Origin of the sequence: Pseudomonas sp. TJI-51 (genome assembly GCF_000190455.2) — a bacterium.
Classification (GTDB): domain Bacteria; phylum Pseudomonadota; class Gammaproteobacteria; order Pseudomonadales; family Pseudomonadaceae; genus Aquipseudomonas; species Aquipseudomonas juntendi.
In genome coordinates, this window is the sequence record NZ_AEWE02000127.1 from 8,252 (window position 1) to 49,918 (window position 41,667).

A 41,667-nucleotide genomic window follows, 5' to 3' on the forward strand; every position below is an offset into this window, starting at 1 on the left:
GCGGCGCTCGCTCTAACAGGCGCTGCATACCTTGTGGCAAACACCTGTCAGCCCCGATGCGGTCCCTGTGGGAGCCGGCTTGCCGGCGATTGGGCAGCAAAGCTGTCCCGGCCATGGCAAGATCAGCACTGGCCCTGACCGCGACCTCCCCCATGCCGTTGCCGCTGATCTACCACGAAGACTACAGCCCGGAGTTCCCTGCCGAGCACCGCTTCCCGATGGACAAGTTCCGCCTGCTGCACGACCACCTGGTCGACAGTGGGCTGACCACCGACCAGGCCTTGCTGCGCCCAGACATCTGCCCCAACGATATTCTCGCCCTGGCCCACGACCGCGACTACATCGCACGCTACATGAATGGCGAGCTGTCCCGCGAAGACCAGCGTCGCCTCGGTCTGCCCTGGAGCGAAGCCTTGGCCCGGCGCACCGTACGGGCCGTGGGCGGCTCGCTGCTGACGGCCGAACTGGCGCTGCAGCATGGCGTTGCCTGCCACCTGGCCGGTGGCACCCACCATGCCCACTACGACCACCCTGCCGGCTTCTGCATCTTCAATGACCTGGCAGTGATCAGCCGCTACCTGCTGGAGGCCGGCCGCGTCCAGCGGGTGCTGATCTTCGATTGCGACGTGCACCAGGGCGACGGCACCGCACGCATCCTGCACGATACCCCGGAGGCCATCACGGTCTCGCTGCACTGCGAACAGAACTTCCCGGCACGCAAGGCCAACAGCGATTGGGACATTCCCCTGCCGCGGGGCATGGGCGACACCGCCTACCTGAACGTGGTGGACGACACCCTCAACTACCTGCTGCCGCTGTATCAACCCGACCTGGTGCTGTACGACGCCGGCGTCGATGTGCACAAGGACGACGCGCTGGGCTACCTGCAACTGACGGACGCCGGCGTGGCCGCCCGCGACGAGGCCGTGCTGCGCCACTGCCTGGGCCGCGATATTGCGGTAATGGGTGTGATCGGCGGCGGCTACAGCAAGGACCGGGTGGCCCTGGCCAAACGCCACGGCATCCTTCACCACAGCGCAGCGCGTGTCATCGGTTGTTCACAATGACTGTGGAACCGCTTGTGGATAACCTGCGGGAAAGCCGCTGCAGGCCTTGACCAGCAAGGCCTGTAGAACACTGGTTGTTTTTTGACCAGTGCTTCCGGGGGCAGCGCTGCGCTAGAATGCGCCTCTTTTCCACAGCCTGCTGCCCATCATGCCCGATTTCAACCCCGCATCGCCTCCCCTTGCTGTCGTCATCGGTGGCGGCCCCGCCGGCCTGATGGCCGCTGAAGCCCTGGCCCAGGCAGGCTTGGTGGTCGAGGTGTTCGATGCCATGCCTTCGGTGGGCCGCAAGTTCCTGCTGGCCGGTGTCGGCGGCATGAACATCACCCATTCCGAGCCTTACCCCGCGTTCGTGTCCCGTTATGCCGAACGCCAAGGTGAAATCGGCACGCTGCTGGGCGAGTTCGACGCGGATGCTTTGCGCCAGTGGATTCACGGCCTGGGCATCGAGACCTTCGTCGGCACATCAGGCCGGGTATTCCCCAGCGACATGAAAGCCGCGCCGTTACTGCGCGCCTGGCTGAAGCGCCTGCGCGACAGCGGGGTAGTTATCCACACCCGCCATCGCTGGCTCGGCTGGAACGCCGAGGGGGCCTTGCGGATCGCTTATCCACAGGGCGAACGCCTGGTCAACGCCGCTGTGCTGGTGCTGGCGCTGGGTGGCGGCAGTTGGGCGCGCCTGGGTTCCGACGGCAGCTGGCAAGCGCTGCTGGCCGAACGGGCTGTGGATATCTCGCCCCTGCAACCGAGCAACTGCGGTTTCGAAGTGGCCGGCTGGAGCGCGCTGTTGAAAGACAAGTTCGCCGGCGCGCCGCTGAAGAACATCGCCCTCAGCGTGCCTGGCAGTGCACCGCGCAAAGGTGAGTTCATCCTCACCGCGCAAGGTGTGGAAGGCAGCCTGGTGTATGCCTGGTCGGCGCCGGTGCGTGAGGCCATCAACCGCGATGGCCGGGGCGTGCTGTTGCTTGACCTGTTGCCGGACAAGCCTGTGGACAAGATTGCCCAGGCACTGGCCAGGCCACGGGGTTCGCGCTCCATGGCCAAGCACCTGCACAGCCAGCTGGGTATCGATGGGGTAAAAGCCGCACTGCTGCGCGAGCTGACCGACCCTGCAACCTTTGCAAGCCCTGAAGCGTTGGCGCAGGCGATAAAGGCCCTGCCAATCACCCTGGTGCGCACGCGACCGCTGGATGAAGCGATCAGCAGCGCCGGCGGTGTGCGTTTCGAGGGGCTGGATGCAGGGCTGATGCTCAAAGGCATGCCGGGGGTGTTCTGTGCCGGCGAGATGCTGGACTGGGAGGCACCGACCGGGGGCTACCTGCTCACGGCGTGCTTTGCCAGCGGGCAGCACGCCGGGCGGGCGGCTGCACAATGGCTCAAAGCCCAGGGCTGACACCGCCCCACTGTGGGCGCCGCGAGGCTACGGCTTGCGCTTGCGCGGCCCGCCATTGAAGCTTGGTACCTTGCGCACTGCCTTCACTGCAGGCTCGGCATTGCCCCCCTCGGTGCTGTCCATCCAGCGCCCCAAGCCACGCTTGGCGCTGTTCTCTTTCGGCTTTTTGGGCTTCTTCGGCTTCTTGATCACCTGGCCACTGGCGTCGGTCATCGGCACCCGGTGATCCGGAATGAAGTCCGGTTCTTCATGACGCGGCAGGGTCTGGCGGGTCAGCACCTCAATCGCCGCCAGCAGCTGCACTTCATCGGCGCACACCAGCGAAATCGCCTCGCCCTTGTTGCCCGCCCGCCCGGTGCGGCCGATACGGTGCACGTAGTCCTCGGCAACGATGGGCAGGTCCAGGTTGACCACCAGCGGCAAATCGTCGATATCCAGGCCACGGGCAGCCACGTCGGTGGCCACCAGCACCTGGATTTCCCGGGCCTTGAAGCTGTCCAGCGCGCGCTGGCGGGTCGCCTGCGGGCGGTCACCGTGGATACCATCGGCATTCACACCCTCGGCCAGCAAGCGCGCCACCAACTGGTCGACGCCGTTACGGGTCTTGGCGAACACCAGCACCTGCTTCCAGCGCTGCTTGCGCATCAGGTGGCAGAACAGGTCTTCCTTGCGCTTTTTATCCACAGGTACCAGCCACTGCTTGACGCTGGCGGCAGCGGCATTGCGTGGGCTGACTTCGATACTCAGCGGGTCACTCAGGGCCAGCCCTGCCAGCAGGCGGATCTGCTCGGAGAACGTGGCGGAAAACAGCAAAGTCTGGCGCTTGCGTGGCAACGCGGCATAGACCGATTGCAGCTCTTCGGCAAAGCCCAGGTCGAGCATGCGGTCGGCTTCGTCCAGCACCAGGGTCTGTACCTGGTTGAACTTGACCGCGTTCTGCCGGAACAGGTCGAGCAGCCGGCCAGGGGTGGCGACCAGCAGGTCGACGCCACGGCGCAGGCGCATCATCTGCGGGTTGATGCTGACCCCGCCGTACACCGCATAGGTGCTCAACGGCAGGTTCTCGGCGTACTCGCGCACGTTGTTGTGCACCTGCTCGGCCAGCTCTCGGGTCGGCACCAGCACCAGGGCACGGATCGAGTTGCTGGCCACTTTCTCGCCTTCCAGGGCCAGGCGCTGCAGTACCGGCAGGGCAAAGCCTGCCGTTTTTCCGGTGCCGGTCTGGGCCGCGGCCATCAGGTCGCGGCCGGCCAGCACGGCGGGAATGGCCTTGGCCTGCACCGGTGTGGGGGTGGTGTAGGCCAGCTGCTGCAAGGTGCGCAGCAGCGGTTCGATCAGGCCGAGTTGGGCGAAATTCATGGCAATACCGTCAGGGGTTCAGCGAAGCCGGCAAGTTTACCGCATCGCCCCTGCCTACTTGCAGATTTCGCCTTTCAACGGCAATACGGGTTTGGCAGACTTGCGCCACTGCGGCAGGCCGATCAGCACCACTGCGCCAATGATCACCGCCATCGCCACGCACTCTTCGGCACCGATCTGTTCACCGGCAAACAGGATCCCCAGCAGCACCGCCACGGCCGGGTTGACGTAGGCATAGCTGGTGGCAGCTGCCGGGCGCACGTGCTTGAGCAGGTACATATAGGCGCTGAAGGCCAGGATAGAGCCGAAGAACACCAGGTAGGCCAACGCGCCCCAGCCGGCAGCGCTTGGTACCTGCGTCATGCGCTCGCCCGACAGCAGGCTGCCCAACAAGAGCACTGCGCCACCCACCAGCATTTCTGCGGCACTGGCCATTGGCCCCTGTGGCAGGGGCAGGCTTTTGCTCCACACCGAACCGAATGCCCACGAGGCCGCGGCAAAAATGATCAGCGCTGCGCCAATCGGGCTCGCCTGCAGGTTGGACCCCAGGTTCAACAGGGCGATACCCAGCAGCCCAAGGGCAATGCCTGCCCACTCCAGTTTCGAGTTGCGGTGCCCGAACAGCAGGCCGAACAGCAAGGTGAACAGCGGCACCGTCGCCACCGCCAGGGCCGCCACCCCCGAGGCCACGCCGGCGTGCTCGGCCACCGTTACCCCGCCGTTACCGCAACTTAGCAGCAGAAAGCCGATTGCCCCGGCAGCCCGCCATTGCGGCCACGTGGGTGCCGGCGCACCGCGCCAGCGCAGAAAACCGTACAGCAGGCTACCCGCGATCAGGAAACGCACACCGGCCATGAGCATCGGTGGCCAGCTCTCGACGCCAATGCGGATGAACAGGTAGGTGGAGCCCCAGACCAGGTACAGCGCCAGGAAAGCGCCGATGAGCAACCAGGGAATGCGACGGGAGGCAGGCATTGGAACACTCGAAATCCGTTTACGGGTGAACAGTCTAGGGGCCTGCCTGAGCGAACAGAAGTTACAGAATGGCTAGAAATGAGCGGCACACTTTCGGTGCGTTCGGTTTGAAGCGGGCGCCGCTTGAAGCGAGCGCCGACCACGCCTCAAGCATACTTGACCAGCGCCTCGCGCAGCTTGGCTGCCGGTGTTTTCTGCAACCGGCACAGCAGGCCATGCGAGAGCTGCTGCACACCATGCTGTTCTCGCAACACGCCGGCCAGGTGCTGCATCAGGTTGGCGGCCATTTCGGCATCGGCCATGGCCCGGTGCGCATTACCGGTGTCCGGCAGCCCCGCCCAGCGGGTCAGGGTGCCCAGCTTGTGGTTCGGCGCTGCCGGCAACAGGCGCCGCGACAACAACAGCGAACAGGCAAATGACTGGCTGCGGCTGCGGCCGATGCGCGCCAGTTCGTAATCCCAGAACTTCTGGTCGAACGCGGCGTTGTGCGCCAGCAGCGGGGTCTCACCCACAAACTCGGCCACCTCGTTCATGACCTTGTCGACCGGCGGCGCACTGCGCAGCATCGCCGTGGTGATGCCGGTCAGCCCGGCGACGAATGCGGGTACCGGCACACCGGCGTTCATCAGGCTCTGGTAGCGCTCGACAATGCGCCCGCCTTCCAGCATGACCACCGCCACTTCGGTGGCGCGGCAGCCGGCACCGGGGGAAATGCCGGTGGTTTCAAAGTCGATGACAGCGATACGTTCCACGAATGACCTCAGTGCTTGAGCAACAACTTACCCTCGATGGGTACATAGCGGCTGGCGGCACGGATCAGTGACAGCGCCGTCAGCCCGGGCACACCATACACCACCGCCTCAGTGCCGTGGCGCTGGATCACCCGCTCCAGCAGCAGGTCGAAATCGCCGTCACCCGAGGCCAGCACCACTTGGTCGACCCGGCTGGCGGCGTCGATCACATCCAGGGTAATGCCCACGTCCCAGTCGCCCTTGGCCGAGCCGTCGCTGCGCTGGATGAAGGGTTTGAGGCGCACGTCGAAACCAAGGTTGCGCAAGATCTGCTGGAACTGTTGCTGCTTGCTGTCGCCGCGGTCGATGGCATACGCCACGGCCTCGACGATCTGCCCTTCGCGGCAGACATCGGCCCACAGGGCGGTGTAGTTGAAATGGCAACCATGGGCTTGGCGCACGGTGTAGTAGAGGTTCTGCACATCGGCGAACAGCGCGATCTTTTTCACCTGGGAACCTCGTGTCTGGCCTGGAATACCGGGGCCGCTGAGCAGCCCCGGAAATGCCAGCAGTATGCCAGACCTGTCAGACGTAGGAGTCGTCGTCCGAGAAGAACCCACCGTCATCACTGCTGTAATCGGTGTCGGCGTAACCACCCTGGTCGCTGCCCCAGCCACCATTGTCGGCCACTTGCTGCTGCCCGCCCTGGTCATCCCAGCCACCACTGTCACTGGCCGGCGCAGGCTCTTCCTTGATCACCTCGACCACCTCTTCGGGCTGGGAGTTGTGGTTGAACAGGCTGCTGATACCTTGCGCCAGCAATACACCACCGGCCACACCGGCGGCGGTCTGCATGGCCCCACCGAGGAAGCTGCTGGCACCACTGCGTGCCGGCGCAGCGCCCACGCCAGGCTGCTGTGCCGGCGGTTGCGCGTAGGCCGGGGCCGCCGGCTCACGCCAGCCGCCAGCCGATGGCACCGCAGCCGCAGGCCGCTGTGGCTGGACCCGCGGGGGNNGCACCGGCGGCGCTGCAGCGCGCCCGCCCGTACCAAAAATGCTGGACAGGAAACCGCCACCGCCAGCGCTGGGCGCACTGTTGCTGCCTTGGGCCGCCTGGGCACGGGCCTGTTCCAGCTCGGCCTGCAGTTGCTTGTTCTGCTCGTCGAGGCGCTTGAGCGCCGCTTCCTGCACCAGGATCGCCTGGGCCATGTAGTAAGGTGCCGCCGGCTGCTGGCGCAGGTGCTGCTCGATGCAGGCCTGGGCCTGCGGGGCGCGCGGCTGGCTTGGGGCTTTNNCTGGCTTGGGTCTTCGGCTTGCTTGAGACGGCCGAACAGGCCGTCGATCAGGGTTTGTTCTTCAGTGTTCATGGGGCGACCTCATGGGTAGCGGGACAACGGACAACGTCAAAGATGGGGCGTTGCGCCGCGCGATTCAATCGCTGCAAGGGTGAAACATTTTTCAGCAAGTGACAGCGCCACGCCTGCTTTGGGCTAAAGTGATGCACCTGTTTTTACTGCCATGCGATATAGCCCGATGAATCCGCTGAGCGTCCTGCGCGACTCCCTGTACTTTTTCCGCCGCCACCTGCCGAACATTATCCAGCTGTGCCTGCCGCTGGTCGTGCTGGAGGCCCTGCTCACCCAACTGCTGTACCGGCAACTGGGCGACCAGGCATCGCCTGCCTACGGCATGCTGATCAGCCTGCTGTGCTATCCGCTGTATAGCGCCGCCCTGATCCTGTACCTGGACACCCGTAGCCAGGGCCAGGACATCGCCAAGCGCGACCTGTTCGCCCGCGCCTTGCAGCTGTGGCCGCAACTGGCCCTGCTGATCCTGATCAGCTCGCTGCTGATCATGGCGGGCCTGGCCCTGTTCGTCTTCCCGGGCGTGTGGATCATGATCAACCTGGTGTTCGCCGAGTACCTGCTGGTACTGCGTGGCCGGCCGGTGGTGCAGGCGATGCGCGACAGCGCCAGCATGACCACCGGGCATTTCATGCGCATCATGGTTTGCGTGGTCGCGGTGCTGGCACCGATCTGGCTGATCGACGGGTTGCTGCTCATGGCGTTCCCCGAGCCATCGCCGGCCATGGAGCTGGCCATGGACAGCCTCAGCGGCTTCCTGCAGCTGTTCAGCACAGTGGTGCTCTACCGGCTGTTCATGTTGCTGGAAGAAAAAGCCGGCGCCTGAGGGCGCCCTCCCGGTCGCCTGCGCACGTGCAGGGGCACTGCGCCGCCTTCAGGTGCCGCGCGGCTTCGTCCGGGCCGTGGCCTCCGCCACCAGTGGGTCGTCTGGCCAGTAGTCTTTTCTATGACCTACCTCCCTGATTGATTGACAACGTGTAGCCCCCGAAACATACGGGCGTCAGCCAGTTCAGACAAAAACGGCATTGACTGTCAATGTTGCTTCCAAAGATTGACTATCTGCAGGTCGATTACGGCAGACATTGACAGCCTATCCGCCAGCCGCACGTTCGCTTCAGACCCAACATTGACACTCTAGAGCTCACCTCGTAAAACCTCACGGGCGTCTCGAACCTTGGGTAGCTTTCTTGACGAGGAGATATTTGCGGTATGGGCGACATATCCCCAATTACGACGAAGCGAGGCTAAGCGCACCAGTAGTACAAAGTACGCGGCGCTTTGCAGTGAGCGCATAAAATAGGGCAGTTTTATGCTGCCCTTGGAAGCGCTCTGAATCCTCAGTTTGGCAAAATGCCTTCCGCCCCTGCGCGCCTCCTGTCGATCATGTGCCTCTGGGCTTGGCACGCGCAGTCGCTTGAGCGATCAGTGGATCATCCGGCCAAAAATGCTTCGGGTACCTCCCCTTCAAGTCTTTCTTCACATCGCCGTAAGTGGACTTCCAGAAATTCGCAAGGTCTTGGGTAACCTGAACCGGACGGCGTGCCGGCGATAGCAGATGCAGCTTGAGCACCTGTCGTCCATTTGCAATGCGTGGTGTATCAGCCTGCCCGAACAGCTCCTGCAGTCTTACAGCAAGCACCGGGGGACGTTCACTGTAATCGATGCGAATATTCGAACCTGAGGGGACTGGAATCGTCTGAGGTGCCTGTGCATCGAGCTGCTGCGGCAAAGGCCAAGGCAGCAAATTGCGGAGCATGGAGGATAAGTCCAGCTGACCGAAATGGCTTAGCCGGGTGACCTTTCCCACATACGGACCTAACCACACCTCAAGCGACACCAGCAGGGCTTCAGTACGAAGATCAGGCCACTCACTTGGGCTCCCTGCCTCTTCATCCAGAATGCGCAGCAACTCAACTCGCGCCTGCCACTGACGTAGCTCTGGTGTCCACGGCAAAAGCTCCAGGCCTTTGCGGCGAACGTAGTTGAGCAGGGCCTGAACACGGGCGTCATCGTCGAGGTTGGCCAGGGGTGCGCGAGCCAGGATCAACTCCCCCACTTTCACCTGCCGCTCAGCACAAAGGACGCCCTCTCGCTCATCCCAATCGAGCTCATCCACCTGGGTGACCTGCTCTTTCAGGACAGTGTCGAACAACGCTTCGTCCAAATCGGCAGCCAGGTAGATCCGTTCTTCGCGCTGGCCCTGCCGACTGCCCAAATCAGCAATGACCAACCACGGATGTTTCATCAGCGCATCAGCTTCTGTAAACATCGCCGCTCGACCATTCGCCAACCGATACTCAGCCCCTCCAGCTCGGCGCTGTTGCGCAACACGATCGGGATAGGCGAGTGCCAAGAGGCAGCCCACCCATTGAGGGTGATCAGGATCAGCGACGGGTTGCGATGCTGAGCCGCGCATGTATGAACGGTACTGCTTCGCCAATTGCTTCGCTCGTTGGGCGCCGGCTTGCTCTGATCGCTGAGCCCTTTGCTCCCCTGAAAGAATGGCCAGCCGACTGTGCAAATCTGCGCCGCTGCCACGCTGTATATCTCGCTCGCCGAGCAGGGCTGCAATGTTGCACGCTGTCTCAGTGAGGCCCAGCTCATGGCCACGCAACAACAGATGTGCAATGCGTGGATGACTGGGCAGCTCTGCCATCGCTTGGCCATGCTTGGTCAACTGCCCATCTTGTTGCAGCGCGCCAAGGCGGCGGAGCAGGTCATTCGCTTGTGAAAATGCCGCTGGAGGCGGCGCATCAAGCCATCGTAGGTCACCCGATTCTGCACCCCATTTAGCGAGTTGCAGCGCCAAGCCTGTGAGGTCGGCTTGCTGAATTTCGGGGGCACTGAATCCAGCCATCTGCTCATGCTGGGCCTCAGACCACAGGCGATAACACACCCCTGGCTCAACCCGGCCTGCACGACCTGCACGCTGGGTTGCGCTGGCTTTGGATATCCGCTGAGTATCCAGCCTCGTCATCCCACTTCGTGGGTCGAAGCGCGGAACCCGCTCAAGGCCTGTATCGATGACTACGCGCACACCATCAATGGTGATACTGGTCTCGGCGATGTTGGTTGCCAGCACCACTTTGCGCTTCCCAGGTGGGGCGGGATCGATCGCCGCACGCTGCTCATTCAGATCGAGTTCACCATGCAGCGGGCATAGGAGTGTGTTCTGCTGCAAAGATGGCGAGGCTCTTAAAGCGTCTTCCAGCCCTGCTTGAACACGACGGATCTCAGCCTGCCCTGGCAGGAATACAAGCAAGCTGCCTGTCTGCTCGTCGAGAGCATCAAGGCACGCACTGATGGCCCGGGGTTCGAGGTACTCACCGGGCTGCTGCGGCCTGCTCCAGATCGTCGACACCGGGTACATCCGCCCTTCGCTGGACACGATCGGTGCGTAATCCAGCAAGCGTGACAGCCGCTCGCCCTCAAGGGTTGCCGACATCAGCAGTACTTTCAGCGGAGCATCGTCCCGGAACAGCTCACGTCCATTTAGCGTCAATGCCAACGCGAGATCGGCATCCAGGTTTCGCAGATGGAACTCGTCGAAGATCACAAGACCCACCCCCTCAAGCGCAGGATCGCTTTGCAGGCGGCGCGTCAGGATACCTTCAGTAACTACCTCGATGCGCGTACGCGGGCCTACCTTGCTGTCGAGACGAATGCGATAGCCCACGGTTTCGCCGACCTTCTCACCCAGCTCACTCGCCATGCGCTCCGCAGCAGCGCGCGCCGCAAGGCGGCGAGGTTCGAGCATGATGATTGTCTGCCCTTGAAGCCAGGACTCATCGAGCAGCGCGAGGGGAACGCGCGTCGTTTTACCGGCGCCAGGCGGTGCTTGGAGCACCACTTCATCTCGCTCTTGAAGGGCTTTTAGAAGGGCCGGCAACGCGGCATTGATCGGCAACGAACTCATGTGTACTCCTACGACATACGCGGCAGTATACAAAGGTTGATCGCCTCAAGGAGGCCGGAGCTGAGCCAATACTCAAATGACGCGGGAGTAGGATTTGCGGGCAATCACACGCTGGACTTGAGAAATTGTGGCGCCAGTGCGATGTGCTATTTCATCAACCGGATGACTGACGGATAGCTCGCGAATGGCCGTGATCTGCGTGATTGATAGCCGGTCAGAACGGCTGCAGATCTGTGCAGACGCCCATGCATCGTCCTGCCAACGCTCGGCGAGGCTGAGCGGAGGTAGCTTGCGGTCTTGATCTCCTCATCCAGCCAGGCCTTCAGGATGCCCTCACGCTCATCCGGAGTGACCACCTGCCCCTTTCGAAGGATCGAGTATTCCCTGAGGTAACGAGGCCCTGCCTTGCCTCCCGGAATCATGTTCAGGCGGGTGCGCCGATAGAGGTAGTTGATCTAAAGGTCAATTAGCCCTAATCATGAGTGGAGCTGCGCCCACCGCCCAAAGGGGGATGACATTCCTACAGCCTTACTGAATAGCAAAATCAGCTTCGGTCTTGCGCCTGCGGTTGAGTACCAGCATCACCGCCATCGATAGACCGCCCAGCAACACCGAGCCCGCCGATAGGGTAAAAATCTCCTGCCGACCTTGGTTACCGATGAGCACCATCAAAATCGTTGGCGCTGCAGCGGCAGAGATGACTTGCAGGCTCCCCACCATGCGAGTGAGCCGACCCGTTGGATCATGGGCGACGACCGACGACATGTAGTACGACAGCGCAAGGTTCCAGCCAACGTTCATAAGAAACACGGCGATCCCCAGATCAACGGCACTTCTGATGGCGGTTGCAAACATGACGATGGCCGCCAATACGATCGTCGAGCCCGTAAGAATCATCGGCACTCGCCCGAGCTTCTTGCCCAGAAGGCTTGGCAATGCGGCTCCGGGCAAACCACCCAGCAAACCGACGCTCAAGGCCCAACCGATCTCCACGGCCCCGATTCCCGCGTCAGTGCCTATGCCCTCTACGAACCCCCAAAGCGAATAGATGGACACTTGGAGCAAGACCATCCCGATAAGGGAGAACACCCCAACGACCGAAAGACTCTTCGCATTCGCGTCGGTTGTATTTTTGGGCTTGGGAGCGGTTGTCCGAGGCAAAAACATGCACGCGAAGCAGATCAAGGCGAACCAGATCGACAGGTAATTGATTGCCCACCCGAAACCCAGACGCCCTGCAATCAGCGGTACTGTCGCAGCCGAGAAAGCAAAAAGCGCTGTTTGCATGAACAGCAGCACCCCATAGGAGCGATCAGGGTCGCGCAACCCTCCGAGGCCGAAAATGGAATAGGCGTACAGGATCCCCGATCCTATTCCGGCAACGACACGAGCCGCCATCAACATCGAAACATCAGAAACCTGAGCAGTGAATAGATTGCTTACGAGTAACGCGGATGCAGCCAAGAGTGCCGTAGTGCGAACACTAAACCGGCGCATGATCGGAACGCATGCCAACGTGCCAAAAATCGAACCACACATTTCGGCTGACATGACGCTGCTTTGCTGAGCGAGCGTTAACCCCAGGCGCTCGACTAAGAGGCCGATGAAAATCGGTTGAATGCCTACGGCAAGAATGGATCCTGCCGCAATGAGAATGCAGGCTGCGCGCAAGACGTTGTCTGATTGTGTATTCATATTTTTGTTAGATCCTGCTGGTCGCCGCTTGGCGGACGACCAGGGTGGGCCTCAATACATAAGACCAGCCTATGTCGACGACGCCTGTTACGCTAAACGGTAACAGGCAATGTGAACTTGCCCTTCAGCGGGATAGCTGACATGGCCAATAAACACGTGATCTCGCAACCAGCTCAAAGGCCCATTAGCCACCTGGAAGACCGGTGTGCAGGTACAGCGATAGCGCTCTTGCTTCAATGGCCACACGCCTTCCGCGCTCAAGCGTCGTCCTTCCTCGTCGAGAAGCAGGCGGCCTGTGTTGTGGATATTGATGAGTTCTCCGGCATCCGTTAACAGGCTGTACCGGGCATCCAGCTCCCCTACGCCGTCCCTTCGCTCAAGATACTGGTCACTTCCCCCAGGCAAAACACGCCCACGAAAACCCAGGCCTTCAAAGGTACCCCCCGTGATCGGGTAGTTGCTGCGCCAACCTTCGCAACACTCTCCCAAGTTCTCATGCACAGAGATATCAACCTTCAAGGTCATGACCCACTTTAAATCAGGTACGCTCACAGATTCGTGCTCGGACTTTTCCATTACTTCCTCTCGTGCAATCCGAATCATCGATTGCTCTTGATCGACGTCCAGGTTCGAGTCCGTACGCGCTCGATGGATGACGGTATCGGTTCAAGAACGTACAAGTTAGAACGCTCCGCTTCAGGAATGTAGATCGTAGGATCGTTTCGCAAGGATTCATCTACCAGAGCAGTCGCGTCCTTGTTTGGATTTTGGTAACCGATCTTATTGCTGATTTTGGCAATCACATCAGGGCGGAGGATGTAGTTTATGAAAGCATGAGCCTCCTTAGCATTCGGTGCGTTCAGAGGAATGGCGATGACATCTGACCAGGTAGGTGCGCCCTCCTTGGGGAAAACCATCTTGATCTTGACCCCTTTTCCGGCAACGTTGGCAAGTTGCTTGGCCAAAGTAAAGCCGCCCGACCACCCAACGGCTGCGCAGATATCCCCGTTGGCCAGATCCATGCCATACCTGGACGAGTTGAAATAGCTCACATATGGGCGAATTTTCAGAACTGCCTGCTCGGCCTGCTTGTAATCACTGGCCTTTTGACTGTTTGGATCGAGCCCTTGGTAATGCAAGGCAATCGGAATGATCTCTGTCGCAGCATCCAGGAAACCAACACCGCACGTGGCGAGCTTGGAAATATTTTCAGGTTTGAATATGGCGTCCCACGAACCCATGTCTGCGTCTTTGCCGAGCGCCTTCTGAACCATGTCCACGTTGTAGCCGATGATCGTAGTTCCAAGCAGGTACGGAACGGCATATTGGTTCCCCGTATCCCCCACTGCTTCGAGGTTTTTCATCGCGGACGCGTCCAAATGACTCCAGTTCGGTAGCTGCGCACGATCAAGTGGCTCTAGCGCTTTAGCCTGGATGAGCTTTCCAATGTTCGAGCTTCCAGGAAAGACTACGTCATAGCCCGAGTTACCGGTCAACAACTTTGACTCAAGGATTTCAACGCTATCGAACACATCGTAAATTGGACGTATGCCTGTCTCCTGCTCAAAGTCCTTCAGAACCTGCGGTGGTAGATACTCAATCCAGTTGTAGATCCTGACGGTAGGCTGAGCCCAAGCCAGAGAACTGACGGCCAGTGCAGCGACGCCAAACACGCTGCGCAAAAAAGCCTGCTTCATGAACGACACCTCGCAATTTATAATGCCTGATTGAACTCAGTAGCGATACGTAAAATAGAGTTCAAGCGCACTGAAACGCTCGTCATCCCCGAAAACTTGTTTTGCAGCGGATTTTGCATTTACCCAGTTATACGAAAGGGACGTATAAAGGCGAGGCGTTGGCGTCCAATCTAAGTACACTGCCGTCTCATCCGCAAATCTACGCTTGTCAACCGGGGTTCCTTGATAGTTCTTTTCGTCAAGCGAGAATTGGTAGTGGATGACACCAAACGTCAGGTTTTCAGTGAGGTGGTTCTTGATTGAAAACTGATGAACATTCTGGTTGGTGTTGAACAGGAGATAGTTTCCGACGACGTCACCGAGCAACCAGGTACCCCAGTCGATAAACCCTTTACTTAAAGGATCCCAGGCTTTTTGGCGATTATCAGTTAGATCGGAGTCACCCGAAAAGTGCGTGTAACGGTATCCAAGCACAGGCGCGAAGGGAAGCATATCAAACGTGTAATCCGCCTCGGCATACCAAGCGTTGGCGTCGTAGTCAACGCCGTCACCATTCCCTCGCTGGACTGCGTATTCGCCATTGAGTTCCAGAGCGGGCAGAGCCGGGTAAACGGCCTTGAGAGCCCGCACGTTATAGACCTGCATACCGTCACGGGCAGCTCGTGCAGGGGTATGGCCCTCAAGCGCATCGACCTTCATAGCAGTTGCCCCAAGAACGACTGCACCGCCCACATCATAATCCAGGTTGACCCCATTCATCCGGAAATCGCCCAGATGATCATCGGTGGCCAAACTGAAAGCTTGTACCTGAGCAGCTCCACCATCCCAGGCCAACAAAGCAGAATCGCGAAACGCCGTGCGCGGGCCAAGCCAGTACGCGCCGTCCCCGAAGGTATCAAGGTTGCCATCCATGACGATGAAGCCGGTACCAATCATGTAGTCCTGACGGCCAGCCGTGAATTTCCAATTCCCAGCCCGGAAGCCTGCGTAAGCCTCTTCGACAGAAGCGCTGCCATCGGAGCTGCGCGTGTTGCCGCCAGCATCACCATCCCCAAAGGTGCTTGCGGCAACCACTGAGCCACCCGCCAATAAGCTCAGATCAGGATTCAACTTATAATCAAATGCAACCTTGGGCTTGACATAAATTTCTTGCCAAGTCGTTTTTGTACCACGATCCTTACCGCTACGAAGATCCTTGACCCCGGCCCCGAAGTTAATGTTCCGAGCGGTGATAGTAGAGCCACCCGCAGAGAATGAAAACTCTCCACTTAAATCACCATCTTCAAACTTGTAACCGGCCCATGTGAACTGACTCACTGAAACGAGGCCGAGCGCTAGCAATACTCCGGCATTACGCGGGGTGCGGTACATGTGATGCTCCTGTGCATTGTTTTTGTATTACAGGGCAGTTGGGCGGCAAATCATGCCGCCGAAACCTGCTAAAGCAGGAGGATGCGACTGCATCCTTTAATTATTTTTTAAACACTCAAATGCATTGCAATAGCGCGTAGCATCCGCACGCTATCCGCATCTAGGTCGGTAACAGCTTCAGGTAGGGAGGATTGCTTGACGATTACTGTCCTGGAGGGAATATCCACAAACAGGTACTGCCCATGGATACCACCTGCCATGATGGCTTGACTGTGGTCGTTGAAGACATACCACTGGCTGCGATATGACGCCCCCGGCGTCCACTCGGAGAACTCTTCGTTCGCAGCGTAGATAGCAGGGTCAGCGCCACGAAGCACTCGCTCGATCGCGCTCTGAGAAATGAGCTGTTCACCATTGCGGTTGCCGCCATCGAGAATCAACTGACCAAAGCGGGCCATGTCACGCAAGGTCGCGTTGAAGCCGGCACCAGCCACACTGCGCCCCCAAGGGTCAGCCATAAAATAGCCATCGCGCTCGCAGCTGAGCTTGCCCCATACGCGCTCAAGATGCTCCGAACAAGACAGACCGCTTGCTCGCTCCATCACCCACGCTAACGCCTCAGTCGTTGCAGTCACGTAGTGGAAAAACCCACCGTGCTCACCCAATTTTCGCAACGAGGGGATGTACTGGTACAGCGACTCATAGCGCGAAAACTCAGTCGGCGCCGGCTGAAATCCGCAGGCGTAGCCATATTGAGAGCTTTCCGAAGCAGGATCGTCATAGACCTCGCTGTAGTCGATGCCTACCGCCATGTCGAACAGTTGCTGCACGGTTGCGTCTGCGAAGGCACCGTCGCCAAACTCAGGAACATAGGTCTTGGCCAGAGCCTCCGGGTTCAAAATGCCCGACGACACTAAGTCTTCACCGATCATGCCGATCAACGATTTGGTAACGGAGAACATGATGTGCCGGTCGCTGCGCTGCTGACCATTGAAGTACTCCTCGTGCATAACCTCGCCGTTACGCACCACGATGAAGGCGTCAGTTTTGCTCGCCTGCAGGTGCTCAGCAACCGTCACCGACTCGCCGATCACGCTTTCGAACGCCAAGCGACCCAGTGATCCGGGAGCACATTTCCACTCACTGGGAGCACCGTTCCCAGCTTTGACATCGATGGTTGGGCGCAGGCGTGCAAGATTTCTGAAAGCCCAGCGGTTGTAGGGTGGACGCATCCAGTTATCCCAGGTCACCCGGGCATCTGGAGTGGCTGGGAACCCTTGCATCAGAGAGACTGAAAGTCCACCGCTGATGACCGCTTGCTTGGCCTTACGGTACTGCTCGGCCAGATGATCAATCTTGTTATCGTTCATGACGCTGTCCCGAAAAATGACTCTGCGGTTCGTGCAGATGCCCTAAAGATTTATTACGAACAAAAACTTTAGTCAACTAAAACATTTTATTGGGATCACCTTTTCTGGTAGGCTGCATTCGACTGTGGACAACCGGATAGCGCAAGTGAGTGGATTACGTGAACGACAGATGGAGCTGCGCCGCCAGGCCATCTCCGAGGCGGCCATCGAATTGTTCAGAGACCAGGGGTATGCGCAGACGTCTATTGACCAGATAGCGAAGCTCGCCGGGGTGTCGTCACCTACCGTTTTCAAGTACTACCCGAGCAAGCAGGAGATCCTGCTGGGGTTGCTTCAGGAGGCTGATCAGCGCGCAGTGCTCGACCTGCGGGAGGTCATGCACCAGTTCGAAGACCCGGTGGATCTGCTGTGCCACCTGGAATCGCTTCTGATCAGCTACAGCCTCAAAGTCTTACCTGCCCCCATTTGGGCTGAGCTGCTGCCACTGGTGCTGAGCGGTGGAGTCGGGCTGCCTGACTCGTACCATCAAATGAACCACAAGCTGCAGGGAGAGATTGCAAATGTGCTCAGGGCGCTTCAGGAGGCAGGCAAGCTCAGGGCGGATCTGGACGTCGAGTTGGCCGCGTTCCTCTTGAACGACTATTCCCATGTCCAGCTGATGAGGCTAGTCAAAGCGACGGATCCAGATCGCGAGGAACACAACAGCAATGTCCGGCGAATCACCTCATTGCTATTCCATGGGATGAAGGCTGGCTAGGCATTGGCTTCGTGAGAGGTTGCTGGAGCGGAGCAGCGCTCGTGCGGCAATGAAGAACCTCCCGTGGCACCTACCGGAGGTGGGATTAAAGACCCTCGCCGAGGGTTGGTCTGGAATGGAAAAGCTGCAGGGTCGGGCTCAGCTTGACTGCATCACCTGATACACCACTTAGGTGCTCGATGAGGAGCAGAGCAAAGAAAGGGCAGCAAGGCTCAAATCTTGGTTTGACAAGAAATATGCGTTTCCGGGGATTGTGGCAAAACGTGGTATTCGTCGAAAATCAGCAAGCCCACCCCTTCCAGTCCCGGGTCGGCTTGCAGGCGGCGGGTAAGAATACCTTCGGTGACCACTTCGATACGGGTGCCGGGGCCTACCTTGCTGTCCAGGCGGATGCGGTAGCCCACGGTTTGCCCAACCTGCTCACCCAGCTCACTGGCCAGCCGCTCGGCCGCCGCGCGGGCGTCCAGGCGCTGGGGTTCCAGCATGAGGATGGTCTGCCCGGCCAGCCATGGCTCGTGCAACAACGCCAGCGGCACACGGGTGGTCTTGCCCGCCCCCGGGGGCGCCTCGAGCACCGCTTCGTCGCGGGTTTGCAAGGCTTGGCGCAAAGCGGGCAAGGCCGCATCAATGGGTAATGAAATCATGGTGGTCCTCGAACAGTCTGGCGAGTATAACGGCGAACCCAGCCTGCCCTATCATGGTCTTAGCATCAGGCTCAGGCGCTTCGCTTGCCCTGCTGAATACCCTTTCGGAGATTGTCATGCGCATCCCAACCCGCGCCATCGGTGGCGCACTCGTGGTTACCCTGCTGACCCAACTGACCGCCTGCGGCACCATTTTCTACCCGGACCGTCGCGGCCAGATCGGTGGCAAGATCGACCCGGTGGTTGCCGCCATGGACGCTATCGGCATCCTCTTCTACGTGATCCCCGGGCTGATCGCCTTCGGCATCGACTTCGCCACCGGCGCCATCTACTACCCAGGGGGCCACACCGCCCAGGTCGACCCGGCAAAACTGCAACAGGCGGTCAGCCCGGATGGCAAGGTCGACAACCTGAAGCTGCAGGCCATTCTTGAAACCGAACTGGGCCAGCGCCTGCCGCTTGACGACCCGCGGCTTATCCAGCACCGCGGCAGTGTCGAGCAATTGGCCAGCCTTGGCTTGGTGCCAGCAGCCTGAACCACAAGGACCTGACCACGGATGATAACCACCCCGGCTGAACACCAGCGCCTGTTGCGCCTGGCCACCCGCGCCTCGCTGGCGGTGGCCGGCATCCTGGTAGTGAGCAAGGCGCTGGCCTGGTGGCTGAGCGGCTCGGTCAGCCTGCTGGCCGGGCTCACCGACTCGGCACTGGACGCCGTCGCCTCGTTCCTCAACCTGCTGGCCGTGCACTACGCCCTGCGCCCGGCTGATGACGACCACCGCTTCGGGCATGGCAAAGCCGAAGCCCTGGCCGGCATGGCGCAGGCGCTGTTCATCGGCGTCAGTGCCGTATTGATCGGCGTGCAGGCGGTCGAGCGCCTGCATACGCCACAACCCTTGGGTGATACCAGCATCGGTATCGCAGTGATGCTGCTGTCACTGGTGCTGACAGTCGCCCTGCTGGCCTTCCAGTACAAGGTCATCCGCCTGACCGGCTCCACGGCGATCCGCGCCGACTCGCTGCACTACCGTTCGGACCTGCTGCTCAATAGCAGCATCCTGCTGGCGCTGTTACTGGCCCGTTTCGGCTGGCCGCAGCTGGATGCGCTGTTCGGCCTGGGCATTGCCCTCTACATCCTGTGGAGCGCGCTGCAGATCGCGCGCGAGAGTATCGCCATCCTGATGGACAAGGAGCTGCCCGGCGATGTGGGCGAGGAAATGGCCGCGCTGGTGTTGGCCATTCCCGGGGTCAAAGGCGTGCACGACCTGCGTACGCGGCTGTCGGGCAACCAGTGGTTCGTACAACTGCACCTGGATTTGCCCGGGCAGTTGCCGCTGCATGATGCCCATGAGCTGTGCGTGGAGGCCTCGCGGGTGATCCGCCAGCGTTATCCGCAAGCGGATGTGATGGTGCATGCCGACCCGGTCTGAACCTGCGCGTGGGTCAGTTGACGCTGTACCCTCGGCCGCTGAAGCAGGCCCCCAGTGCGCGTTGGTAATTGCTGAGCACATTCGGCGGCGGCGCGTAAGTCGCGGTGGCGGGGTCGAAGCCTGACTGGCTGACCGCCCAGCGGTGGCACTGGTAACGGTCCTGCTCCTGCTGCTCCGGGCCTTGGCCATACATCGGGTACGCCATCACGTCATAGCCGCCCGCAACCGGCGGTGGCGGCGCGGGTGGCGGCGCGGGTGGCGGCGGGTTGACCACCACATATTCCTGGCTGTCTTCCAGGTACTGGTAGTAGGTATCGGCAACCAGGAAGAACAACGCCCCACCCACCCACACTTCCCGTGCATACGGCGGCAGGTAATTGACCCGCACCCCGTAAGGCGGGGTTACCACGATGTAATTGCCGCCATGCGGGCGGTACCAGTAACCGCCGGAGTAGAAGTAGTCACGGCCGCGATAGGGCACTTTCCAGTAGCGGTCAGGGAAACGATCGACCGTGTGCCCAGGGCGGTACTGCGGCCCCGGCCCCCAGCCATTGCCATGGCCGTCCGGGCGCCCCTGCCAGTCGCCACCGGGCCTTGGCCCCGGCCCCCCGGCTTGCCAGCAATGCTCATCGCCATGGCGGCGGGGAATATCCTGGTAGTAGCCCTGACGGGGCGGCTGGGTCTGGCGTACTTCGTCGCGGGCGTTCAGCGGCCGACCGGGCCCAGGGTCGCCGGGCCCTTCGGCCAGCGCCCCAAGGCTGATGCCCAACCCCAGCAAACCAACACCTGCCAACTGCCAGATGCGCGACGTCATGGTATTCCTCTCGGTAGGTAAACTGCAGCAGGCAGCCAGTCTACCGTGCTCTTCAGGCCGGCCAATTAAAATTACCGACATGAAAAAAGGGAGGCCGCAGGGCCTCCCTTCAGGAATTGTCGTCCGTGCTCGGCACTTGTGGCACCGGCTCACCTCACAGCGTCTTCTGGAAGCTGTGTAGCCCGGGGGCCTGCGGATCCGGTTGGATGGCTGGCCGCGACCGCCCGCCTAGGGCGCGTCGCCGTGGACTGATGTCCGGGCAGTGATTCTGTTGATAAAGATACCGGACAGCTGGCGGCAGCGGATTGCGAAGATTGCTCATATAAATATTACTTGCGCAATTTTTCACCCTGGAATGATAATTCGCCGCAATCCGAACAGAAAAGGCAAATGCCATGAGCAAACTCGACCGCTATGACCTGAGCATCCTCGCCGAATTGCAGCGCGATGCGCGCATTTCCAACCAGGAACTGGCCGAGCGCATCGGCTTGTCGCCTTCGCCATGCTCGCGTCGGGTCAAGCAGCTGGAGGACGACGGCTACATCTCCCGCCAGGTCGCCCTGCTCGATCGCAAAAAGCTGGGCCTGAGCCTGACCGCCTACGTGCTGATCGGCATGGACCGGCACACGCCGGAGCGCTTCGAGACCTTCGAGGCCGCTATCCGCAACCTGCCACAGGTACTGGAATGCAGCCTGGTCACCGGTATGGATGCCGACTACCAGTTGAAGGTGGTGGTGCCCGACATGGACCACTACCAGAAACTGCTGCTCGGCAGCCTGACCCGCATCGAAGGCGTCACCAGCGTGCGTTCGAGTTTCGTGCTGAACCAGGTGCTGGCCAGCACCGAGCTGCCATTGACCCACCTTCGGTAATTGCCCGCGCCTGCGGGCGTATACTCGAGCGCTCAAACTGCCTGGAGAACACCGATGGATCCCGCCGTATTCGAAGAGTGGATGATGATCATCCTGGTCACCGTGCTGATCGGTTTCATGGGTTTCATCGTCTGGGACCTGGCGAAAAAGTCCAAGGCGGGCAAGTTCGGTACGCTGATCCTGTTCTTCGTGCTGGGGCTGGGGGTGCTGGCCTTTATCATCAAGAGCGTGGTGGTGGGGTTTCTTGAAGGGGTTTAGGCCTTGGGAATGCAGAGGTCGCGACCCAAGGCATGGGTTTGCGCGGTTCTGTAGGAGCGGCCTTGTGTCGCGATGGGCCGCAAAGCGGCCTCCACTAGCGCTGCAATTTTGCCGGAACCTCGCGCCAGCACCCCTGCTCCAACCCGTCGAGCGCCCAGTCACCAATGCGTACCCGCACCAGGCGCAAGGTCGGCAACCCCACCGCTGCCGTCATGCGCCGCACCTGGCGGTTACGCCCTTCACGAATCACCAGCTCCAGCCAGCTGGTCGGCACGCTCTTGCGAAAACGCACCGGCGGGTTGCGCGGCCACAACGCGGGCTCGGCCAGGCGCCGCGCCTCGGCCGGCAAGGTCGGCCCATCGTTCAGCTCCACGCCGTCACGCAAACGCTGCAACTGCTCGTCGCTCGGCTCACCTTCCACCTGCACCCAGTAGGTCTTGGCCAGCTTGTGCTTAGGGTCGGCAATCCGCGCTTGTAGCCCGCCATCGTTGGTCAGCAATAGCAAGCCTTCACTGTCACGGTCCAGCCGCCCGGCCGGGTATACGCCCGGGATATCGATGAAGTCCTTGAGCGTCGCCCGCCCTTCGCCGTCACTGAACTGGGTCAGCACGTCGAACGGTTTGTTGAACAGGATCAGGCGGGGCTCGGCCGGCGGCGCTTTGGCCTGGCGACGCGGGCCGGCGGCAGGCCGCGCCTGGGGGCGGCGCGGCTTGTTACGGGGTGGCAGTGACATGGATCCTCAGCGGAACGGCGGCTCATCGAAGCTGCGCAGTTTACGCGAGTGCAACGAGTTGAGCTCGGTGCGCAGCAGGTCGAGGGCAGCAATGCCGATCTTCAGGTGCTGGCTGACCGCCCGGTTATAGAAGGCGTTGGCCGAACCTGGCAGCTTGATCTCGCTGTGCAGTGGCTTGTCGGACACGCACAGCAAGGTGCCGTACGGTACCCGCAAGCGGTAGCCCTGGGCGGCAATGGTGCCGCTTTCCATGTCCACCGCCACGGCACGTGAGAGGTTGATCAGCGGCCGCTCCTGGGCCCAGCGCAGCTCCCAGTTACGGTCATCGTAGGTCAGCACGGTGCCGGTGCGCAGGCGCTTCTTCAACTGTTCGCCACGCTCTCCGGTCACTTGCGCAGCCGCTTCCTGCAGCGCCAACTGCACTTCGGCCAGCGCCGGGATCGGAATGTTCGGCGGCACCACGCGGTCGAGAATGCCGTCGCGGCGCATGTAGGCGTGTGCCAGAACATAGTCGCCAATGGTCTGCGACTGGCGCAAGCCGCCGCAGTGGCCAATCATCAACCAGCAATGCGGGCGCAGCACCGCCAGATGGTCGGTGATGTTCTTCGCATTCGACGGGCCGACGCCGATGTTGACCAGGGTGATGCCGTCACCGTCGGCGGCGATCAGGTGGTAGGCCGGCATCTGGTAACGGTGCCAGACCACGCTGGCAACCAGCGCCTGGGCTTCGCCATGGTCCATGCCCTTTTCGATGGCCACGTTGCCCGGCAGCACCATGCGCACGAAACGCGGGTCGTCACGCAACTGCTCCAAGCCATGGCTGATGAACTGGTCGACATAGCGGTGGTAGTTGGTCAGCAGGATCCACGGCTGCATGTGGCGCCAGTCGCTGCCGGTGTAATGCACCAGGCGGCGCAGCGAGAAGTCGACGCGTGCGGCATCGAACAGTGCCAGCGGCAACACGTCGGCATGATCCCAGTCGTACAGGCCGTCGGCGATATTGTCGGTGGCGGCCGACAGGTCGGTGCTGGGGAACACCCGCGCCAACTGCGCGGCGGTGATGCCGCTGCCGGCCAGTTCGTCACCCTGGTCGACCACATAGGGGTAAGGGATATTCTGTTCGCTGACGCCCACTTCTACGGTAACGGTGTAGTCGTGCATCAGCGGGCGCAGCTGCTCCAGCAGATAACCACGGAACGCCGCGGGCTGGGTGACAGTGACGCTGTAGGTGCCGGCCACCTGCACTTTGGCATAGGCGCGCGTGGTAGCGGCGACTTCGCCATGGCTGTAGTAGGTCAGGCGCAGGGCCGGGTAGCGGAACAGATCGCGCTGCTCGGCGTCGGGTTCGGTGCGGTCTTTCAGATAACGCTTGAGCGCAAGGCTTAGGGCACCGGTGGCTTGTTCATGCAGGGCCGCCAGACGATCGACGGCCTGTTCGGGGGTATCAACGACTACAAAAGCGTGGCTCACACTGTGCTTCCTGTCTGGACATGCATGTGAACCATCTTGCCTGCCTTCTTGGCTAAATACATCCCCATTGATCGGTGCTGGATTCTTCGCGGGCGCGCCCGCTCCCACAGGTACGGCACCGCCCGGGACATCCATGAAGATCTTGGGGGCGGGCATGCCCGCGAACAAGCCGAATCAATTCGCCCAGGCTGGCGTCGCCCGCGCCACCAATGCCTGCACATCCACACCGCGCGGCAACGCCCCATACACCCGGCCGCCACCCGCCAACCGGCTGCCAATGAACGCATCACTCACCAACGCATTGCCCGCCTCCAGCAACAGCTTGGCCTGCAACGCCAAGGCAATATCCTCGGTCAACTGCCGCGCGCGGTACTGCATGTCGCCAGTATCGGCAAACGCCCCCTTGAGGTTGCCGATATGCGCCGCCAAACGTGGGTCGCCATGCCCATCGCCCAGCTCGGCGAACAAGGCATCGAGCACCCCCGGTTCCTTGGAAAGGGCCCGCAGCACATCCAGGCACTGCACATTGCCCGAGCCTTCCCACGTCGAGTTCACCGGTGCTTCGCGGTACAGCCGGGGCAGGATGCTGTCTTCCACATAACCGGCACCGCCCAGGCATTCGGCGGCTTCGTTGATCATGGCCGGCGCACGCTTGCAGATCCAGTACTTGCCCACTGCCGTCACCAGGCGGGCGAAGTGCGCCTGCTGCGGGTCTTCGAGCTGCTCCAGCGCCTGCCCCATGCGCAGGCTGAGGGCGAGCGCAGCCTCGCTCTCCAAGGCAAGGTCGGCAAGCACGTTCTGCATCAGCGGCTGCTCATTCAACACGCGCCCACCGACCTTGCGGTACGCGCAGTGGTGGGTAGCCTGGGTCAGCGCCTGGCGCATCAGCGCACTGGAGCCGACCATGCAATCGAAGCGGGTCATGGCGACCATTTCGATAATGGTCGGCACACCGCGCCCTTCTTCGCCGATCATCCACGCCAACGCCCCGCGAAACTCCACCTCGCTGGAGGCGTTCGAGCTGTTGCCGAGCTTGTTCTTCAGGCGCTGGATATAGAACTGGTTGCGGCTGTCATCCGGGCGGTGGCGCGGCAGCAGGAAACAACTCAGCCCCTTTTCGGTTTGTGCCAGGGTAAGGAAGGCATCGCACATCGGCGCCGAACAGAACCACTTGTGGCCGACCAGCTCGTAGGCCTGACCCGGGCCCGGCGCCCCGACCGAGTAGGCCCGGGTGGTGTTGGCCCGCACATCGGTGCCGCCCTGTTTTTCGGTCATCGCCATTCCCAGGATGACCCCGGCCTTGTGCCGGTCGCCGACATTGCGCGGGTCATACTCGCAGGCGAGGATCTTCGGCAGCCAATACTCGGCCAGCTCGGGTTGCAAGCGCAGGGCTGGCACGGCGGCAAAAGTCATGGTCAACGGGCAGCCGCTGCCGGCTTCGGCCTGGCTGTGCAGGTAGGTCATCGAAGCCCTTGCCACATGTGCGCCGGGGCGGGGTTCGGCCCATGGCAGCGACGGCAGGCCATGTTCGACGGCGGTGCGCATCAGTTCGTGATAGGCCGGATGGAACTCGACCAGGTCGATGCGATGGCCGTAGCGGTCGTGGCTGCTGAATTCGGGTTTGTGGGCGTTGGCCAGAAAGCCAGCCTGCATCAGCGGCCCCCCGGCCAGGGCGCCGTAGGCATCGATCCGCGACTCGGCCCAGCCCGCGCCGAAACGCCGCGACCACTCCTGGAGTGGCAGGTCGAGGCGGTAAAGGTTGGCACCGTCTAGGGACGGTGGCTGGTTGGTAACTTCGTGGGTTTCAGCGTACTGGTGCAGGTTCATCGGGGGCTCCTGGATCCGGGTAGGCTTGAAAAACCCAGTGAAGCACTGCCTGCGGGGTTGGCAAAGTGGCATTCGTGACTAAAGGTGTGGTGGTGGAGGCATGGGTTGCAGATGCATGTCTTGAGCCTGCATCTGGGCTGGCAGGTGTTCGCCATAAGATCTGCGGCGCGGGTGAGGTCGAGCGCCGAAGCGTTCGCCTCGACACATTCAGCGCCTGCCAGATCGAGCGCCGCCCCCCCCCTCAAACCGAACGACGCTTCTGCAAGATACCCACCGGCACCTGCCCCTGCGAAACCGCCATATTCAAACTCAACTCAAACCGGCTCCCCAACCCGCGCGTCGACTCATGCGCCAACCGCGCACCCAGCAACTCGCCCATCTGCCGGCAGATCGACAGCCCGATCCCCAACCCGCCATAGCGGCGGGTCATCGAGCCATCTACCTGGAAGAACCGCTGATACAACGTCGCCTGGTCCAGGTCATCGAAGCCGATACCGCTGTCGCTGACAGTGAAGGTCAGCGCCATGTCATCCGGCCCCACCCGGCGCCCGCGCACCTGGATCACCACGCCGCCCTGATGGGTGAACTTCAACCCGTTATCCACCAGGCACCCCAGGCAACGCGCCAGCTTGGGCCCGTCACCCAGTAACCCATCCGGCAAATCGGCCGGGATATCCAGGCTCAGGTACAGGCCCTTGGCCAATGCCTGGCCGGCATAACCGGCGCGCAGGCTCTGCAACAAAGTACGCAGGCTGAACGGCGCCGGCTGCGCCCGCAGGCGCCCCGCTTGCAGCTCGGACAGCGTAAGAATGGCATCGACCATGTCCATCATGCCTTGCGCCGAACCGACCGCTGTACGGTGGTACTGGGCCATCTCGCCTTCCATCGGCAAGGTATGCATCAACTCCAGCGAGCCAATCACCCCGTTCATCGGCGTGCGCAGTTCATGGGTCACACTGGCCAGAAATTCGTCTTTCAACCGGTTGCTCCTGGCCAACTGCAGGTTCAATTGTTCCAGCGTACGACCGGTTTCACGCAAGGCCTGCGCCTGCTGCTCGCGCAGGATGTTGATGCGGTCGGCCAGCGCCAGCGACAACAGTGCCACCTCCAGTGCCGAACCCAGCTGGCTGGCATACATGGTGATGAACACGTTCGGCAGGTAGCCCAGCACCATCAGGGTGTTGACCAGGCCACCGAGCAGGAACGCCGTCCAGGCAATGATGAACCAACGCGCCAGGCGCAACCCGCGCCACCAGGCATACAGCCCGGCGCTGAACACACTGACGGTGAACAGCAGCGCCAGCAGGGTGGCCATGCGCAGCGCCACCCCATAGGCCGTGCTCACGGCCAGCACCATGACCGCCACGCCCCCCAGCATCAACAGCTGCAATAGCCGATCGAAGCCCCGGCTGATACTGCCAAGCTGCAGGAAGTGGCGGGCGAACTGGCAGGCGAACAGCGCGGCAGCACCGATGCTCAGCGGTGTCGCGGCATTCGCCCACCATGGGCTGTCCGGCCAGAAGTAGGCTACACCGGCGCCATTCACCGACACCTGGTAAAGGCCGAACGAGGCGATATAGAGGATGTAGTAGAGGTAGCTGACGTCGCGCACGCTGAGGTAGATGAACAGGTTGTACACCAGCATCACCAGCAGCACGCCATAAATCATGCCCAGCACATACAGGCGGGTCGGTTGCGCCTCGATGTAGGCCTCGGGGGCCCATAGCGCCAGCGGCGCCTGCACCGAGCCCTGGCTATGCAGCCGCAGGTAAGCGGTAGTCACCTGGCCAGGCGGCAGCGGCAGCTCGAACAGATAATTGCTCTGGCGCACCTGCCGGCTGTCGTAGGGCAAGGCATCGCCGGTGCGCTGGGCCAGGCGGTAGCCGCCATTGCCATCGGCCAGGTACAGCTCCAGATGATCCAGGGGCGGGTAGGCCAGTTCCAGCAGCCACTGCCGGGGCGCAGCACCGGGCGCCGCAACCGGGCGCAACTCGACCTTGAGCCAGAACACCGAAGTGGAATAACCGGCGTTCAGCACCTCATCTGGGTGGGGGCGGAAGTATCTGGCGAAGTCCGGGGCGCTGACTTGGGCGATGCTGCTACTGCCATCCGGGTCCTCATAAACCTGCATGACCTTGCCCAGCGGCAGGTGCCGGGTAGCCTCGTCGAAATCGACTGCGCCGGCCAGCACGGGCAGCATCCCCAGAAGCACAATCAGCAAATAGCGCATACAGCCCCAGCCTGGTCTGTGCAGTCGCGTCGCGGTTGCCTCCCATCCGTTTGAGACGACGTGATCCAGCAGAGTCCGTTTGTCGAGTTATCCAAGCACTCTAGCATAGCTGTAACCGCTGGCAATCGGCCATGCCAAAACGCGAACAAAGGCTTCTAAATCAATAGTTTGAGGGAAGATGACAACCATAAGCTGACCATTCGATCAGTAAATCCGGTTTGTCGGACGATTCTCCCAAACAGGTTTGGTGGTAAGCTCGCCGACCATGAATACCTACAGCTCCCGCCCCGTTGTCCTCTGTCTCTCCGGCCACGACCCAAGTGGCGGCGCCGGCCTGCAGGCAGATATCGAAGCCCTGCTCGCCCAAGGCTGTCACGCTGCACCCGCCGTGACTGCCCTGACCGTGCAGGATACCGTCAATGTTTCCGACTTCCGGGTACTCGACCGCGAGTGGGTGCTGGCCCAGGCTAACGCCGTACTGGCCGACTCCACGGTTGCCGCGGTCAAGCTGGGCATGCTTGGCTCGATCGACATGGTCGACACCGTGGCCGAGCTGCTGGCCGCCCACCCGCACCTGCCGCTGGTCTGCGACCCGGTGCTGCGCGCCGGCGGCGGCGGCCGCCTGGGCAAGGATGAAGTAGGCTATGCCCTGCGCGAACGCCTGCTGCCGCTGGCGACCATCGCCACGCCGAACCTGCCTGAAGCACGCATTCTCGCCGAACTGCCCGAGGGCAGCGCCGACGCGTGTGCCGAGAAGCTCTTGCCGTTCTGCAAGCACCTGCTGATTACCGGCGGGCACGGCGACGAAGACGAAATCCACAACCGCCTGTACACCCAGAACGGCCAGCAATACACCTGGACCTGCCAGCGCCTGCCAGGCAGCTACCATGGCTCGGGCTGCACCCTGGCCAGCGCCCTGGCCGGCCGCCTGGCCCTGGGCGAGCAGCTGGAAAGTGCCGTACGCAGCGCCCTCGACTACACCTGGCGCACCCTGCGTGACGCCGAGCAGCTGGGCAAAGGCCAGTACGTGCCGCGCCGCCTGCCCCTGGACTTCTGCGCTTGAAGCGAGGCTTTCCATGAAGCTACGTGGCCTGTATGCCATTACCGACAGTCAACTGCTTGCCAGCCGTTTCCTGTCTTATGTCGAAGCGGCGCTGGAAGGCGGCGTGTGCCTGCTGCAATACCGCGACAAAAGCGACGACGCAGCACGCCGGCTGCGTGAAGCCGAAGCGCTGATGAAGCTGTGCGAGCGCTATGGCACGCGGCTGCTGATCAACGACGACGCCGAACTGGCCGCGCGCCTGGGCGTCGGCGTGCACCTGGGCCAGACCGACGGCCCGCTGACCCCGGCCCGGGCCCTGCTCGGCCGCCAGGCGATCATCGGTTCCACCTGCCACGCCAGCCTCGCGCTGGCCGCCCAGGCCGCCGAGGAAGGTGCCAGCTACGTGGCCTTCGGCCGCTTCTTCAACTCCGTGACCAAGCCCGGCGCGCCTGCCGCCAGTACCGACCTGCTGGAGCAGGCTCGCGCCCAGGTAAAGCTGCCGATCGCGGTGATCGGCGGCATTACCCTCGACAACGCCGCCCCGCTGGTCGCCCATGGCGCCGACCTGCTGGCGGTGATCCACGGCCTGTTCGGTGCCGACAGCGCGCAGGAAGTTACCCGCCGCGCCCGCGCCTTCAACGCCTTGTTCGCATCCTGATTCGAGAGATTCCCATGTCCCGTTCCGAAGCCCTGTTCGCCCAAGCCCAGAAGCACATCCCCGGCGGCGTCAACTCGCCGGTCCGCGCTTTCAAGAGCGTTGGCGGTACGCCGCTGTTCTTCAAGCATGCCGAGGGCGCCTACGTCGTTGACGAGGACGACAAGCGCTATGTCGATTACGTCGGCTCCTGGGGCCCGATGATCCTCGGCCACGGCCACCCCGAGGTGCTGGAGTCGGTGCGCAGGCAGCTGCAGCACGGGCTGTCCTACGGTGCGCCAACGGCCATGGAAACCGAAATGGCCGACCTGGTCTGCTCGATCGTGCCGTCGATGGAAATGGTGCGCATGGTCAGCTCGGGCACCGAAGCCACCATGAGCGCCATCCGCCTGGCCCGTGGCTACACCGGCCGCGATGCCATCATCAAGTTCGAAGGCTGCTACCACGGCCACTCGGACAGCCTGCTGGTAAAAGCCGGCTCCGGCCTGCTGACCCAGGGCGTCCCCAGCTCGGCGGGCGTGCCAGCCGACTTCGCCAAGCACACCCTGACCCTGCCGTTCAACGACATCGCTGCCGTCGAGAAGACCCTGGCCGAAGTTGGCCAGACCGTGGCCTGCATCATTGTCGAGCCAGTGGCCGGCAACATGAACTGCGTGCCACCGGCCCCGGGCTTCCTCGAAGGGCTGCGCGAGCAGTGCGACAAGCATGGCGTGGTGCTGATCTTCGACGAAGTGATGACTGGCTTCCGCGTTTCCCTGGGTGGCGCCCAGGGCCATTACGGCATCACCCCGGACCTGTCCACCTTCGGCAAGATCGTCGGCGGCGGCATGCCGGTCGGCTGCTTCGGCGGCAAGCGTGAAATCATGGGCTGCATCGCCCCGCTGGGCCCGGTCTACCAGGCCGGCACCCTGTCGGGTAACCCGCTGGCCATGGCCGCCGGCCTGACCACCCTGAAGCTGATCAGCCGCCCCGGCTTCCACGCCGAGCTGACCGACTACACCAGCCGCATGCTCGACGGCCTGCAACAGCGCGCCGATGCCGCCGGGGTGCCGTTCGTCACCACCCAGGCCGGTGCCATGTTCGGCCTGTACTTCAGCGGTGCCGACGATATCGTCACCTTCGATGACGTGATGGCCAGCGATGCCGAGCGCTTCAAGCGCTTCTTCCACCTGATGCTCGACGGTGGCGTGTACCTGGCACCGAGCGCGTTCGAGGCAGGCTTCACCTCCATCGCCCATGGCGACAAGGAGTTGCAGATCACCCTGGATGCGGCTGAAAAGGCGTTTGCTGCCCTGAAGTGATGCTTTGCCTGTACCGGGATCTTCGCGGGCTCACCCGCAAAGAGGCCGGTACAGGCAACAATTATTCATGCACAATCAGCTGACTTCCCCAACCAAGCAGAAATTCGAGTAAAACTTTGTAAGGTTGGCGCTGCTTATCCCATAATGTGCCACCAGAGACATTGGCCGCAGCTTTGCAGAGGTAAGTCGATCCCCATGAACCGCACCGGCCGCGCCCTGACCCTGGGCTGCCTGTTGCTTCTTCAGCCCCTGCTGGCCCTGGCGGAGGGCGGTAACTCGTTGCTCATTCCGGCAACGGGGCGCTGCACCTTGAACGTTCAGCCTGAAGACCTGGCAAACGCCCTCAAGGCCTGCGAGCAGACCGCCAGCGCGGGGGACGCCCAGGCGCAGTTCGAACTGGGCGAGTACTACTACACGCAAACCCCCAAGAACCTGGACAAAGCCCTAGACTGGTTCCAGAAAGCCTCGCTGCAAGGCCAGGCCGATGCCCAGTATCGCCTGGGGGCCATGTTCTTCCATGGCGAAGGGGTCAAGGCCAACAATGTGCAGGCGTACATCCTGCTGAAAATGGCCGCGGTCAACGGTGCCGAAGACGCGCTGGACATGGCCGACGAAGTCACCGAGCAAATGCCTCGCGACGACCTGGAGCATGCCACCCAGGTGCTCGGCCAGATTTTCCGCAAATACCTGCTGGAACTGCAGAACGCCGAAGGGCGCACGCCGTTCTCGCCGTTGCCCTGACCGCCAGTACGCCAGCATGGGTACACGCGCCCGGTGCAGGGCGAACATACCCTTGATCGTTTCAGTGCTTTCGCCACTGCCATTCAAGGGTTATTCTTGAGTTCAACTCCATTGCCGTCGAGCGGCTAAAAACGACCTTGAACGCACCCATAGAACCCCATCGTTTCATCCTCGAACCATTCGAGGCCAACCGTTTCGCCAACTTGTGCGGCCAGTTCGACGAGCACCTGCGCCTGATCGAACAGCGCCTGGCCATCGAAATACGCAACCGTGGCAATCAGTTCGAACTGATCGGCGAACCCAAGACAACCTCTGCGGCCGAACAGCTGCTGCGCCGTCTCTACCGTGAGACCAAGGCCACTGACCTGTCGCCGGAAACCGTGCACCTGTACCTGCAGGAGTCGGCCGTCGAGCACATCGACAACCCGGCCGTCAACGAAGTCAGCGTGTCGCTGCGCACCCGCAAGGGCAATATTCGCCCGCGCGGTCTGAACCAGCAGCGCTACGTCAAGGAAATCCTCGCCAACGACATCAACTTCGGCATCGGCCCGGCCGGTACCGGCAAGACGTACCTGGCAGTGGCCTGCGCCGTGGATGCACTGGAGCGCGAGCAGGTGCGCCGTATCCTGCTGGTACGCCCGGCGGTCGAGGCAGGCGAAAAGCTTGGCTTCCTGCCTGGCGACCTGGCGCAGAAGATCGACCCGTACCTGCGCCCGCTGTATGACGCCTTGTACGAAATGCTCGGCTTCGAGCACGTGGCCAAGCTGATCGAGCGCCAGGTCATCGAGATCGCCCCGCTGGCGTACATGCGCGGCCGCACCCTGAACAACAGCTTCATCATCCTCGACGAAAGCCAGAACACCACGCTCGAGCAGATGAAAATGTTCCTGACCCGCATCGGCTTCGGCTCTACCGCGGTGATCACCGGCGACATCACCCAGGTCGACCTGCCCCGTGGCACCAAGTCGGGCCTGGCACACGTCATCGAAGTATTGCGGGACGTGCCGGGTATCAGTTTCACCCACTTCCAGCCCAAAGACGTGGTTCGTCATCCACTGGTGCAGCGTATCGTCGAAGCCTATGACCGCTTCGATGCCCGCCAGGCCAAGCCTGAGGCACCCGGCAAAGATGCTTGAACTCGACATTCAACGGGCCACCGATGCCGCTGCCCCGAGCGACGATGACTTCCGCCGTTGGTGTGAGCTGGCCTTGCGCCAGCGCAGCGCCGACTCGGAAATGACCATTCGCCTGGTCGACGAAGCCGAAGGCCGTGAGCTGAACCACACCTACCGGCACAAGGACTACGCGACCAACGTGCTGTCGTTCCCTGCCGATGTACCCGATGACCTGCTCGATATCCCGCTACTGGGCGACCTGGTCATCTGCGTGGCGGTGGTGGAGCGCGAAGCGGCCGAACAAGGCAAGGCGCTGAACGCGCATTGGGCCCACCTGGTCATCCACGGCTGCCTGCACCTGCTTGGCTACGACCACATCGACGATGAGGAAGCCGAGGAGATGGAAGGCCTGGAACGAGAATTGCTGGCAGAACTGGGTCACCCCGACCCCTATGCCGATGATGAAACCGACACCCTCACACACTGATACACGAAGGATCACGAGAACCGCCATGAGCGAAGATCGATCGAGCAACGGGCAGAAGTCCTGGCTGGGTAAACTGACCCAGGCTTTTGCCCATGAGCCGAAAAACCGCCAGGAGCTGCTTGAGCTGCTGCGCGAAGCCCATCAGAACAAACTGCTGGACAGCGAGGCGCTGACCATTGTCGAAGGCGCCATCCAGGTCGCCGACCTGCAGGTGCGCGACATCATGGTCCCGCGCTCGCAGATGATCAGCATCAAGGCCAGCCAGTCGCCGCGCGAATTCCTGCCGGCGGTGATCGACGCCGCGCACTCGCGCTACCCGGTGATCGGCGAAAGCCACGACGATGTGCTCGGGATCCTGCTCGCCAAGGACCTGCTGCCGCTCATCCTCAAAGAGAACGGCGACAGCTTCAATATCAAGGACCTGCTGCGCCCGGCCACCTTCGTGCCCGAGTCCAAGCGCCTGAACGTGCTGTTGCGCGAGTTCCGTGCCAACCACAACCACATGGCCGTGGTCATCGACGAATATGGCGGCGTGGCCGGCCTGGTCACCATCGAGGATGTGCTGGAGCAGATCGTTGGCGATATCGAGGACGAGCACGATGTCGAGGAAGACAGCTACATCAAGCCGCTGCCCAGCGGTGATTTCCTGGTCAAGGCGCTGACCCCGATCGAAAACTTCAACGAGTTCTTCGACAGCGAGTTCTCCGATGACGAGTTCGACACCGTCGGCGGCCTGGTGATGAGTGCCTTTGGCCACCTGCCCAAGCGTAACGAAACCACCGAGATCGGCGCCTACAAGTTCCGTATTCTCAACGCCGACAGCCGGCGGATACACTTGCTGCGCCTGACCCCGATCAACCGTTAAGGACAAACATGCGTTGGATCACCCGCCCCGGCTGGCCCGGTAACCTGCTGGCCCTGGCGGCCGGCGCATCCACCCTCCTGGCCCTGGCACCGTTCGATATCTGGCCGCTGGCCTTGCTATCGATTGCCCTGCTCTACCTGGGCCTGCGCGAGCTCAGCCCGCGCCAGGCCATGTGGCGTGGCTGGTGGTTCGGGTTTGGCCTGTACGGCGCGGGCACCTGGTGGATCTACGTCAGCATGACCACCTACGGCGGCGCTTCGCCGTTGCTGGCGATCGTGCTGTTGTTGGCATTTTTTGCCGCCCTGGCGTGGTTCTTCGCCCTGCCCACCTGGTTGTGGGCGCGCTGGTTGCGGCGCAACGAAGCGCCGCTGGCCGACGCCTTGTGTTTCGCCGCCCTGTGGCTGCTGCAGGAAGCTTTCCGCGGCTGGTTCCTGACCGGTTTTCCCTGGCTCTACGCCGGTTACAGCCAGCTCGACGGGCCGTTGGCAGGCCTTGCCCCGCTGGGTGGCGTATGGCTGGTTTCATTCGCCCTGGCCCTCACTGCCGCCCTGCTGTGCAACCTGCACCGCCTGCGCGCGCGCCCTTCGTTCCTGGCCATTGCCGCGGTGCTGTTGCTGGCGCCCTGGGCCCTGGGCCTGGCACTCAAAGGCCATGCCTGGACCAAGCCGGCTGGCGACCCGCTGAAAGTGGCGGCCATACAGGGCAACGTCGAACAGGACCTGAAATGGGACCCGGCGCACATCGATGCACAACTGGCGCTGTACCGTGACCTGAGCTTCAGTTCCAAGCCAGTGGACCTGCTGGTGTGGCCCGAAACCGCGGTACCGGTGCTCAAGGACCAGGCCCAGGGCTACATCGATGTGATGGGCCGCTTTGCCGCCGAGCGGCATTCGGCGCTGATCACCGGGGTACCGGTACGCGAAGAGGTGCACCACCAGCGCCGCTACTACAACGGTATCACGGTGGCCGGCGAAGGCGATGGCACCTACCTCAAGCAGAAACTGGTGCCGTTTGGCGAGTATGTGCCGCTGCAGGACATGCTGCGTGGCGCCATCGAGTTCTTCAACCTGCCCATGTCGGACTTTGCCCGCGGCCCGGAAGACCAGCCACTGCTGCAGGCCAAGGGTTACCAGATTGCCCCGTACATCTGCTACGAAGTGGTCTACCCGGAATTCGCTGCAGGGCTGGCAGCGCGTAGCGACCTGCTGCTGACCATCAGCAACGACACCTGGTTCGGCACCTCGATCGGCCCGCTGCAGCACCTGCAGATGGCGCAGATGCGTGCGTTGGAAGCCGGCCGCTGGATGATCCGCGCCACCAACAATGGTGTGACCGCGCTGATCGACCCGTTCGGCCGTATCACCACGCAGGTACCACAATTCCAGCAGGCGGTAATGTATGGCGAAGTGGTGCCGATGCAGCAGCTCACGCCTTACCTGCAATGGCGTTCGTGGCCGCTGGCGATTGTCTGCGTGCTGCTGCTGGGCTGGGCATTGCTGGCCGGGCGCATAGCCAAGACCGTCTAACTGGCATTACACGGTCCCTGTAGGAGCGGCCTTGCGTCGCGATGGGCTGCAAAGCAGCCCCGGCAATCTTGAGATAGAGCTGAGATCCGGGGCTGCTGCGCAGCCCATCGCGACACAAGGCCGCTCCTACAAGGAACCGCGCAAACCTGAATTCAATAGAACACCCGGTACCCCACCAGCCCCACCACCTCATTAAGCAACTGCCCGCTCTGCCACATCGCCCGGCTTTCCGGCAGCAACCCGCCGAATGGCCGCGCATGCTCGCGCCCAAGGAACCCCACCGGCGCCGGCACCACCTCGAACCCCGCCTGTTCAAAGCTCCAGCGCGAGCGCTGCATGTGCCAGGCCTGGGTGACCACCACCACACGGCGAATCCCCAGCGGCTGCAGCACCTTGGCCGACAGCTGGGCGTTCTCCCAGGTCGTGCGGCTGGCCTCTTCGCGCCACCTCACCTCGACCGCGAAATCCTCACGCAGGCGATCAGCCATCAACTGCGCCTCGCTCGGCGGCGTGCCGTAGTGCAGCCCGCCACTGGTCAGCACCGGCAAACCCGAAGCCTTGGCCAGCCGCGCGGCAAAGCGCATGCGCTCCAGCGCCGTGGCGGTAGGCTGGTCACCACCGCCCCACGCGGGGTCACCCCGTTCGCGCCCCGCGCCCAGTACCACAATGGCATCTGCCCGGCTGGCCAGCCTCGCCCAGTCGCTGACGGCCAGTGGCGGCTCGGTCTCCAGCACCCGGGCCGTTTCCTGCACCACCAGCGGCAAGCTCATCAGCCACAAGCCACCCAGCCCCACGCCAAAACACAGCGCCGCCAGCCGTGGCCGGCGCGCACGCCACCACCATGCGGCAAGCAGCAACAGGAACAAGATGCCCGGCGGCATCAGCCATTGTTTGATGAAAAATCGTATGGGCATCGGCTACACCTCCTTGGCAGGCGTGCAGCCTAAAAGGATCGGCACCGGTCAACAAGGTAGGGCCAGTGCCGATCGCAAGCTGTATGAATGATGAATGACCGTGGCGCGATGGCCTGCGCCGGGCGCCCTGAACGACTAGCGCTGGCGCAGCGTTCTGGAACTGGCCGCAGTGGCAGCGCGCTTCTGGTCCTTGAGCCAGATAATCTTGGCTGATGCCGGCTCCGCTTGTGGGTAACTGCCGACAGCAGCATTACGGCGCCCCGGAAGGGCTTCCAGGTAGGCCTTGATCACTTCGAACTCTGCGTGGCTGAGGCCACGCAACTCCAGCTCGGCTGGCATCTCGTCGCGCAATCGCACAGAGGTCCTGGCGCTTTCGAGTGCCAGGCCAAGCCGGTCGATCAGGCGCTCGTAAAGCTCCGGTCTGATTGCGGGTAGCTGCGTCTCTCCCATCCGTTCACCTCATTGAAGATAAGAATATCTCCCCCCACACCAGAGCTTAGCGTCGTTGCAAAAAGCAGCCGGGTGCAGCGACCAGCGGCCATTCGCAACGAAGGTTTCCCACGATACGCAGCGCTGCTGTATGCTACGGCGTTCACTCTAAATGACACCGGAGTGCCGGACGCAGCGAGGTTCCGCTGCCTGGAACAAGGTCTCTTCCCTCTCAGCAAAAAGTAGCCATGCACGAACAATACACGCCCCGTGATATCGAAGCCGCCGCCCAGAACTTCTGGGACGAGCAACAATCGTTCGCTGTTACCGAACAGCCAGGCAAGGACACCTACTACTGCCTGTCGATGTTCCCGTACCCGAGCGGCAAGCTACACATGGGCCACGTGCGCAACTACACCATCGGTGACGTGATTGCCCGCTACCAGCGCATGCTGGGCAAGAACGTGCTGCAGCCGATGGGCTGGGACGCTTTCGGCATGCCCGCGGAAAACGCGGCGATGAAGAACAACGTCGCCCCGGCCAAGTGGACGTACGAAAACATCGAGTACATGAAGACCCAGCTCAAGAGCCTGGGCCTGGCCATCGACTGGGCACGTGAAGTGACCACCTGCAAGCCTGACTACTACCGTTGGGAGCAGTGGCTGTTCACCCGCCTGTTCGAGAAAGGCATCATCTACCGCAAGAACGGGACCGTGAACTGGGACCCGGCAGACCAGACCGTACTGGCCAACGAGCAGGTCATCGACGGCCGCGGCTGGCGTTCCGGCGCGCTGATCGAAAAGCGCGAAATCCCGATGTACTACTTCCGCATCACCGACTACGCCGACGAGCTGCTGGAAAGCCTCGACGAACTGCCGGGCTGGCCTGAGCAGGTCAAGACCATGCAGCGCAACTGGATCGGCAAGTCACGCGGCATGGAAGTCCAGTTCCCCTACGACCAGGCCAGCATCGGCCACGCCGGCACGCTCAAGGTCTTCACCACCCGCCCCGACACGCTGATGGGTGCCACCTACGTCGCCGTCGCCGCCGAGCACCCGCTGGCCACCCAGGCTGCCCAGGGCAACCCGGCGCTGCAGGCGTTCATCGAAGAATGCAAGGCCGGCAGCGTTGCCGAAGCCGACATGGCCACCCAGGAGAAGAAGGGCATGGCCACTTCCCTGCTGGTGGAGCACCCGCTGACGGGCGAGAAGCTGCCGGTCTGGGTCGCCAACTACGTGCTCATGCACTATGGCGATGGCGCGGTAATGGCGGTGCCGGCTCACGACGAGCGCGACTTCGAGTTCGCCCACAAGTACAACCTGCCGGTCAAGGCCGTAGTACGCACCAGCGCCGGCGATGAAGTCGGCAACGAGTGGCAGGACGCCTATGGCGAGCACGGCCAACTGATCAACTCCGCCGAGTTCGACGGCCTGGACTTTGCCGGCGCCTTCGACGCCATCGAAGCAGCCCTGATCCGCAAGGACCTGGGCAAATCGCGCACCCAGTTCCGCCTGCGCGACTGGGGTATCAGCCGCCAGCGCTACTGGGGCTGCCCGATCCCGATCATCCACTGCCCGTCCTGCGGCGACGTACCCGTGCCAGAAGACCAGCTGCCGGTGACCCTGCCGGAGAACGTGGTGCCCGATGGTGCCGGCTCGCCACTGGCGCGCATGCCAGAATTCTACGAGTGCAGCTGCCCGAAATGCGGCGCTGCGGCCAAGCGCGAAACCGACACCATGGACACCTTCGTCGAGTCGTCCTGGTACTTCGCCCGCTACGCCTCGCCGAACTACGAAGGTGGCATGGTCGACCCGAAAGCAGCCAACCACTGGCTGCCGGTCGACCAGTACATCGGCGGTATCGAACACGCCATCCTGCACCTGCTGTATGCGCGCTTCTTCCACAAGCTGATGCGTGACGAAGGCCTGGTCACCTCGAACGAGCCGTTCAAGAACCTGCTGACCCAGGGTATGGTCGTGGCCGAAACCTACTACCGCGTTGCCAGCAACGGCGGCAAGGACTGGTTCAACCCGGCCGATGTCGAGATCGAACGCGATGCCAAGGCCAAGATCATTGGCGCACGCCTGAAGACCGACGGCCTGCCGGTGGAAATCGGCGGCACCGAGAAGATGTCCAAGTCGAAGAACAACGGCGTCGATCCCCAGTCGATGATCGACCAGTACGGCGCCGATACCTGCCGCCTGTTCATGATGTTCGCCTCGCCACCTGACGCGAGCCTGGAATGGTCCGACTCCGGCGTCGAAGGCGCCAGCCGCTTCCTGCGCCGCGTCTGGCGCCTGGCCCAGGCACACGTCGCCCAAGGCCTGCCGGGCAAGCTGGATGTCGCCGCCCTGGACGACGCACAGAAGGTCATTCGCCGCGCCATTCACGCCGCCATCAAGCAGGCCAGCACCGACGTCGGCCAGTTCCACAAATTCAACACCGCCATCGCCCAGGTGATGACCGTGATGAACGTGCTGGAAAAAGCCCCGCAAGCCACGGCGCAAGACCGTGCCTTGCTGCACGAAGGCCTGGAAGCCGTGACCCTGCTGCTGGCGCCGATCACCCCGCACATCTCCCACGAGCTGTGGAAGCAGCTGGGCCATGATCAGGCCGTGATCGACGCTGGCTGGCCAGCAGTCGACGAAGCCGCGCTGGTGCAGGACACCGTCACACTGGTGGTGCAGGTCAACGGCAAACTGCGTGGGCAGGTCGAAATGCCGGCCGCCGCCAGCCGCGAAGAAATCGAAGCCGCCGCGCGCAGCAACGAGAACGTCCTGCGCTTCATCGACGGCCTGGCCATTCGCAAGGTCATCGTGGTACCGGGCAAGCTGGTCAACATCGTCGCCAACTGATGGCAACGCCCGCCCGCAGCCACTGCGGGCGGGCGGAACAGGCCCACAAGGGAGCAACAACATGATCAAACGCAATTTGCTGGTAATTGGCCTGGCGGTCATGCTCAGCGCCTGCGGTTTCCAGCTGCGCGGTACTGGCACCAACGAGCTGAGCATCAAGGAAATGGACGTCAGTGCGCGTGACGCGTACGGGCCTACCGTGACCGAACTGCGCCAGGTGCTCAAGAACAGCGGCGTCAATGTGCACACCGGTGCGCCGTACCGCCTGGTATTGACCAACGAACAGCAGCGCGAGCGCTCGGCCAGCTACAACAGCGGTAACCGCACTGCCGAGTACGAGCTGACCACCCAGCTCAACTACAGCATCCAGGGCTTGAACAACCTTGAACTGCTGAGTGACAAGCTGGAAGTGCGCAAGGTGTATGTGCGCGATGCCTCGAACATCACCGGTTCCGAGCAGGAAGCGGCCCGTTCCCGCCTGGAAATGCGCCGTGACCTGGTCAACGCCATGGTCGTGCGCCTGCAGCAACTGACCCCAGCCCAGCTGGACGAGCTGCAGCAAAAAGCCGATCAGCGTGCCCAGGCTGAAGCGGCCGCCCTTGAGGCCGCACGCCGCCAGCAGGCGGAAACGCCGCAGCAGTCGCCCCTGGAAGTACCGGGCAACTAAGCCCGTGCGGGGTGCCTTCGGGTGCCCCGCCTACTGCCCATGAAGCTCGCCCCCGCCCAACTCAACAAGCACCTGCAAGGCGCCTTGGCCCCGGTCTACGTGGTCAGCGGTGACGACCCGCTGCTGTGCCAGGAAGCCGCCGACGCCATCCGCCAAGCTGCGCGCCAGCAAGGTTTCGACGAGCGCCAGGTTTTCAGTGCCGACGCCAACTTCGACTGGGGCACCCTGCTCCAGGCCGGCGCCAGCCTGTCCCTGTTCGCCCAGCGGCGCTTGCTGGAACTTCGCCTGCCCTCGGGCAAGCCGGGTGACAAGGGCGCCGCAGCGCTGATGGAATACTGCGCCAATCCCGCCGAAGACACCTTGCTGCTGGTCAGCCTGCCCAAGCTCGACGGCAGCGCGCAGAAGACCAAGTGGGGCAAGGCCTTGATCGAAGGTGCCCACTGCCAGTTCATCCAGATCTGGCCGGTGGATGCGCACCAACTGCCGCAATGGATCAACCAGCGCCTGCAGCAGGCCGGCCTGTCGGCGCAGCGTGACGCTGTCGACCTGATTGCCGCGCGCGTAGAAGGCAACCTGCTGGCTGCCGCGCAGGAAATCGAAAAGCTCAAGCTGTTGGCCGAAGGCAACCAAATCACCGTCGAAACCGTGCAGTCGGCTGTCGCTGACAGCGCCCGGTTCGACGTTTTCGGGCTGGTAGACGCCATTCTCAACGGTGAAGCTGCACATGCCCTGCGCATGCTCGAAGGCTTGCGCGGTGAGGGGGTCGAGCCCCCGGTGGTTCTCTGGGCGCTGGCGCGTGAGCTGCGCCAGCTCGCCGGGCTGGCCCAGCAATTCAGCCAGGGCGTGCCGCTGGACAAGGCGTTCAGCCAGGCGCGCCCACCGGTCTGGGATAAGCGCCGGCCGTTGGTCAGCAAGGCCCTACAGCGCCTCTCGGCGCAGCGCTGGGCGCAACTGCTGCAGGATGCCCAGCGTATCGATGCGCAAATCAAGGGCCAGGCCGAGGGTTCGCCGTGGACGGGCCTGGCGCGGTTGGCATTGCTGATGGCGGGTCAGCGCCTGGCGCTACCCCCTCTATAATGGTCACAGGCCCTATCGCTGGC

At 62.3% G+C, this 41,667-nt stretch carries 36 protein-coding genes and 2 pseudogenes; 19 read left to right on the top strand and 19 right to left on the bottom strand.

Annotation, left to right across the window (positions count from 1 at the left end; genetic code table 11):
• Window positions 1–152: 152 nt before the first annotated feature.
• Together G1E_RS23280 and G1E_RS23285 are read left to right on the top strand one after the other, a co-directional pair.
• Window positions 153–1,067: a histone deacetylase gene (locus G1E_RS23280; protein ID WP_009681787.1), complete on the top strand. Its 915-nt coding sequence runs from the start codon at window positions 153–155 to the stop codon at window positions 1,065–1,067.
• Between the two features lie 148 nt (window positions 1,068–1,215).
• Window positions 1,216–2,457: a TIGR03862 family flavoprotein gene (locus tag G1E_RS23285; RefSeq protein WP_009681786.1), complete on the top strand. Its 1,242-nt coding sequence runs from the start codon at window positions 1,216–1,218 to the stop codon at window positions 2,455–2,457.
• Window positions 2,458–2,484: 27 nt separating this feature from the next.
• Here G1E_RS23285 and G1E_RS23290 read toward each other — a convergent pair whose 3' ends face one another.
• From G1E_RS23290 to G1E_RS23310, 5 genes and pseudogenes are all read right to left on the bottom strand, one after another.
• Window positions 2,485–3,816, bottom strand: a complete 1,332-nt coding sequence (locus G1E_RS23290) for a DEAD/DEAH box helicase (protein WP_047150147.1) — start codon at window positions 3,814–3,816, stop codon at window positions 2,485–2,487.
• A 54-nt stretch (window positions 3,817–3,870) separates the two neighbouring features.
• The gene (gene yedA / locus G1E_RS23295) at window positions 3,871–4,791 is read right to left on the bottom strand and encodes a drug/metabolite exporter YedA (RefSeq protein WP_047150148.1); all 921 of its coding nucleotides are present in this window, start codon (window positions 4,789–4,791) and stop codon (window positions 3,871–3,873) included.
• 146 nt (window positions 4,792–4,937) lie between these two features.
• The gene (locus G1E_RS23300; RefSeq protein WP_009681781.1) at window positions 4,938–5,543 is read right to left on the bottom strand and encodes a PolC-type DNA polymerase III; all 606 of its coding nucleotides are present in this window, start codon (window positions 5,541–5,543) and stop codon (window positions 4,938–4,940) included.
• A gap of 8 nt (window positions 5,544–5,551) precedes the next feature.
• On the bottom strand, window positions 5,552–6,031 hold the full coding sequence (locus G1E_RS23305) for an NYN domain-containing protein (RefSeq protein WP_009681780.1): 480 nt from the start codon (window positions 6,029–6,031) through the stop codon (window positions 5,552–5,554).
• Between the two features lie 76 nt (window positions 6,032–6,107).
• Window positions 6,108–6,889, bottom strand: a pseudogene (locus G1E_RS23310) (DUF2076 domain-containing protein).
• 166 nt (window positions 6,890–7,055) lie between these two features.
• Here G1E_RS23310 and G1E_RS23315 point away from each other — a divergent pair.
• Entirely contained in the window at window positions 7,056–7,712 is a 657-nt protein-coding gene (locus G1E_RS23315) for a YciC family protein (protein WP_009685422.1), read from the top strand.
• A 555-nt stretch (window positions 7,713–8,267) separates the two neighbouring features.
• Here the strand turns inward: G1E_RS23315 and hrpB are convergent.
• From hrpB to G1E_RS23345, 6 genes are all read right to left on the bottom strand, one after another.
• Complete coding sequence (hrpB, locus tag G1E_RS23320) at window positions 8,268–10,802, bottom strand: ATP-dependent helicase HrpB (protein ID WP_009685421.1); 2,535 nt, start codon at window positions 10,800–10,802, stop codon at window positions 8,268–8,270.
• 528 nt (window positions 10,803–11,330) lie between these two features.
• Window positions 11,331–12,497, bottom strand: coding sequence for an MFS transporter (locus G1E_RS23325; protein WP_009685420.1), 1,167 nt, complete (start codon window positions 12,495–12,497; stop codon window positions 11,331–11,333).
• Between the two features lie 87 nt (window positions 12,498–12,584).
• The gene (locus G1E_RS23330; RefSeq protein ID WP_033690911.1) at window positions 12,585–13,073 is read right to left on the bottom strand and encodes a DUF3237 domain-containing protein; all 489 of its coding nucleotides are present in this window, start codon (window positions 13,071–13,073) and stop codon (window positions 12,585–12,587) included.
• Window positions 13,074–13,096: 23 nt separating this feature from the next.
• Window positions 13,097–14,194, bottom strand: coding sequence for a polyamine ABC transporter substrate-binding protein (locus G1E_RS23335; RefSeq protein ID WP_009685418.1), 1,098 nt, complete (start codon window positions 14,192–14,194; stop codon window positions 13,097–13,099).
• 36 nt (window positions 14,195–14,230) lie between these two features.
• Complete coding sequence (locus tag G1E_RS23340; protein WP_009685417.1) at window positions 14,231–15,565, bottom strand: alginate export family protein; 1,335 nt, start codon at window positions 15,563–15,565, stop codon at window positions 14,231–14,233.
• A 107-nt stretch (window positions 15,566–15,672) separates the two neighbouring features.
• Entirely contained in the window at window positions 15,673–16,935 is a 1,263-nt protein-coding gene (locus G1E_RS23345; RefSeq protein ID WP_009685416.1) for a serine hydrolase, read from the bottom strand.
• 145 nt (window positions 16,936–17,080) lie between these two features.
• On the opposite strand from G1E_RS23345, the gene G1E_RS23350 reads away from it, so the two are divergent.
• The gene (locus tag G1E_RS23350) at window positions 17,081–17,692 is read left to right on the top strand and encodes a TetR/AcrR family transcriptional regulator (RefSeq protein ID WP_033690910.1); all 612 of its coding nucleotides are present in this window, start codon (window positions 17,081–17,083) and stop codon (window positions 17,690–17,692) included.
• Window positions 17,693–17,955: 263 nt separating this feature from the next.
• Here G1E_RS23350 and G1E_RS23355 read toward each other — a convergent pair.
• Window positions 17,956–18,336: pseudogene (locus tag G1E_RS23355) on the bottom strand (DEAD/DEAH box helicase); the annotation flags it as partial.
• 116 nt (window positions 18,337–18,452) lie between these two features.
• Between G1E_RS23355 and G1E_RS23360 the strand changes: the two are divergent.
• Window positions 18,453–18,872, top strand: coding sequence for a hypothetical protein (locus G1E_RS23360; RefSeq protein ID WP_009685412.1), 420 nt, complete (start codon window positions 18,453–18,455; stop codon window positions 18,870–18,872).
• A gap of 21 nt (window positions 18,873–18,893) precedes the next feature.
• Entirely contained in the window at window positions 18,894–19,766 is an 873-nt protein-coding gene (locus G1E_RS23365) for a cation diffusion facilitator family transporter (RefSeq protein WP_009685411.1), read from the top strand.
• A gap of 13 nt (window positions 19,767–19,779) precedes the next feature.
• Here G1E_RS23365 and G1E_RS23370 read toward each other — a convergent pair whose 3' ends face one another.
• Window positions 19,780–20,580 (bottom strand): DUF6515 family protein, encoded by an 801-nt coding sequence (locus tag G1E_RS23370; RefSeq protein ID WP_009685410.1) that lies wholly within the window; start codon window positions 20,578–20,580, stop codon window positions 19,780–19,782.
• Window positions 20,581–20,975: 395 nt separating this feature from the next.
• Between G1E_RS23370 and G1E_RS23375 the strand changes: the two genes are divergently transcribed.
• Window positions 20,976–21,452 (top strand): Lrp/AsnC family transcriptional regulator, encoded by a 477-nt coding sequence (locus G1E_RS23375; RefSeq protein ID WP_003249795.1) that lies wholly within the window; start codon window positions 20,976–20,978, stop codon window positions 21,450–21,452.
• A gap of 54 nt (window positions 21,453–21,506) precedes the next feature.
• Window positions 21,507–21,710 (top strand): DUF2788 domain-containing protein, encoded by a 204-nt coding sequence (locus G1E_RS23380; RefSeq protein ID WP_003249787.1) that lies wholly within the window; start codon window positions 21,507–21,509, stop codon window positions 21,708–21,710.
• 94 nt (window positions 21,711–21,804) lie between these two features.
• Here the strand turns inward: G1E_RS23380 and G1E_RS23385 are convergent, their stop codons facing one another.
• From G1E_RS23385 to G1E_RS23400, 4 genes are all read right to left on the bottom strand, one after another.
• A complete protein-coding gene (locus G1E_RS23385) occupies window positions 21,805–22,443 on the bottom strand; it encodes a pseudouridine synthase (RefSeq protein WP_029887384.1) in 639 nt (212 codons plus the stop codon).
• Between the two features lie 6 nt (window positions 22,444–22,449).
• Window positions 22,450–23,913 (bottom strand): AMP nucleosidase, encoded by a 1,464-nt coding sequence (gene amn / locus G1E_RS23390; protein ID WP_009685408.1) that lies wholly within the window; start codon window positions 23,911–23,913, stop codon window positions 22,450–22,452.
• Window positions 23,914–24,087: 174 nt separating this feature from the next.
• Complete coding sequence (locus G1E_RS23395) at window positions 24,088–25,740, bottom strand: acyl-CoA dehydrogenase family protein (RefSeq protein ID WP_009685407.1); 1,653 nt, start codon at window positions 25,738–25,740, stop codon at window positions 24,088–24,090.
• Window positions 25,741–25,981: 241 nt separating this feature from the next.
• Window positions 25,982–27,970 carry a hybrid sensor histidine kinase/response regulator gene (locus tag G1E_RS23400; RefSeq protein ID WP_047150149.1) on the bottom strand — a complete coding sequence of 663 codons (1,989 nt, stop codon included), beginning with the start codon at window positions 27,968–27,970 and terminating at the stop codon, window positions 25,982–25,984.
• A 265-nt stretch (window positions 27,971–28,235) separates the two neighbouring features.
• Here G1E_RS23400 and G1E_RS23405 point away from each other — a divergent pair, with 265 nt between their 5' ends.
• From G1E_RS23405 to lnt, 8 genes are all read left to right on the top strand, one after another.
• Window positions 28,236–29,033: a hydroxymethylpyrimidine/phosphomethylpyrimidine kinase gene (locus G1E_RS23405; protein WP_029884760.1), complete on the top strand. Its 798-nt coding sequence runs from the start codon at window positions 28,236–28,238 to the stop codon at window positions 29,031–29,033.
• Between the two features lie 13 nt (window positions 29,034–29,046).
• Window positions 29,047–29,670, top strand: coding sequence for a thiamine phosphate synthase (thiE, locus tag G1E_RS23410; RefSeq protein WP_047150150.1), 624 nt, complete (start codon window positions 29,047–29,049; stop codon window positions 29,668–29,670).
• Window positions 29,671–29,684: 14 nt separating this feature from the next.
• Window positions 29,685–30,968, top strand: a complete 1,284-nt coding sequence (gene hemL, locus G1E_RS23415) for a glutamate-1-semialdehyde 2,1-aminomutase (RefSeq protein ID WP_009685400.1) — start codon at window positions 29,685–29,687, stop codon at window positions 30,966–30,968.
• Window positions 30,969–31,163: 195 nt separating this feature from the next.
• Entirely contained in the window at window positions 31,164–31,709 is a 546-nt protein-coding gene (locus G1E_RS23420; RefSeq protein ID WP_009685399.1) for a tetratricopeptide repeat protein, read from the top strand.
• A 137-nt stretch (window positions 31,710–31,846) separates the two neighbouring features.
• Window positions 31,847–32,845 carry a PhoH family protein gene (locus G1E_RS23425; protein WP_009685398.1) on the top strand — a complete coding sequence of 333 codons (999 nt, stop codon included), beginning with the start codon at window positions 31,847–31,849 and terminating at the stop codon, window positions 32,843–32,845.
• Complete coding sequence (gene ybeY, locus G1E_RS23430; protein WP_009685397.1) at window positions 32,838–33,311, top strand: rRNA maturation RNase YbeY; 474 nt, start codon at window positions 32,838–32,840, stop codon at window positions 33,309–33,311. Before G1E_RS23425 ends, ybeY begins: the two co-directional genes overlap by 8 nt.
• A 25-nt stretch (window positions 33,312–33,336) precedes the next feature.
• Complete coding sequence (locus tag G1E_RS23435) at window positions 33,337–34,176, top strand: HlyC/CorC family transporter (protein ID WP_009685396.1); 840 nt, start codon at window positions 33,337–33,339, stop codon at window positions 34,174–34,176.
• An 8-nt stretch (window positions 34,177–34,184) separates the two neighbouring features.
• A complete protein-coding gene (lnt, locus tag G1E_RS23440; protein ID WP_009685395.1) occupies window positions 34,185–35,702 on the top strand; it encodes an apolipoprotein N-acyltransferase in 1,518 nt (505 codons plus the stop codon).
• Between the two features lie 152 nt (window positions 35,703–35,854).
• On the opposite strand, the gene G1E_RS23445 is transcribed toward lnt, so the two are convergent.
• Together G1E_RS23445 and G1E_RS23450 are read right to left on the bottom strand one after the other, a co-directional pair.
• On the bottom strand, window positions 35,855–36,616 hold the full coding sequence (locus tag G1E_RS23445; RefSeq protein ID WP_009685394.1) for a YdcF family protein: 762 nt from the start codon (window positions 36,614–36,616) through the stop codon (window positions 35,855–35,857).
• A gap of 135 nt (window positions 36,617–36,751) precedes the next feature.
• On the bottom strand, window positions 36,752–37,066 hold the full coding sequence (locus G1E_RS23450) for a hypothetical protein (protein WP_009685393.1): 315 nt from the start codon (window positions 37,064–37,066) through the stop codon (window positions 36,752–36,754).
• A gap of 227 nt (window positions 37,067–37,293) precedes the next feature.
• Here G1E_RS23450 and leuS point away from each other — a divergent pair, with 227 nt between their 5' ends.
• The 3 genes from leuS (at window position 37,294) to holA (ending at window position 41,644) form a co-directional block, all read left to right on the top strand.
• Window positions 37,294–39,900: a leucine--tRNA ligase gene (gene leuS / locus G1E_RS23455; RefSeq protein WP_009685392.1), complete on the top strand. Its 2,607-nt coding sequence runs from the start codon at window positions 37,294–37,296 to the stop codon at window positions 39,898–39,900.
• Between the two features lie 61 nt (window positions 39,901–39,961).
• A complete protein-coding gene (gene lptE / locus G1E_RS23460) occupies window positions 39,962–40,567 on the top strand; it encodes an LPS assembly lipoprotein LptE (RefSeq protein ID WP_009685391.1) in 606 nt (201 codons plus the stop codon).
• A gap of 39 nt (window positions 40,568–40,606) precedes the next feature.
• Window positions 40,607–41,644 (top strand): DNA polymerase III subunit delta, encoded by a 1,038-nt coding sequence (holA, locus tag G1E_RS23465; protein WP_009685390.1) that lies wholly within the window; start codon window positions 40,607–40,609, stop codon window positions 41,642–41,644.
• Window positions 41,645–41,667 lie beyond the last annotated feature (23 nt).

Bases quoted from the DNA above. Each gene is read 5' to 3' on its own strand.
- holA (WP_009685390.1), top strand. From the start codon at position 40,607: ATGAAGCTCGCCCCCGCCCAACTCAACAAGCACCTGCAAGGCGCCTTG.
- ybeY (WP_009685397.1), top strand. From the start codon at position 32,838: ATGCTTGAACTCGACATTCAACGGGCCACCGATGCCGCTGCCCCGAGC.
- G1E_RS23365 (WP_009685411.1), top strand. From the start codon at position 18,894: ATGATAACCACCCCGGCTGAACACCAGCGCCTGTTGCGCCTGGCCACC.
- G1E_RS23375 (WP_003249795.1), top strand. From the start codon at position 20,976: ATGAGCAAACTCGACCGCTATGACCTGAGCATCCTCGCCGAATTGCAG.
- G1E_RS23345 (WP_009685416.1), bottom strand. From the start codon at position 16,935: ATGAACGATAACAAGATTGATCATCTGGCCGAGCAGTACCGTAAGGCC.
- G1E_RS23325 (WP_009685420.1), bottom strand. From the start codon at position 12,497: ATGAATACACAATCAGACAACGTCTTGCGCGCAGCCTGCATTCTCATT.
- yedA (WP_047150148.1), bottom strand. From the start codon at position 4,791: ATGCCTGCCTCCCGTCGCATTCCCTGGTTGCTCATCGGCGCTTTCCTG.
- G1E_RS23340 (WP_009685417.1), bottom strand. From the start codon at position 15,565: ATGTACCGCACCCCGCGTAATGCCGGAGTATTGCTAGCGCTCGGCCTC.
- G1E_RS23385 (WP_029887384.1), bottom strand. From the start codon at position 22,443: ATGTCACTGCCACCCCGTAACAAGCCGCGCCGCCCCCAGGCGCGGCCT.
- G1E_RS23280 (WP_009681787.1), top strand. From the start codon at position 153: ATGCCGTTGCCGCTGATCTACCACGAAGACTACAGCCCGGAGTTCCCT.
- G1E_RS23335 (WP_009685418.1), bottom strand. From the start codon at position 14,194: ATGAAGCAGGCTTTTTTGCGCAGCGTGTTTGGCGTCGCTGCACTGGCC.
- G1E_RS23380 (WP_003249787.1), top strand. From the start codon at position 21,507: ATGGATCCCGCCGTATTCGAAGAGTGGATGATGATCATCCTGGTCACC.
- hemL (WP_009685400.1), top strand. From the start codon at position 29,685: ATGTCCCGTTCCGAAGCCCTGTTCGCCCAAGCCCAGAAGCACATCCCC.
- G1E_RS23315 (WP_009685422.1), top strand. From the start codon at position 7,056: ATGAATCCGCTGAGCGTCCTGCGCGACTCCCTGTACTTTTTCCGCCGC.
- lnt (WP_009685395.1), top strand. From the start codon at position 34,185: ATGCGTTGGATCACCCGCCCCGGCTGGCCCGGTAACCTGCTGGCCCTG.
- G1E_RS23450 (WP_009685393.1), bottom strand. From the start codon at position 37,066: ATGGGAGAGACGCAGCTACCCGCAATCAGACCGGAGCTTTACGAGCGC.
- G1E_RS23400 (WP_047150149.1), bottom strand. From the start codon at position 27,970: ATGCGCTATTTGCTGATTGTGCTTCTGGGGATGCTGCCCGTGCTGGCC.
- leuS (WP_009685392.1), top strand. From the start codon at position 37,294: ATGCACGAACAATACACGCCCCGTGATATCGAAGCCGCCGCCCAGAAC.
- G1E_RS23370 (WP_009685410.1), bottom strand. From the start codon at position 20,580: ATGACGTCGCGCATCTGGCAGTTGGCAGGTGTTGGTTTGCTGGGGTTG.
- G1E_RS23290 (WP_047150147.1), bottom strand. From the start codon at position 3,816: ATGAATTTCGCCCAACTCGGCCTGATCGAACCGCTGCTGCGCACCTTG.
- G1E_RS23330 (WP_033690911.1), bottom strand. From the start codon at position 13,073: ATGGAAAAGTCCGAGCACGAATCTGTGAGCGTACCTGATTTAAAGTGG.
- G1E_RS23395 (WP_009685407.1), bottom strand. From the start codon at position 25,740: ATGAACCTGCACCAGTACGCTGAAACCCACGAAGTTACCAACCAGCCA.
- thiE (WP_047150150.1), top strand. From the start codon at position 29,047: ATGAAGCTACGTGGCCTGTATGCCATTACCGACAGTCAACTGCTTGCC.
- G1E_RS23405 (WP_029884760.1), top strand. From the start codon at position 28,236: ATGAATACCTACAGCTCCCGCCCCGTTGTCCTCTGTCTCTCCGGCCAC.
- hrpB (WP_009685421.1), bottom strand. From the start codon at position 10,802: ATGAGTTCGTTGCCGATCAATGCCGCGTTGCCGGCCCTTCTAAAAGCC.
- G1E_RS23420 (WP_009685399.1), top strand. From the start codon at position 31,164: ATGAACCGCACCGGCCGCGCCCTGACCCTGGGCTGCCTGTTGCTTCTT.
- G1E_RS23360 (WP_009685412.1), top strand. From the start codon at position 18,453: ATGCGCATCCCAACCCGCGCCATCGGTGGCGCACTCGTGGTTACCCTG.
- G1E_RS23435 (WP_009685396.1), top strand. From the start codon at position 33,337: ATGAGCGAAGATCGATCGAGCAACGGGCAGAAGTCCTGGCTGGGTAAA.
- G1E_RS23445 (WP_009685394.1), bottom strand. From the start codon at position 36,616: ATGCCCATACGATTTTTCATCAAACAATGGCTGATGCCGCCGGGCATC.
- G1E_RS23285 (WP_009681786.1), top strand. From the start codon at position 1,216: ATGCCCGATTTCAACCCCGCATCGCCTCCCCTTGCTGTCGTCATCGGT.
- lptE (WP_009685391.1), top strand. From the start codon at position 39,962: ATGATCAAACGCAATTTGCTGGTAATTGGCCTGGCGGTCATGCTCAGC.